Raw genomic sequence first — 57,671 nt, forward strand, 5'->3', positions numbered from 1 at the left:
GCGGGAGGGGCGGGGGTGGGAGGGGGGTTACGGGAGGCGGGACGTCCACAACATGCTCATCGCCGCCGCGATCAACGCGAGCAGCAGCGCGATCCCGGCGTACCACTGGGTTAGCTCGCGTGGCTCGGTCCGGAAGCCGATCGATGAGCCCATGTCCTGGTAGACCTCCTTGAGTTCGCCCACCGAGGCCGCCTCGTAGAAGAAGCCCTGAGTGGTCTCGGCGAGTTGGGCCAGGGAGAGCCGGTCCACCGGCACCCGTTGGGCCTGACCGGCGATCTCGACCTCGCCGGTGTCCGTGCCGAAGGCGATCGTGGAGACCGGCACGTTCGCCGACTGGGCCGCGGCCGCCGCCTCCTCGACCGACCGGCCGGACGTCCGGTAGCCGTCCGAGAGCAGCACGATGCGGGCCGGCGGCGGACCCGAGGCGCCGTCCGCCGGCACCGAACGGATCGCGTCCAGGCAGGTGAACACGGCCTCGCCGGTCGCCGTCGCCTCGGCCAGGGCGAGCGCGTCGATGGCCTCGATCACGGCGGCCCGGTCCTTGCCCGGCGGGACCAGCACGTTGGCCGCCTTCGCGAAGGACACCAACCCCAGGTTGTACGTCGGGGGCAGCTCGGCGACGAACTGCTTCGCCGCCTCCTGCGCGGCGACCAGCCGGTTCGGCTCCACGTCACCCGCCTGCATGGACAGCGACACGTCGATCGCCAGCATGACGGTGGCCCGCTCCAGCGGCTCCTTCAGATCAACCGAGGGCCGAGCCAGACCGGTGGCCAGCACCAGCATGCTGAGCAGGAGCGCGGTGGCCGAGGCATGCCGCCGCCAACCGAGACCCTTGGGGGCCAACGTGCGCAACAGTTCCACGTTTGTGAACCGCATGGCGTACGAGCGCCGGTGCAGTTGCCGCCAGACGTACACGCCGGCTAGCACGAGCACCGGAAGGACGGCCAGCAACCACCACGGTTGCAGGAAACGGATCATCGCGTGGTCCCCCTGGTGCGAGCGTGCCGCTGGGCCGCGACGAACCGCACCATGTCCAGCAGCCAGTCGGAATCGGTACGCAGCCGCAGGTGAGCCGCTCCGGCCGCGCGCAGTTCGGTGGCTATCGCCGCCCGTTGGGCCGACGCCGCTTCGGCGTACCGGTGCCGGAGCCGCCGGTCGGCCGTCTGCACCTCGTGCACCTGCCCGGTCTCCGGGTCGGCGAGGGTCAGCACTCCGACGTCGGGCAGTTCGAGTTCACGCGGGTCGACCACCTCGACGGCCAGCACGTCGTGCCGGACGGCCAGTTTGCGGACCGGCCGCCCCCACTGTGCCGGTGGAGCGAGGAAGTCCGAGACGACCACGGCCATCCCGCGCCGGCGCGGCGGCTTGTTGAGCATGTCCACAAGCGCCCCGAGGTCGGCGCGACCGGGTCGGATGTCGGTGCCGGCGACGGCCCGCAGCAGACCCTGCGCCTCCTTGCGGCCGGGCCGGGCGGGCAGCCGGCGAACGCTGCCACCGGTGCCGACCACGGCGCCGATCCGGTTGCCACCCCGGGCGGTCAGGTGCGCGACCGCCGCCACCGCGGCCACCACCAGGTCCCGCTTGAGCCAGCGGCCGGTGCCGAAATCGAGGCTGGCCGAGAGGTCCACCGCCAGCCAGGTCTCCAGTTCGCGGTCGGCGACCGTCCGCCGGACGTGCGGCAGCGTGGTGCGGGCGGTGACCGGCCAGTCCATCCGCCGTACGTCGTCACCCGGGCGGTATTCGCGCGACTCCCCCGCCTCGCTGCCCGGGCCGGGCAGCAGGCCCACGTAGTCGCCCTGGAGCAACCCGTCCAGGCGCCGGGTGACCAGCAACTGGAGTCGGGACAGGACCGCCTCGGCGCGGCCCGAGGTGGCGCCGGTCGGGTCGGTGGATGTGGTCCGGTGCCGCGCGGCTCCGGCCGGCATGGTCACGGCAGCCGTCCCGGCCAGCCGCCTCCGGACACCGGTGGCGGGCTGGCCTGCTGCCGGGGTGCGACGGACGGCATCGGGATCGTGCTCAGCACCCGGGAGACGATGTGGTCGGCCGGTACGTCGTCGGCCAGCGCGTCGTAGCTGAGCACCAGGCGGTGCCGCAGGATGTCCGGGGCGATGTCCTGGATGTCCTGGGGCAGTGCGTAGTCGCGACCCCGGAGCAGCGCCAGCGCCCGCGTCGCCCGCACGATGCCGAGAGAGGCCCGCGGGCTGGCCCCGTACTGGATGAGCTGCGCCACGTCCGGCATCCCGTGCTCGGCGGGCGACCGGGTGGCCAGCACCAACCGGACCGTGTAGTCGACCAACGCGTTGTGCACGAACACCTGGTCGGCCTTGCGTTGCAGGGCCATCAGGTCGACCGGGGTGAACACCGGGGTCGGCTCCGGCGGACTGACCCCCATCCGGTAGACGATCTCGCGCTCCTCGGCGTCTGTGGGATATCCCACCAGGATCTTCATGAGGAACCGGTCCCGCTGCGCCTCCGGCAGCGGGTAGACGCCCTCCTGCTCGATCGGGTTCTGGGTGGCCATCACCAGGAAGGGATCGGGAACCCGGTGGCTGTTCCCGCCGATCGACACCTGCCGTTCGGACATCACCTCCAGCAGCGCCGACTGCACCTTCGCCGGGGCCCGGTTGATCTCGTCCGCGAGCAGGAAATTCACGAAGATCGGACCCAGTTCGACGTCGAACTTCTCGCTCGACTGCCGGTAGATCCTGGTGCCCACGATGTCGGCGGGCACCAGGTCCGGGGTGAACTGCACGCGGGCGAAGCTGCCGCCGACCACCCTGGCGAGGGTCTCCACGGCGAGCGTCTTGGCCACGCCGGGCACTCCCTCCAGCAGGCAGTGGCCGCGGGCGAGCAGGGCGACGAACATCCGCTCCACCATCCGGTCCTGACCGACGATCACCCGTTTGACCTCGAACAGGGCCCGCTCCACGAGGGTGGCGTCCGCGGCCGGGGTGCTGCCCGGTCCGGTCGATCCGGACGGGGCGCTGCCCGGTCCGGTCGATCCGCTGGCCCCGGCCGGCGGCGGGGGCGGCGGGCCACCGGAGGCGCCGGCCTCGGATGGGTTGGGGGCGTCGGGTGCGGTCGGCTGGGCCACCGGTCCTCCACAACGGGTCGCGGATGAAGCTGTCGGCGAGATGCCGCCGCCCCAAGCTTTCCACGTCCGGCTGAGAGGCACGTCAACGGCGCGGGGAACCAGCGGCCACCGCCGCGGCACGCGACGGAAGCGCCGCGTCACCCCACTTCGCACCCGACGTGCCATGCCGCGCCCGAGCGCTGGACACAAGGGGGTTGGCCGTGTGTACCATTGCGCGGTCGCCGGGCGACTCCCCCCGTGGTCGCCCGGCGCTCTATCTCTTCCGGCCGGCATCGTCCCCGCCCGCCGTTTCGCCGTTCGGCCGCCCGTACACTGTCGGGGTGTCCCCAGACGGCTCCCCGACCCCGGCGGACCCCCTCGTCTGCTCGGCCCGCGGCTGTCGCGCCCCGGCCGCGTGGCAACTGCGCTGGAACAATCCTCGGCTGCACGACGCCGCCCGGCGGAAGACCTGGCTGGCCTGCGCCGAGCATCGGAACACGCTCGGCGACTTCCTCACCGCCCGCGGCTTCCTGCGCGAGGTGGCTCCGGTGACCGCATCGCATACGCTCGAAGGGTGAACGAGCAACCCGATCCGCTGGAGCCGTGGCCGCGGACCGTCGCCTGGCAGCCGGTCTCCCGCGACCTGGTCTGGGTCGAGGTGATCAGGCTGGCCATCGGGGTGACGGTGCTGCTCACCGGCCTGGCCGTCGGCTGGGCCCTGACCGGCGCCTGGCCATTCGGGCTCGGTGTGGCGGTGGTGCTGCTCGGCGGCGGGTGGCGGAGCTGGGTGATCATCCGGGCGGTACGCGCCTGGGGCTACGCCGAGCGGGACAACGACCTCCTGGTACGGCACGGTCTGCTGGTGCGGCGGCTGTCGATCGTCCCGTACGCCCGGATGCAGTTCGTGGACGTCAGCGCCGGACCCCTGGAACGGGCCTTCGACCTGGCCACCGTGCAGTTGCACACCGCCGCGGCGGCCAGCGACGCCCGGGTGCCGGGCCTGCGTCCCACGGAGGCCGCCCGGCTACGGGACCGGCTCACCGCGCTGGGCGAGGACCGGGCGGAAGGGCTGTGAACCGGTCCGCCGACGGGTCCCGGCCGTCCTGGCACCGGGCCACCATCGGGTACGGACGAAGCCGGTGACCGGTCAGACGGCGGTGGAGCCGCGTCAACGCCTGCATCCACTCAGTCCCCTGTTGCAGGGCGCCAAGACCATCGCGGTGGTCATCGCCGCGCTCTCCTGGTCGACCCTGTCCCGGGTGGGCATCGGTTGGTTCAGCGCGATGGTCGCGGTGCTGGCGCTCGGTGCGCTCGTCCTGTCGGCGATCAGCTGGTACTACACCGGCTACCAGGTGGTGGGCCGGGAACTGCGCATCCACGAGGGCTTGCTGTGGCGGCGGACGCGGGCCATCCCGCTGGAGCGACTCCAGGCGGTGGAGGTGGTCCGGCCGCTGCTCGCCCAACTCACCGGGCTGGCCGAGCTGCGGTTGGAGGTGGTCGGGGGCGGCAAGACCGAGGCGCCGCTGGCGTACCTGACGGTCGTCGAGGCCAGTGTGCTGCGCGAACGGCTGCTGAGCCTGGCCGGACCGACCGGGGGACGACGGGCCGGACCGGTGGCCGGGGCGGCGCCGGAGGCGGTCGCGCCATCCGGTGCCGGAGATGTCGACGGCACCCCGCACGGACCGGCCTCGCCAGCGGGGACCACCGTCGGGCCGGACGGACCGGCAACGGTCGGCGCCGCGCCGACGAGCCGGCCGGAGGTGCCGCTGCACACCGTCGCCAACCGGGACCTGCTGATCAGCCAACTGCTCACGCCTCAGGCGTTCCTGCTGCCGTTCGGTGTGGCCTTCGTGGTGGGGCAGTTCGTCTCCGAGGACTCCCGGTCGTTCATCGCGGTGGCCAGCGCCCTGACGGCGATGGTCGGTGTGCTGCTGCAACCCGGGCGGCGGGTGCTCGATGACTGGAACTTCCGGCTGGGTCGCGACGACGCCGTGTTGCGTGTCCGGCACGGGCTGCTGGAGACCCGGGCCCAGACCGTCCCGCTGAACCGGGTGCAGGCGGTCGGGGCCACCTGGCCGCTGCTCTGGCGGATGAAGGGATGGTTGCGGCTTCGGCTGGCCGTGGCCGGGTACGCGGCCGGCGAACCGGACGACCGGAACCGGCCCGACCGGCTGCTACCGGTCGGTGACCTGGCCACCGCCACGTCGATCACGGGTGCGGTGCTACCCGGAGTCGACCTCACCAGCCTGCCGCTGTCGGTCGCGCCGGTCCGGGCGCGCTGGCTGCGGCCGGTGGGCCAGCCGGCGCTCGGTGCCGGGCTGACCGGTGAGGTGTTCGCCGTCCGGTCCGGCCGGTTCATCCGGCAGCTGCTCATCGTGCCGTTCGCGCGGATCCAGAGCGTCCGGGTCACCCAGGGACCGGTGCAGCGGCGGCTGGGGCTGGCCACCGTGTACGCGGACACGGCCGGCGGACCGTCCGCGGTGGCGCACCACCGGGATGTGGTCGAGGCGTGGCGACTCGCCGCCGACCTGGCGACCCAGGCGCGCACCGCCCGCCGTACCGACTGATCCGGCACGGACCGGCGACCGTACCGGCTGAGCCGGCGCGGAACCGGCCGGTGCGCCTACCCTGAACGGATGGATCAGCAGCCGGAAGCCTCGTTTCCGCCGGGCCTGACCGCCCAGGTGGAGTTGACCGTCGCCGACCCGGACACCGCGCAGGCGGTCGGTTCGGGTGATGTCCCGGTGCTCGGCACGCCGCGGGTGCTCGCCCTCGCCGAAGCGGCGACCGTGGCGGCCACGGCGACCCGAATGCCACCCGGCCTGACCACCGTGGGTCTGCGGGTCGAGCTGGACCACCGGCGACCCACCCCGATCGGCCGTACGGTGCTGGCGCTGGCCCGACTGGCCAAGGTGGACGGCCGCCGGCTGCTGTTCGAGGTGCGCGTCACCGACGGCGACACGACGGTGGCCGAGGGACGGGTGGAACGGGTCCTGGTGGACCGGCACGAGTTCGTCGAGCGGGCGTTCGGGTCGGCATGAGCGACGTCGCCTTCGTCGAGGTCGGCGACCGGGTCTTCGTGCTGCGCCATCCGGTGCTCGACGTGAACGTGACGCTGGTGCCCGGTGCCGAGGTGGCGGTCGTGGTGGACACGTTGTCCAGCACGGCACAGGGATTGGCGTTGGTTGAGGCCGCCCGCCGCATCACGGCCCTGCCGTTCGTGGTGGTCAACACCCATCATCATTTCGACCACTGGCTCGGCAACGCCGCCGTGGTGGCCGAGCCGCCCGGGACGGTGTGGGCGCACGAGGTGACCGCGACCGTGCTGCGGGAACGGGGCGACGAGGTACGCCGGCACGCGTACCGGGAGATCCCGCTGGAGAACGCGGACCTGGCCGCGGAGATCAGCGCGAGCACCGTGCTGGCACCGAGCCACCCGGTCCACCGGGAAGCGGAGGTGGACCTCGGCGGCCGGTCGGTGGTGTTGCGGCACCTGGGCCGCGGGCACACCGCCGGCGACCTCACCGTCCACGTTCCGGACGCGGACGTGCTGGTTGCCGGTGACCTGCTGGAGGAGGGCGCGCCACCGCAGTTCGACGACGGCTATCCGTTGGAATGGCCGGAGACGGTCGAGGCACTGCTCGGCTACGCGTCGCCGGCGACCGCCATCGTGCCGGGTCACGGGGCGGTGCTGGGTGTCGAGGCGGCCCGGGGTCAGCACGCCGACCTGGCCGCGACGGCCTGGTCGATCCGGGATGGTCACGCGGACGGCGCTCCGGTCGACCGGGTCGCGGGACAGGTCCCGTTCGACCGGCAGACGGCCCTGGTGGCCGTCCGGCGCGGCTACGCGGAACTGGCCGGCGACGGCTGACCGCAACCGCCCCTGCCGCAGTGGACGCAGCGGCTCCGGGTGCGGTAGTGGAAGGCCGCCGCGGCGGCCAGCACCAGGGCTCCCCACAGCAGCAGGGAGACGGTGGGCACGTGGGACAGCCAGTTCGTGCGGACCCCGGTGCCGGGATAGAACACCGGCGCGCCGGTGGCGAACCGGACCAGGTCGGGCACCAGCAGGGTGGTGAATCCGAACAGCCCGCCGCCGCACACCGTCGCCAGGCCCGCCGGGAACCAGTGCGGCACCGGACGGCCGGCCAGGCCGATCAGCCAGCGCGGCCACACCTGGCTCCACGGCCGGGTCAGTCCGAGACACAACAGGCCACCCCCGATGGCCATCCCGGACAGGATCAGCTCCAGGAGCACCGTGCCGTGTCCCGGGTTGGCGGCGTTGATGGTGGCCAGGAACTCCTCGGTGGTGCCCACCGGGATGCCGGCCGCCCAGCACAGCCGGACGATCGCGTAGCCGAACGGGGCGACGAACGCGGCGATGGAGACGAGCACGCCGACGCGGGCCCACCGCTGGCGCGGCCACTCGGCACCGCCGTCCCGGCCACAGTTCACGCACCTGGCGCGGGTCAGCCGGCCGTACGCGAGGGTGGCCGCCGCGACGGCGTAGCCGGTGTAGGCAAGCAGCACCAGGTGGACGGTGGGCCAGTCCAGCCGCTTCAGGTTCAGCAGGTTGAGCCCGGGGATGGCGTCCAGGGCCTGGGTGCCGGGCAGCACCAGGGCCAGGAACGCGGCGGCCGACCAGCCGATGCCCAGCAGCACCGGGCGCAGCGGGCCACCGACCGCGCGGCGCATGAGCAGCAGCGCGGCCACCACGAGCGCGCAGAAACCGATCGTCACCGCTTCGACCCGCGCCGCTGGCAGGTCGGCGAGCCAGTGGTCCGGGAAGGTGTTGTCCGGGTTCGCCGGTCGGGCGAAGGCGTACGGGCCACCGGCGAACCAACCGGCCGCGCCCAGGCCGTACCCGGTGAGAACCAGCACCGCGACGGCGCCGGACCAGCGGGGCCAGCGGGACCACCAGCGGCGCGGCCGGCTCAGCCGGGTCCGGTGGGCGGGGTCGGCGGAGTGGCGCGTCGTCATGCCGCCTAACCTGCGCCGGACGGCGCGTCGGCGCCTCCCCCGTCGGGGCCACCCGCGGTGCCGCGTATCGCCCGTCCGGGGGACCACCGACCGCGGGTCACCGCGGCGGCAGCTCCGTGATCAGCCGGGGAAGCGGGCGGCAACCTGGGCGCGGGTGGGCATCGACGCCGCGCCGCCCGGCGACTCGCAGACCAGCCCGGCCACCTGGAGCGCGAAGGCGACCCGGTCCGGCCAGGCGGCCGGGTCCGGCACCGGGCCGTCGGCCAGCAGGTCGGCCACCAGGGCCGCCATCACCGAGTCCCCGGCGCCGGTGGCGTCCACCGCCGCCACCTCTGGAGCGGCGACCGCCACCGCCTCGCCGCCGGCGGCCACCAGTGCGCCACGGGCTCCGAGCGTCACCACCACCGCCTCGGCGCCCAGGGCGCGCAACCGTTCGGCAGCCTCCGCCACCGGTGTGTCCGGGTACAGCACCGCGAGATCGGCGGCACTGAGCTTGACCAGATGCGCGCCGGCCGCGAACTCGGCGACCAGGGACCGCAGCTCGTCGACCGCCCCGGCCCCGGTGAGCAGGTTGGGTCGCACGTTCGGGTCGAACACCCGGAGCCGACCGGTCAGTCCCCAGGCGCGCCGGGCGGCGGCGAGGGTACGCGGGCAGAGCAGCGCGATCGAACCGCAGTACAGGACGTCGGCCCCCTCGACCAGGGCACGGTCGAGGTCGTCCGGTCCGAGCATCCCGTACGACGGCGGGTCGCCGTAGAACCGGAAGTCGGGTTCGGCCCCGGCGAAGGTGGCGACCGCGAGGGCCGACGGTGCGGCGACGGTGACCAGCCCGCGCTGGCCGACGCCGGCCGAGCCCAGCACGGTCCGGATCCGCCCGGCCAGCCCGTCGTCGCCGACGGACCCCACGAACTCCACGTCCGAACCGAGCCGGGCGATCCCGACCGCCACGTTGAGTGGTCCACCGCCGACCACCTGGCGGAACACCGGTTCCCCGTCCCACTCGGCCTCCAGCAGGTCGATAAGTGCCTCGCCGAGCACCATCGCGTATCCCATGTGTCCTCCGCCGTTCGTCGCCGTCGTCGCCAGCCCGGGACCTGCGAGATCGTCGGACCCGACCGCCATCATGCCCCCATGGCCCGTGGGTCTGCCGGATCGTCGAGTTCCGGCCCCGCCTACGATCCGCAACCGGCCCGGGAAAGCCGTGTCGAGCGGTCCTGACACATCGAGCAAGAGCTATTGCGTCGGGCTCCCGAGCATGCTGGGATGGCAGCTACCGGGCATGGTGCGGAGGGCTGCCGCGCCCCCGGTACGGGTCTGGCCGACGCGAGGGCGCCGGCCCGCGTGACGCGGGCCGCAGGTGACACGCGCCCACATGCACCGGCTCCGCGCGGGTCACCGCACATCCGCTCATCACGGTGGGGCGGTCGAGGTGGCCGCTCCGCGAGTCAGGAGTACCCGTGAACCGATCCCGCCTGGCCGCGGTTTGCACCGCGGTCGCCACCCTAGCCATGGGCGCCGTCGTCCTGGCCTCGAATCCGGAACCGGCCGCCGCGCACGGCGCCGCGATGACGCCGGGCAGCCGGACGTTCCTGTGTTGGAAGGACGGCCTCAGCGAGACCGGGGAGATCAAGCCGATCAACCCGGCCTGCACCGCCGCCGTCAACCAGAGCGGGGCCAACTCGCTCTACAACTGGTTCAGCGTGCTGCGCTCGGACGCCAACGGCCGGACCGTCGGCTTCATCCCGGACGGCCAGTTGTGCAGCGGCGGCAACCCCGGCTTCCGAGGTTATGACCTGGCCCGCAACGACTGGCCACTGACCCACCTGACCGCCGGCGCCCGGATGGAGTTCAAGTACAGCAACTGGGCCCACCACCCGGGCACGTTCTACTTCTATGTCACCAAGGACAGTTGGAGCCCGACCCGGGCGTTGGCCTGGAACGACCTGGAGTCGCAGCCGTTCCTCACCGTCACCAACCCGCCGCAGCGGGGCGGGGTGGGCACCAACGAGGGGCACTACTACTTCAGCGGCAACCTGCCGACCGGCAAGAGTGGCCGGCACATCATCTACTCCCGCTGGGTCCGCTCGGACAGCCAGGAGAACTTCTTCGGCTGCTCGGACGTGACCTTCGACGGCGGCAACGGCGAGGTCACCGGGCTCGGCCGGGGCGGCAACCCCGGCCCGACCGACCCGCCGCCGCCGGACCCCGACCCGACCGATCCGCCGCCGCACGGCGGTGACTGCATGGCGGTCTACCGGGTGGTGAGCAGTTGGTCGGGCGGCTTCCAGGGCGAGGTCGAGATCATGAACCACGGCGCCACCCCGTTCGCCGGCTGGTCCGCCAACTGGACCTGGGCCAACGGGCAGACGATCAACAGCCTGTGGAACGGAAACCTGACCACCTCGGGCGCGTCGGTGACGGTGACAAACGCCCCACACAACGCCACAGTGGCCCCGGAGGGAACGACCAGCTTCGGCTTCGTCGCCAACTCCGGCGGGACAAACTCCCTACCCATGGTCACCTGCTCCCGCAGGTGACGACCCTCTCCGCCGGTGACCCACCGACGTGTCAATGATCATGAAGTTAGCGGGCGATTGAGATCGGTCTGCCCGCTAACTTCATGATCGGCGTCCTCGGATGGCGCCGCCGGTCAGCGGACCATGGAACCGACCACCGGCTTGGTCAGCAGCGCGGACTGGTTGCGGCGGATCCCCGGATCCAGGGTCTTCGCCACGAAGATCGCGTGCCACACGCAGAACACCAGCACGGTCCAGACCTTGCGGGAGTGGTCGGCCTCCTCCCGCTTGTGCTCGTCCAGCAGCCGCAGCGCGTACGGCAGGTCCAGCAGCTCCCCGGCGCCCGAGGTGGCGATGACGTGCCGGGCCCACTCGTACATCTCGCCCCGCAGCCAGACCCGGGTGGGGGTGGGGAAGCCGAGCTTGCGGCGGTTCACGATGGCCGGCGGCACGACCGCCTCCAACGCCCGACGCATGGCGTACTTGGTGGCGTCCGAGCGCGGCGGCAGCTTGAGATCGACCGGAATCGTCGCCGCCACCTCGAAGACCTCCCGGTCGAGGAACGGCACCCGGACCTCCAGCGAGTGCGACATCGAGATCCGGTCCGCCTTGACCAGGATGTCCCCGCGCAACCAGGTGTAGAGGTCGACGTACTGCATCTTGGTCACGTCGTCGAGTTCCTGGCACTCGGCGTAGATCGGCGCCGTCACATCGGTGTAGCGCACCGACGGGTCGTAGCGGCGCAACAGGTGCCGCTTCTCCTCCTCGGTGAACATCCGCGCGTTGCCGTAGTAACGCTCCTCGATCGGGGTGGTGCCCCGCTCCAGGAAGCTCTTGCCCTTGACCCCCTGCGGGATCGCCTTGGAGACCGCCCGCAGGCCCTTCTGCACCCCGCCCGGCAGCCCGTTGACGCTGCTCAGCGACAGCGGCTCCCGATAGATCGTGTAGCCGCCGAAGAACTCGTCGGCGCCCTCGCCGGAGAGCACCACGGTGACGTGCTCGGCGGCCTTCTGCGCCACGAAGTAGAGCGGGACCAGGGCCGGGTCGGCCACCGGGTCGTCCAGGTGCCAGATGATCCGGGGCAGCGCCTCCATCATGTCCTGCGGCCCGATCTTGGTCGGGATGGTGGTGACGTCCAGCTGACGGGCCGAGTCCTGGGCCACGTCGATCTCCGAGTAGCCCGGCACGTCGTAACCGACCGTGAAGGTGAGGATGTTGGGGTTGAACTCGCGGGCCAGCGCCACCACGGCGGTCGAGTCGATGCCGCTGGAGAGGAACGAGCCGACCGGCACGTCGGACCGCATGTGCATCCGGACGCTCTCCCGCAGGGTCTCCCGGATCCGGTGGTAGAGCTTCTGCTCGTCGTCGACCGGGGCGGGGCGGAATACCGGGCGGTACCACCGCCGGACCTGGGTCCGCTGCCCCGGGGTCCAGGTCAGGCACTCACCGGAGCCGATCCGGCTGATCCCCCGGTGCAGCGTGCCCGGCTCGGGCACGTACTGCAGGGTCAGGTAGTGCGACAGGTTCGCCGTGTCCACCCCCGCGTCCCCGGCGTGCGCGGACGGCGCGAACGGCAGCAGCGCCTTCTTCTCCGAGGCGAGATAGACGCCGTGCTGGGTCTCCAGGTAGTGCAGGGGCTTGATGCCGAAGTAGTCCCGGGCCCCGAACGCCCGGCGCTCCTGCCGGTCCCAGATCACGAAGGCGAACATGCCGCGCAGCCGGCTGAGCACCTGTTCGCCCCAGTAGTGGTAGCCGGCGACGATCACCTCACCGTCCCCCGCGGTGGCGAACCGGGCACCGTAGTTGCGGACCAGTTCGTCACGCAGCTCGATGTAGTTGTAGATCTCGCCGTTGAAGGTCAACAGGTACCGGCCACCGGCGTAGGGCAGCGGCTCGTGACTGGAGGCCACATCGATGATCGCCAGCCGCTTGTGGGCGAACACGGCGTCCGCGTACGCACCCTCGGAGATCACCTCCACCCCGGTCTCGTCCGGTCCCCGGTGGTGCAGGCATTCCAACGCGCCGGCGATGGCGTCGCGGTGCGCACCGGCATCACCGTGCGCGCTGAAGAAGGCCAGGAGTCCGCACATGGCGGTCATCTTTCCACGCGCGGTCGGCGGCCGTGCCGGCACCGGGGGCAGATGCCGACCACCCGATCGGGGTACGGTCGGAAGCAGCCAGCACGCGTGCGAGGAGTTTCCATGACCGAGGAGCGGCCCGAGCAGTCGGTGACCCCGGAGGGCACTGAATCCCACGATCCGGACTTCCCCGAGAAGTTCCTGGAGTTCATGCGTACCGGCTGGCGGGACACAACCCTGCCGGTGGGACCCCGGCCCGAGGTGCCCAACTTCGCCAAGCGGCGGGCCGCGCTGTCCGCGGCGTTCCCCGGGGAGACCCTGGTGATCCCCACGGGTGGCGAGAAGACCCGGGCCAACGACACGGACTACCCGTTCCGGCCGGGCAGCGACTACGCCTACCTCACCGGCGACTACGACCCGGACGGCGTCCTGGTCCTGCGGCCGACCGGTTCGGGGCACGACGCGACGCTGTACATGCGGCCGCGTACCGGGCGGGACAGCGACGAGTTCTTCCGCAGCCGGTACGGCGAGCTGTGGGTGGGCCGGCGCTACGCCCTGGCGGAGAAGTCGGCCGAGTTGGGCGTGGAGACCGCCGACCTGACCGGTCTGCCGGCCGTGCTGGCCGATCTCGCCCCCCGCCGGACCCGGGTGCTGCGCGGCTTCGACGCGAGCGTGGACGGGGCCGTCCGGTCGTACGACGAGCCCGACCGGGCGCAGGACACCCCGCCCCGGGACCGCGAACTCGCTCGCGCGATCTCCGAAATGAAGCTGGTCAAGGACGAGTGGGAACTCGCCCAGTTGCAGGACGCGATCGACGCGACGGTGCGCGGCTTCGAGGACGTGGCCCGGGTGCTGCCCGCCGACCGGCCGGTCAGCGAGCGGCTGCTGGAGGGGGTCTTCGCGCTGCGGGCCCGGCACGACGGCAACGCCGTCGGCTACAGCACCATCGTGGGCGCGAGCGAGCACGCCACGATCCTGCACTGGGTGCACAACACCGGCCGGACCCGTCCAGGCGACCTGCTGCTGATGGACATGGGGGTGGAGAACCGCCACCTCTACACCGCCGACGTCACCCGGGTGCTGCCGGTGAACGGCACCTTCAGCCCGCTGCAACGCCAGGTCTACGACATCGTGTACGCCTCCCAGCAGGCCGGCATCGACGTCATCAAGCCCGGCGTGAAGTTCCGTGACGTGCACCTGACCTGCATGCGGGTGCTCACCGAGGGGCTGGCCGACCTCGGGCTGCTGCCGGTGAGTGTCGACGAGGCGATGGACGAGAAGTCCACCATCTACCGTCGGTGGTCGCTGCACGGCTTCGGCCACATGCTCGGCCTCGACGTGCACGACTGCGCGAACGCCCGCAAGGAGATGTACAAGGACGGTGCCCTCGGCGAGGGTTACGTGCTCACCGTCGAACCGGGCCTGTACTTCCAGCCCGAGGACGAGATGGTTCCGGAGGAACTGCGCGGCATCGGCATCCGGATCGAGGACGACGTGGTGGTCACCCCCTCCGGTGCGGTCAACATGTCGGTGGGGCTGCCCCGCACCGCGGACGAGGTGGAGACCTGGCTCGCCGAGCAGCGCGCGGCGGGTCCGCGCCTGCCCGGCTGAGACGTCACGCAGGGGCCCGGCCGGCGTGCCGGCCGGGCCCCTGCGTCAGCCCGCCACGAACAGGTTGATCAACGACATCGGGTACGGAAACGAGGGCAACTCGGTCGGTGCCAGCTCGCCCAGCTCCGACCGACTGAACCACCGCGCCTCGGCGATCTCACCCGCATCGGGCCGCAGGGTCGGGTCGGTGACGGTGAAGGCGGCCAGCAGCACCGCCGGACCGCTGAACGACCACGGGTGACTGCTCAGATAGGTCAGCTGCGCCGGCACCAGGCCGGTCTCCTCCCACAACTCCCGGGTAGCCGCTCCTTCGAGCGTCTCGCCGGGCTCGACGAACCCGGCGACGAGGTCCCACTCGTGCCGGTGCGGCCCGTACGTCTGACGCACCAGTAGCAGCCGGTCGGCGTGCTCGACCACGACAACCACGACCGGCGACATGGCGTTGGGCACGTACGGCAGGGTCGCGCATTCCGGGCATCGCCGCGTCGTGAAGCCGGGACAGTCCCGCAGGCGGCGACCACCAGGTCGTCTCCGGCCGGCACGACGGACGCGTCGTGGCCGGGCAGGAACGGCAACGGCATCGGGGCACGCTAGCAGTCCGCGACCGGTTGTGGCCCGGCCGCGTGGCTCAGTTGAGGTCGTACTCGGCAGGGTCGGTGTTGAGGACCCAGGCGAGCGGCATGGTCGCCCAGGCCGAATACCGGTCGCCCGTCAGCCGGTACATGGTGGCGGTCTGGGCGTTGTCCTGGTCGACCACCCAGTACTGCGGGATGCCCGCCACGGCGTACTCGTCGCGTTTGGTCACCGTGTCCACCCCGGCGGATCCCGGAGAGATGATCTCGACTACGAGGAGAACGTCGGTCACCGGCAACCAGACACCGTCGACCTGCTCCTTCCCCCACACCACGAGATCAGGGATGCGTCCGCCGACGCCACCGTCGCGGCCGGGAATGCGCAGCCCCACCGTCTGGGCGATCCGGTCCGGCGGGATGCCGGCCGCCGCGAGCCACACGGCGAGGCGCGTCGCGATGACCGCGTGAGCATATCCGGGAGGCGGCATGATCGAGAGGACTCCCTCGGGACTGATCTCGTACCGATGGTGCTCGTCCGCGGCCATCATCGCGGTGAGATCGTCGAGCGTCACCACCGTGGGCATGTGCCTGCCGACAGCCGCCGCGCTCATGTGCGCATCGTACCGGCGCCGGGAGCCCGCGCCCGGCATCCTCGACGGCGTGACGTCCGACCGCCGGCACGAGTTGTCGGTAGGCTGCTCATGGTGGATGGCATGAAAGGAGGGTGGCGCCGATGACAGTCGCGGCGGAACTGCCCGCCCGGCCACTGACGCTGGACGATGTCACCCGCCTCGCTGAGGCGGACAGCAGACACCGGTTCGAACTGGCCGAAGGGAACCTCGTCGTCATGCCCCCGGGCACCTGGCGTCATCAGGAAATATCCGGTCTGCTGTTCACCTGGTTCATCGGTCACGGCTACCGCGGACGGGTCAACGTGGCGCCGGGCGTCCGGACCGCGTCCGACGACCTCAACGGCCGCATCCCGGATCTCGTGGTCACCAACGGTCCAGTGCCGGACGAAATGGTGTGGCTTCCCCCCGAGATGGTGGCGCTGGCCGTGGAAATCGTGTCGAAAGGGTCGGAGCGCACCGACCGTTGGCTCAAGCCGGTCGAGTACGCCGAGGCGGGTATCTCCCGGTTCTGGCGGGTCGAGCCGGACGACACCGTCCTCCAGTTCCGCCTCACCAACGGCGGGGTCGGCCGCCGTTACGTCGAATACGACCAGATGGCGCTCGACGACCTGCTGGCCGGCGACGTCCCCGAGCTGTCCTAGCCACTCGCCGCCGGCCGGATCAGGCCGGTCTCGTACGCGACGATCACCAGTTGCGCCCGGTCCCGGGCGTGGAGTTTGTGCAGCAACCGGCCCACATGCGTCTTGACCGTGGCGAGGCTGAGCCGCAGCCGCTCGGCGATTTCCGTGTTCGACAGGCCCCGGGCGATCAGGGTGAGCACCTCCCGTTCCCGGTCGGTGACGCCGCGCAGGTCGACGGTGGGCGGCGCGCCACTCGATGGGCGGCGGACGAACTCGGCGATGAGCCGCCGGGTGACGCCGGGCGCCAGCAGCCCGTCGCCGGCCGCCACCACCCGGATCGCGGACAGCAGGTCGACCGGCGGGCAGTCCTTGAGCAGGAACCCGCTGGCCCCGGCCCGCAGCGCGGCGTAGACGTACTCGTCCAGGTCGAAGGTGGTGAGCATGAGCACCCGGGTGCCGGCGGTGGTCGGCTCCGCGCAGATCCGCCGGGTGGCCTCGATGCCGTCCATGCCGGGCATCCGGACGTCCATCAGCACCACGTCCGGCGCCTCCCGCCGGGTCAGTTCGACCGCCTCCGCACCGTCTCCCGCCTGACCCACCGCCACCATGTCGGGGGTGCTGTTCACAAGCAATTCGAAGCTGCCGCGCAGGAGCGCCTGGTCGTCGGCGATGAGCAGCCTGATCATGAAGCCGCCCCGCCGACCGGCGACAGCGACGCGACGGAATCGAACGGCAGCCGGGCGCTGACCCGGAAGCCGCCCCCCGGCCCCGTCCCGGCGATCAGCTCCCCGCCGTACAGCAGCACCCGCTCCCGCATCCCGACCAGGCCCTGCCCGCCCGGCCGCGGACCGTCCGGCGCGCCCGGCCCGTCGTCCGCCACCTCGACCCGTACCGCGCCGTCCGCGACGGCGACCACCACCCGGCACGCCGCCCCGTCCGCGTGCCGGACCACGTTGGTCAGGGCCTCCTGCACGATCCGGTACGCCGACAGGCCGACCCCGGGCGGCACGTCGGTGACCACGCCCGGGTCCAGGTCGAGGGTCACCGGCCCGCCGGGGGTGGCCCGGACCAGCGCCGGCAGGTCGGCGAGCCCGGGCACTGGGGCCAGCCGCGTCTCGTCCGACCGCAACGCGCCGACCGTCCGCCGTAGTTCGGCGAGGGTGTCCCGGCTGGTGGCGGCGATGTCCCGGAGCGCGGTGCGGACCTCGTCCGGCCGGGCGTCGGCCACGTGGTCGGCCACCGCCGCCTTGACCGCGATGACGCTCATGCTGTGCGCGACGATGTCGTGCAGTTCCCGGGCGATCCGCAGCCGCTCGTCGACCACCGCCTGGCGCGCCGCCTGGGTGGCGCTTGTCGCGGCGTGGGCGCGCCGTTCCCGTACGGCGCCACCGAGCACCCAGGCCGAGCCGAACATCAGCACGGCGAAGGCGACCGCCAGCCAGCCACCCGCCGCCTCGCCGCCGGCATCCGGCATCACCAGGGCCACCGCCGAGGCGGCGCCCAGGCAGCACAGCAGGATCGTCAGCGAGCGGCGGCCCGGCAGCACGACCGCGACCAGGTAGAGCGCGTACGAGATCACCGTGTACGGGGCGGCTCCCGCGAAGTCGGGCACCACCCCGGTCAACAGCGCGGCCTCGCCGAGCAGGAACACGGTGATCAGCACACCGAGCGGCCACAACCGGCGCACCGCCAGCGGCCCGGCGAGCAGCAGCCCGGCGACGACCGGGAACGCCCAGTGGCCCGCCACCGGGATGCCGGCCACGACCCCGGCCCCGACGTGCGCCGCCTCCGCGCAGACCTGTGCCAGCACGAGGGCGACGACCGTGTCCACGACGATCAGTCCGCGCCGGTCCAACGGCCGGGCGAACGGGAACCGCGGTATGTGACCGGCGCTCATTGTGGCAACGGTAGTCAGGGCCCGACCGGGACGCGTCCACCCCAGGGCTGACCGACCCGGGTCCGATGTGCCAGGCCCCGGTCGGCGGCAGCCTCGACCCCATGACAGTTTCGGATCCGGTCCGCCTCGACGGACTGACCAGGGTGTACGCCAGCGATGCCGGCCCGGTGACCGCGCTTGACGACGTACACCTGAGCTTCGCGGCCGGCACCTTCACGGCGGTGATGGGCCCGTCCGGCTCGGGCAAGTCCACCCTGTTGCACTGCGCGGCCGGGCTGGACCGCGCGACGGCCGGGGAGGTGTTCGTCGGCGGTACGGCGCTCGGGCCGCTCGGCGACACCGCGCTGACCCGGCTGCGCCGCGACCGGATCGGCTTCGTGTTCCAGGGCTACAACCTGGTGCCGGCGCTGACCGCGGCGCAGAACGTGGCCCTGCCGGCCCGCCTGGCTGGTCACCGGGAGCCGGCGGAGCGGGTCCTGGCGGCGCTGGCCGAGGTGGGGCTGGCCGACCGCGCCGGGCATCGACCCGCCCAGCTCTCCGGCGGTGAGCAGCAGCGGGTGGCGATAGCTCGGGCGCTGTTCACCCGGCCGGCGGTGCTGTTCGCCGACGAGCCGACCGGGGCGTTGGACACGGCGTCGTCCCGGCTGGTGCTCACGCTGCTGCGCGGCATGGTGGACGAGCACGACCAGACGGTGGTGCTGGTGACCCACGACCCCGTCGCCGCGGCGTACGCCGACCGGGTGGTGCTGCTCGCCGACGGGCGCGTGGTCGACGAAGTGACCGGCGACCTCACCGCCGCTCGGGTGGCCGGCCGGCTGGCCGGGTTGGAGGCGGCGGCATGCTGAGTCCGGCGGCGCTTCGGGTCCGGTGGACGGCGCTGCTCGGCCCATTCCTGGCGGTCGCCGTGGCCGTGACCATCATGTCCACCACCGGACTGATCTTCGCGGCGGCGGTGCCCCGGGTGCCGGACCGGATGGCTGGTGCGGCCGTAGTCGTGCAGAGCCCGCCCGCGCCTGTCGGTCCGGGGGTCTTCGCGCCGACCCGGCCGTGGTCGCCGGAACGGTCCGCCGAGCTGGCGGACCGGCTGGCCCGACTGCCCGGCGTCACGGACGCGGTGGTGGACCACCCGTTCTACGCGCAACTCGTGGTGGACGGCCGGGCATCGGGCGACCCGTCAGGTGATGATCCGCTTGGGCGCGGTTGGTCCTCGGTGGCGCTCGGGGCGTACCCGCTGGTGGCCGGCGCACCACCGACCATGCGGGGCGAGGTGGCGGTCGACCAGGGGCTGGGTCTGCGGCCCGGGGCGACGGTGACCGTGCTCACCGCGGACGGACCCATGCCGCACACGGTCTCCGGGACCGTTGACGGGCCCGGCATCTGGTTTCCCGACGTGGTCGCCGCGGAGCTGGCCGGTGGGTCGCGCCTGATCGGTCTGATCACCGCGCCGGGGGCGGACCCGGCGGCGGTGGCCGCCGCGGCCCGGGGGGTGGTCGGCGACGGGAGTCGGGTGCTCACCGGGGACGACCGGGCGGCGACGGAGCCGCCGTCCGACGCGCGGACCCGGTGGATCGGGGAGCAGGTGTTGGCCGCGGCGGCCGCGCTCGGCGGATTTGTCTCGATCTTCATTGTGGCATCCACGGCCGCCTTCGCGGTGGTCCTGCGGCGGCGCGAGTTCGGCCTGCTGCGCATGGTCGGGGCCACCGCCCGCCAGGTCCGGCGGTCGGTGTACGCCGAGGCGCTGATCGTCGGGGTGCTCGGCGCGGTCCTCGGTGCCGTCCTCGGCGCGCTGTTCGCACCGGTGGCCGGGGCGTGGCTTGTGGACACCGGCTACCAACCGGGCAGCTTCGAGCCGCGACTGACCTGGTGGCCGCTGGCCGGGGCGCTGGTCGCCGGGCCGCTGGTGGCGCTCGCCGGCACCTGGACCGCGGCCCGCCGGGCGGCCCGGATCCGTCCGCTGGAGGCGCTGCGCGAGGCGAGCGTGGAGGGGCGGGTGATGAGTCGCTCGCGGTGGCTGGCCGGTGGCTTGTTCACCGCCCTCGGCCTGCTGCTCACCGGCCGGTTGGCGACCGCCGACGAGGTCGCCGACCTGGCCGACCTCGGTCCGCCGACGGCCGCCGCCCTGATCACCGGGATGACCCTGCTCGCGCCGGTCGTCGTACCGCCCGTGGTACGCCTGCTCACCTGGCCGCTGCGCGCAGGGGCCACCGGAGAGTTGGTCCGGGCACACGCGGTGAATTCGGTGCGCCGGACCGCCGCCACCGCCGCTCCGGTGCTGGTGACCGTCGGGCTGGCCACCCTGATCGCGGGCATGGTGCAGACCACGACCGCCGCGTACGCCGCCGCGCGGGCCGAGGTGGTGGACGACACCGCGGTCGAAGTAGCCGTGCCCCACGGCACCCCCGGCCTTTCCGACGCGGCCGTCGCCGGCCTGCCCGGGCTGGCCACCCTGCCGACCCGGGTCTGGCGCGGCGGGGAGCCGGTGGACGCGCTGGGGGTCGACCCGGTGGCCCTGCTCCCGTTCGTGCCAGCCGAGGCGGTTGCCAGCGGCTCGCTGGCCGGCTTCGGCGCAGCCGACACGGTGGTGGTGACGGAGTCGACCGGGTTGGCCGCGGGCGCCAGCCTGCCCGTCGAGTACGCCGACGGTCGGCCCGGCACGGTACGGGTGGCGGCGGTGCTGGACGACGACGCGGTTCCGGCACCGGTGCTGCTGACCCGGTCCACCGCCCGCAGGCACGACCCGTCGGCGCTGACGTCCGCCGTGTACCTCACGGTGCCGGCCGGCGGCGCGGTGCCGGGCGCCGACGCGGTGCTGGGCGGTCGGGTGCTGTCGGTCGCCGAGCACGCCCGGTCGGCCGACGCCGAGGAGGACCGGCTGGTGTGGACGTTCACGCTGGTCCTGCTCGTCGTGGCGGTGGGCTACGCCGCGCTGGCGGTGGCGAACACGCTGCTGATGGCGGCGGCGAGCCGGCGGCCCGAACTCGCCACACTGCGCCGGGTCGGCGCGACCCGGGGGCAGGTGCTCCGCGCGCTCGGCGGCGAGGCGGCGGTGGTTGTCGCGATCGGCGCCGGGCTCGGCGTGCTCGTGGCCGGGATCGCCCTGATCGGCACCCGTGCCGGGCTCGCCGCGCAGGCCGGCACGGCGGTGCCGCTCGTGGTCCCGATGCCGGTGGTGCTGGGCGCGATCGGGCTGTGCCTGCTGCTCGCGGTGTCGGCCACCGTGCTCCCGGCGGCCCGCCTGCGCTGAGCGGCCGGGGAGGGCCGCTGGTCGACGCGACGCGCCGGCCGGCGGCCCTCCCACCAGGTCCGGCGCGCGCATGGCCGGGTGTCGATCCGCGACGGTACGCTGGCGCTGCGTCACCATGACGCACGCCGGCCCGCGTCGGCCGATGCCGACGCCCGAACCAAACGACAATCGTCCGCGTCCGACAGCCGCATCGACCGACAGGTGCCCGCCGTGCCCTACCCGCAGCTCGATCCCGGCCCCGGCGCCATGTCCCGCGCGCCGGCCGTGCTGCTGCGCCTGGCGTTCGCGCTGCTCGGACTGTTCTCGCTGATAGCCGGGTACGTGGGCTTGGCGGCCTGCGTCGACCAGGGGCACTGCGGCGAGGTCAGCAGCCATCCCCTCGACATCCTCTACTACGACCTGCAGTTGTTCGTGCTCGGTTCGCCGCCCCTGGACGATGGCGGTCCGTTCCCGACGGCGCTGCAGATCGCCCGGTTCACCGCCCCCATGTTCACGGCGTACGCGCTGGTGGAGGCGGCCCGCGCGCTGTTCTCGGCCGAGTTGCGGCGCTGGCGCACCCGCCGGTCCCGGGACCACGTGATCGTCTGCGGCGACGGCATGGTGACCAGCACGCTGGTCCGCCGGTTGCGGGCGGGCGGCCAACGGGTCGTGGTGGTGCCCACCGAGGCGGTCGCCAGTGAACCGCCGGCCCGCGCGCTCGCCGACGCGAACCCGCGCCGGCTGACCGGAACGCCTCCGGACCCGGAGGCGCTGCGCGCCGCCGGCATCGCCCACGCGCGGGTGCTGTACGCCTGCACCGGCGACAGCGCCACGAACACCGCGATCGCGCTCGCGGCGGCGCGGGCCGTCCGGGAGACGCCGTTGACCGTGTACGCGAAGGTGGACGATCCCGAGTTCGGCCTGGCCCTCCAGGCTCGGGCGATGGGCTCGGCCGGCCCGGGTCGGACCCAGCTGACCTTCTTCAACATCGACGACCTGGCGGCCCGCCGACTGCTGGAGGAGCAACCACCGTCGCCGGGCCGGGACGGATCACCCCTGATGGTGGTGCTCGGCGCCACGAACTTCGGCCAGGCGGTGCTGGTCGAACTGGCCCGCCGGTGGCTCCGCAGCGGTACCCAGGACGCCGACCCACTGCGGGTGGCCCTGGTCGACGACGCGGCCATCGCCGTCGCCGCCGACCTCGCGTACCGGTACCCGTTCCTGGCCCAGTCCTGCCGGATCAAGCCGTACGGTGGGCTGCCCGAACTGCTCGCCGACGACGGTTTCCCGCTCCCCCCGGACCGGGTCTACATCTGTTACGACGACGACGAACGGTCCCTCAAGACGGCACTCATCACCGAACAGATCTGGCGGCTGGCGGCCGGCGGCATCGTGGTCCGGCTGGAACGGCTGGCCAGCCTCGGGGAGGTCTTCGGACACGGGCACGACTTCCTGCTCGACGGCCTCTCCGGCACCGTCCGCCCGTACGGCGTGGTGCACGCCGCCTGCGACCCGCGGCTCATCCGGGAGGACCTGATCGAGCGGCTGGGCCGGTCGATCCACCAGAACTACGTGTTCGCCTGCCGCCGGGAGGGCGAGACCCGGGAGACGAACGCGCTGCTGGTGCCGTGGGAGGACCTGCCGCCGGCGGTCCGGGAGGCCAATCGGGCGCAGGCTCGGGACATCGGTCCCAAGCTGGCCAGGCTGGGTTGCGTCCTCTACCCGCGGCTCGGCCCCGGCCAGGAGTACGTGCTCGCCGAGGACGAGGTGGAGTTGCTCGCCTCGTGGGAGCACGAGCGTTGGCTCGCCGACCGGGTCGCCACGGGGTGGCGGTACGCCGAGACACGCGACGAGGCGCGCCGGCTGCATCCGGGCGTACGGGCCTGGTCGGACCTCTCCCCCGACATGCGGGACCGCAACTACGCGATCCGCGAATTACCTGAGATCCTTGCCGACGCCGGCTTCCGCATCGTCCGGGTGCGGCCGAGCTGAGGAGTGGAATGGCCCGGATCGGCATCACCGGCCACGTGCTGCTCGGCCCTGGGACGGCCGAGTTGGTCTCGGCCTGCCTGGCTCGGGACCTGCGCCCGCACGCCGGGCCGGGGTTGCACGGGGTGACCTGCCTGGCCGACGGCGCGGACCAGCTCTTCGCCCGGACGGTGCTCACGCTGGGCGGGACCTACGAGGTCATCATCCCGGCTGCGGACTATCGTGCTCGGGCCGTCGGACCGGACAACCGGCCGACCTTCGACGACCTGTTGAGCCGGGCCCGGTCGGTCACCTACATGCCGTTCCCGCATTCCGGCAGGGCCGCCTACCTGGCCGCCAGCGAGGAACTGCTGCGGCGCTGCGACCGGCTGATCGCCGTCTGGGACGGCAACCCGTCGACGGGCGTCGGGGACACGGCCGACGTGGTGCGGCTGGCCCGCTCCCGCGGGCTACCGGTCACCGTGCTCTGGCCGGCCGGCGCCCGACGAAGCCGGCGGTAGGTGAACGGGGGCGGCCGTACGCGCCCCCGCACGAAGCCGGCGACAGGTGAACGCGGGCGGCCGTACGCCCCCCGACGAAGCTGGCGACAGCCAGCCACGGCCGCCGGTCCGGCGGCCGTGGCACGTGCGGTGACCGGGTCAGTCCGGCAGCCGCACGGCGGTGCCGGTGACGTCGATGCCGCCGGCCGGATCGGCGCCGATGCCGACCCGGAGCACGCCGGGACGGCCGAGGTCGTCGCCCTGGCGCACAGTCACCGTGACCGGTGGTTCGACCAGGCCGAGTTCGCGCAGGTAGCCGCCCAGCGCGGCGGCCGCCGCGCCGGTGGCCGGGTCCTCCACCACGCCGCCGGGCGGGAACGGGTTGCGGGCGTGGAACACCTCAGCCGACTCGCGCCACACCAGGTCGACGGTGGTCCAGTCGCGTTCGGCCATCAGCGTCGCGAGGGCGTCCATGTCGTACGCCAGGTCGGCGAGCCGCTCCCGGGTCGCCGCCGCCACGATCGGGTGCCACGCCCCGGCGTACCCGATCCGGACCGGCAGCGCCGGGTCGAGGTCGGCCGGCGACCAGCGCAGCGCCGCCAGCAGCGCGGCGAGGTCCGCCTCGGTGATCGGTACGGACCGGGGCGGCACGCTTGTCAAGGTGGCCGTGACGGTGCCGTCCGGGGTGGCGTCGGTGCGCACGTCGATCAGCCCGGCGCGGGTGTCCAGGCGGAGCGGGCCGGTGCCGTGCCGTTGCGCGTACGCGGCGGCGGACGCGATCGTGGCGTGTCCGCAGAACGGCACCTCCGCCTTCGGGCTGAAGTAGCGCACCGCGCAGGACCGGTCGCCAGTGGGGACGAGGAAGGCCGTCTCGGAGTAGCCGAGGTCGGCGGCCACCTTGAGCATCTGGTCGTCGTCGGCGCCGGTGGCGTCGAGCACCACCCCGGCCGGGTTGCCGCCCTCGGGTCGGTCGGTAAAGGCGGCGTACCGCAGGATTTCCATGACCACGACGCTAGCCAACACGGCGCGCGGCGTCGGCAGCCAATCCGCACCCGGCGGCCCGCCCTCCTCCCAGCCGCCGATCTAGGGCAGATGGTCGTGATTGGAGATCAAGTCACGACCATCTGCCCTAGATCGGCGGTGCGACGCGGGGGCGGCGCGGGGGCGGCGCGGGGGGCGCGGGGGGCGGCGCCTACTTTGAGACGAAGACGGCGACGGATCGGGCGGGCACGGTGAAGGTGCCGGCGGCCCGGTCGAAGGACGCGGTTCGCAGCACCGGGTCGGCGGACTCCCGCAGCACCGGGTGCAGGGCCACGTCGGCGCCGCGCAGGTCCGGCAGCATCTGGGTGGCCGTCGACGGCGTCGCGTTGAAGACGACCGTGACCGACTTCCACCGGGGGTCGAGGCCAGTGCCGTCCAGCCTCATGGTCAGCACGCCCGGCGTCTCCGCCGTGCCCGACAGCGGGAAGGACACCCGCCGCTGCACGTCGGCGGCGGTGGGCAACCCGAACACCGGCGACGAGGCGCGGACCCGGAGCAGTTCGGCATACCGGGCGTCGGCCAGGTCGATCGCCGCGCAGTCGGGTACCAGCGCCGGATCGGCCAGCAGCGGCTTCGCGTACGACCACTTGTCCTGGTTGTCGGCGGCCGGCGGCAGTCCGGCGCCGAACCCGTTGCCGTCGGCGCAATCCCACCGGATCTGGTTGAACCAGTCCCCCGAGTTGTACGAGTTACGGTCCAGCGACTTGGATCGCAATCGCTCGGATCCGGCGGTGACGAAGCCGGTCCCCTGCCCCATGACGACGGTGGACAGGGCGAGCACCTGCATCCGGGCCCGGTCGACCGCGCTGGTGTCCTGCGGCAGCTTGTACGCCAGTGCGTCGTACAGGATCTCGTTGTCGTGGGCGTCCACGTAGGTCACCGCCTCCCCCGGCGCGGCGGTGTAGCCGGCCGGCGAGCCGTTGTAGTCCACCTGGGCGCCGGTGACCTCCCGGCCGGACGAGTCGGTGAACCGGTAGCCGGCGAGGTTACCGGCCAACCCGACCTTGATCAGGTCGTGCTGGTGCAGCAGTCGGGCCCGCTGTTCGTCGGCGGACCCGTTCACCGGGTCTCCGTTCGGGTCGGTGAACAGCCCGGAGGCGAAGCCCTGGTGACGGGGGTTGGCGTCGAACGGACCGCCGCCGCGGACGCCGTCACGCAGCCGGTCGTTGAAGGTGCCGATCCCGGTGCCGGCCAGGTTGGCCTGGGTGGCCTGGACGAACCGGGCGTCGTTGGCGACCTCACCGAAGTTCCAGCCCTCGCCGTAGAGGAGGATCGCCTTGCCGTCCACGCCGTCCCGGCCGACGGTGAGCTTGTCCAGCGCGGCCCGGACGGCCAGCATGTTGGCCTTCGGGTGGTGCCCCATGAGGTCGAACCGGAAGCCGTCCACCTTGTACGCCTTGGCCCAGGTGACTATCGAGTCGACCACGAGCTTGCCCATCATGGCGTGTTCCGGTGCGGTGTTGGCGCAGCAGGTGGAGTTGGCCACCGACCCGTCCTCAAGAAGCCGGTGGTAGTAGCCGGGGACGATCTGGTCGAGCACCGACTTCGGATCGGTGCCGGCGGCCGACGTGTGGTTGTACACGACGTCCATGACCACCCGCAGGCCGGCGCCGTTGACCCCGGTCACCATCTGCCGGAACTCCTTGGTCCGCGCCGCGCCGGTCGGGTTCACCGCGTACCCGCCCTCGGGCACGGTGTAGTGCAGCGGGTCGTACCCCCAGTTGTAGCCGTCGCTGTCGGCGACCGCCGCGACGCATTCCTGCTGGTGTTCGGAGTCGGGCGGCAGCGCGGCCAGGTCACAGTCGGGCTGTCGCTGGTCGGCCCGCCGTTCCGGGATGGTGGCGAAGTCGAACGCCGGCAGCAGGTGCAGGTGGGTGACGCCAGCCTCGCCGAGCTTGGCCAAGTGCTTCATGCCGGTGCTGGCCGGGTCGGTGAAGGCCAGGAACGTGCCGCGCCGCTCGGCCGGGACGCTGTCGTCGGCCATCGAGAAGTCGCGGACCGACAACTCCTGGACCTGGGTCCGGCCCGGCGGCACGGCCGTCGGCTTGCGCAGCCCGGCCCACCCGGCGGGGGCGAGTCGCGGGTCGGTCAGGTCGACGATCTGGCTGTGCGTCGAGTCCGGGGCCAGGGCCACCGAGTACGGGTCGGTCACCGAGGCGGTGACCATCTTCTGGGTCGCCGGTTGCCACGCCTCCACCTGGTACCGGTAGTACTTCCCGGTCCAGTTCCTGGCTCCCCGCACCGACCAGACGCCGGTGCGGTCGTCACGGCGCATCGCCACCGTGGTGGGTTTCGCGGTCGGCGAGTCGAACAGTTGCAGGTCGACCATGCGAGCGGTGGGCGCCCAGACGGCGAGGGTCGGCCGGCCACCGGTGAAGGTGGCGCCGAGGTCGGCCCGGGTGGCACCGGCGTACACGTCGTCGAGGACTCCGGGTATCTGTACCCCGGTCGCCGCGAGCAGGTTGCCCTCGTGGTCACTCTCGGTCACCACGAGTTGCCCGCGCAGCAGCTCCGGCACCTTGCGCACGTCACGCCGGTCGAGCTGGAGCGCGGTGGACTGCCACAGGTGCGGGAACGTCGCGCGCTGGGCCTCGGTGAGTCCGTTGCGCTGCGCGCGCAGTTCGAACTTCTGGTACGTCCCGGAGAGCTTGCCGTCGACGACGCTGAGCCCACCGTCCGGGGCGGCCACCAGGTCGTACCGACGGCCATCGGTGGGTCCGGCGCGCCAGGCGACGGTGGCCGCGTCGATCCAGTGTGCCCGCTGCCTGGTGATGTCGAGGTCGCGCTTGGCGCTGGCGGTCACCGGGAGCAACCTGCCCGGGGTGCCGGACAGCAGCCAGGCCTCGCGGCCGGCGGTGGTGAAGTCGAGTCGCTGGTCATCGGGGAGGTCCTTGGTGTCGCCGCGGTGGATGATGTAGCTGAGCCCGGTGGCGCCGGCCGCCAACGGCACCCGGAAGACCGCACCGAAGGCGTCCTGGCCGGCGGGTTGCAGCGGGCTGGCCCAGTCGGTGGGGTTCGCCGCGCCGTCCCACACGTGCAGGCCCCAGCCGGTGTAGTCGTTGTCGGCCCGACGGTAGTGCAGCACCGCCGTGGATTCGTCGACCGGCGGGTCCGGCTCGCCGGTGGCCGCCTGGCGGGTCGGGTAGACCGTGGGGTCACCCTGCTTGAGCCAGATCTCGCCGGTCTGGGTGACGTCGATGGTCCGGTCGACCTCGACGTCCTTGGTGCCGTTGCGGTCGACCACCAGGAAGCCGACGGACTTCGCGTCCGGCTTCAGTTTGACCCAGGCGAACCGACCGTAGGAGTCCTCGCCGGCGAACGGCTGTCCGGCCGGCCACTCGGTCTGGTAGGCGGGGTCGATGTCGCCCCAGGCGTACAGCCCCCAGTCGGTGTAGTCGCCGGCCGGGCGCTGGTAGTGCACCACCGCCCAGTCCCGGGACGCGGTTGCCGGCGGGGTGCCGACCCGGGCCGTGGTCCGGGCGGTGGCGGTGCGTCCCCGACCGTCCCGCGCCACCGCCTTGTAGTCGATCCGGGTGCCGGCCGGCAGCCCGGTCAGGTCGTGGTGCACGACGTACGGGGCGTGCGGGGCCTGGCCCAGTAGGGTCCACGGGCCACGGCCGACCCGGGCGGCCACCGTCACGGTGGCCAGCGGGTCGCCGGTGACCCGCGCGGTGACGGCGGCCCGGCCGGCGACCACGCCGTCCGGGGCGGGGTCGGTGATGGTGATGCCCGGTTTGCCGGCGGGCAGCGGGATCGGGCCGCCGGCCTTCAGCACGACGGCCGACATGGCGGGAACGGTCAGGGTGAGTTTGCCGTCGGCGCCGGCCGTCGCGGTGCCCGCGCCGCCGTGGATGCCGGTGAAGGTCCCCCCGGGCGACCAGGTGTCGACGGTGACCCGCTGCTCGGTGCCGGCGTTGTTGACCGCCGCGAGGTACTCCACCCGCTGCTTCGGATCGATCCGGGAGAAGGCGAAGACGCCGGGGCCCTCGGCGGCGTGCCGGGTGACCTGGATGCCGTCCCGCAGCGCCGGGTGGGCCGCGCGCAGCGCACCCAGGTCGGCGATGGTCCGGTAGAGCGGGTGGGTCGGGTCGTACTGGTCGACCGCATGCGTGCGGTCGGTGCCGATCAGGTCGTCGTCCAGGTAGTCGGCGGTCTTCGAGGCGAACATGTCCTGCCGGGCGTCCTTGTCGCCGCCCGGGCCGGTGAAGCCCTGCTCGTCGCCGGAGTAGACGACGGGCTGCCCGCGGGTGAGGAACATCAGCTCGTGCGCGAGCCGGTCCCGGCGCACCTGGTTGGCCGGGTCCGGGTCGCCGGCGGCGATGAACGAGCCGATCCGGCCCATGTCGTGGTTGCCGAGGAAGGTGGGTAGCCGGCCGGCATCGGTGTCCCGGGCGGTGTAGAGGTCGTCCCGGGCGTACACGTCGGCGAGCGCGGTGGCCGAGCCCCCGGCGGCGGTGTAGCCGCGGGCCGCCTCCTGGAACGAGAAGTCAAGCGTGGCCGGCAGTCCGCCGCGCCGCACGTACGTCGACTCGATCTCCTGGTCGGCGCTGTACACCTCACCGAACATGAAGAAGTCCCGCTTGCCGGCGCGTCGGGCCGTCTCGTCGATCCCCCGGCTGAACTGCGGCCAGAAGTCGAGGTTGACGTGCTTCACGGTGTCCAGGCGGAACCCGTCGACACCGGTTTCCTTGATCCAGTCGCCGTAGATCTTCGTCATGCCGCGCACCACCTCCGGCCGTTCGGTCCACAGGTCGTCGAGGCCGAAGAAGTCGCCGTACTCGCTGTTCTCCCCGGCGAAGGTGGAGTCGCCCCGGTTGTGGTACATCGTCGGGTCGTTCAGCCAGGCCGGCACCTTGACGGTGCGGTCAGCGGCGGTCGCGAAGGTCGGCGGGTGCGGGAACGATCCGGTGTTCACGGCGGGGAAGGCTCGGGTGCCGTCGGCGTAGTTGCGGTCCTCGAACGGCCGGCCCCGCGCGTCCCGGTACGGCTTGGTCGCCTTGTCGGCATAGGAGTAGTCGTCGTCGGCGTACCGGATGACGTCGGCGGTGTGGTTCACGATGACATCGAGGTAGATCTTCATCCCGCGCTTGTGGGCCAGCTTGACCAGCCGCTTGAGGTCGTCGTTGCTGCCGAAATGCGGGTCGACCTGGGTGAAGTCGGTGATCCAGTATCCGTGGTAGCCGGCCGAGATGTCATCGCCGCTGCCCTGGACGGGCCGATTTTTGAACACCGGGGCCAGCCAGATCGCGGTGGTGCCGAGACCCTTGATGTAGTCCAGCCGGTCCATCAGTCCCTTGAGGTCACCGCCGTGGTAGAAGCCCTTGTCGGTGGGGTCGTGGCCGGTGGCCATCCGGTCGCCGGCCAGCCCGCCGCGGTCGTTGCCCGGATCGCCGTTGGCGAACCGGTCCGGCAGGACGAAGTAGAACTGTTCGGCCCGGCCGGTGCGGTCGGCGGCGGCGGCGAGCGCGACCTCCGCCGGTTCGCTGTTCCACTGCGGTGCTCCGGTTGTGGACGTCGGAGCGGCGGTCGCCGGGTCGGCGGCCAACCGCGGGGCGGCGACCGGCGCGCCGACAAGTGACAGGACGAGCAGTGCGGCGCTGGCGAGCAGCGTGGCGCGGGGCGGGGGCTTCATCGACGGCCTTCCTCTGGTCGCTGATTGGCCCGCACGCTAGCCCGTCCCGAAAGTCCATGCAAGACCTTGCAGGACCTCCGCAAGAACTTGCGGGCAGCTCAGCTCAGCCGGCACGCCACCCCATTGACGTCACACCGCTCCGGCCCCACCACGCCGTCCGACCACTGGAAGTGCATCCTGAGCACCAGCGAGGCGCCCCCGTCGATCGAGCTGCTGAAGACCAGCCGGTCGGCGTCCCGGGTCACCGTCGGCTGTGAGACGCCGTCCACCCAGTGCGTCACGAACCGGCCCGCCCGCGACGGGAACGACAACGTCGCGGTCCACCGCTGCCGCGTCGTCGAGGAATTCCGGACGTGCAGTTCCCCGATGAAGAAGTTGCCGCCACCGGTGGCCCGGTAGGCACCTGCCACGACCGGCTGGATCGCGCTGCTCCGGGGAACAGCCCTCGGTGGTCGGGCCGGACGCCTGGACGGAGACGGGCTGGCCGGCACCACGGTCACCCTCGGCAACACCGACGTGGTACGCGACGAACCGGTGGCCGACGGCGTCACCCCGGTAGCCGGCGCGGCGGGCTGGTCCACATCCCTCGGCGGAGGAGCGGCCGCCCGTTCCGCCGCGACGTCGGAGCCGTCCGGCGGACCGTCGACGGGGGCCACCAGGGCCACCACGAACAGCACGGACATGATGACGATGCCGATCGCCACGATGATCCATGGTGTCCAGGCGAGGAGACCGGATGAGCGCCTGTCGATCCCGACATCACCGCTGGCCACGCGGCCACCTCCGATCACGCCTTGGATCCGCCGAGGCTAGTCGCACGGCTCGATCTCCGCATCCGTGCGGCAGGTCGATCCGGGCGGTACCCGACGACCGGCATGATCGATACTGGGTGGGTGCCCACTCTGGTCGGACCCACCGAGTCCGTGCACCGGTCGTTCCTGGCGGCGATGGCCGAGTTCCAGGCCGAGGGACGCGGGCGCCCTGACGACGCCACATCGCTCGGCGAGGAACTGCGCCGGTACGGGACACAGTGGACCGACGTGACGGGGTTCCACCGGTTCGTCGCGGAGCTGCTGGCCCAGGTACGCGAGGAGGCGCCCCGGCCGGACGGCTGGGTGCCGACGACGTACCTGTGGTGGGTCGACGGCCCGGAATACCTCGGCCGGCTGGCCGTCCGGCACCGACTCACCCCGGTGCTGCGCGAACTCGGTGGTCACATCGGATACGACGTCCGCCCCACCGCGCGCCGACGCGGACACGCGACCGCGATGTTGCGTGCCGCGCTTCCGATCGCCCACCGGCTCGGCATCGACCCCGCACTGATCATGTGTGACGTCACAAACGTCGCGTCCCGGCTCGTCATCGAGCGCAACGGCGGCAAGCCAGCCGGCCAACACGGCGACAAGCTGCACTTCTGGCTGCCGACCGGATAGCCCGGTCGCGGGCGGGCAACCTCAACCGCGGTCGCCGAGCAGGTCGAAGCGGCGGGCGAAGGCGCGCAACTGGTCGCGCTGCTCGTCCGGATCGGTGGTCGGGACGTTCACCACGAGTCGGGTCACCCCCTGCCGGGCGTACCCGTCGGCGCCCTCCGGGGTGAGGTCGATCGAGGCCCACCGGGTGTACTCGATGGCCGCCGGGTCGCGACCCGCCGCCGCCGCCGTCGTCCGTACCAGGTCCAGTTGGCGGCGCCGCTCGTGCGGACTGAGCGCGCCGCCCGGAAAGTAGCCGTCCCCACGCAGGCCGGCCCGCCGGGCCGCCGCCCCACTCGATCCGCCGACGTGGATGGGCAGCCGATCGGTCCGGTACGGCTTGGGAAAGCTGCACGCCCCGTCGAAGGCGAAGAACTCGCCGTGAAAGCTGACGCCTGCCGAGCCGCCCGTCCACAGCAGCCGTAGCACGTCGATCGCCTCGTCCGCGCGCCGTCCCCGGCTGGCGAAGTCAACGCCGACCGCCCGCGCCTCACCCGGCAGCGTGCCGAGGCCAACGGTCAACAGTCGCATCCGTCCCTTGGACAGCACGTCGATGGTGGCCAGTCGCTTGGCCAGGACCACCGGATGGTGGTACGGCAGCAGCAGCACCCCGGTGCCGAGCAGGATCCGGTGCGTCGCCGCCGCGACGAAGGACAGCATGTCGAGCGGATCGGCGTACGGCAGATCGGTCGGGAACTCGACGGATCCGACGCTCGCACCGGGATACAGCACGATGTGCTCCGGCACGTACAACGCCTCGAAGCCGCACTCCTCGGCCTCCCGGGCGAAGGCGATGATCCGGTCCGGATCGACGCCGTAGTAGGGCGTGCTGTAGCTGACGGCGAACCTCACGAACGAACAATACGTCGCGGCGCGCGACGCTCGCCGCCGAGCCGGCGACTGCGGGGCCGGCCGTCAGCCGGCGCGGACCACCGTGCAGATCAACGGACCGTCGTCGGTCATCCGGAGCAGGTACTCGAACCGCTCACCCGGCACCGCCCGACCCTGGCTGTCGAGATACTCCCACTCGACCGCGACCATGGTAAGGAGCGCCGACACCCGCCGCACGTCGCGGAACTGCGCGTTGGCCGCCACCACCTCCCGGTCCTGATAGTCGGGTGCGGCACCGACGAAGGACAACGCCACCGCCGCGGGTGAGGTGAAGGAGAAGCTGTAGGTGTCGGCGACCACCATGCCCGGCAACGCGTAGCAGCCGGCGATCGCGGGAACGTCGGCCGCGGTCAACGCGGCGCCGTACCGGTCGAAGAAGTCGGCAAGCACTTCGAGGTCGGTGGAGATGTTCACGGATGCAGGAGTTTCCGCACCTGGTGATCGGCAAACCGGTCGACGCTGATCGGGCGCCGGAGGCCCCGTCGGCGCCGGTCAGCGTGACGGGATCCGGACCGTTATCTCGGCGCCGAGCCGGGCACCGCCGGACAGCGCGAGGTCGTCGCCGCTCCAGAACCGGCCGGGGTCGTACCAGTTCGGCCGGCGTCCGGCCGGCAGCAGGCCCATCGCCTCGTACGTCACCGCGACCACCTCGGCGCAGTACGCGGTCTCCAGCGCGCTGTCCGACGGCGTACCGGTCGGCGGCTCCGCCCACGCCTCGGCCGGCGGCCCCGGCGGAGCGACCATCGCCGGCCCCGACCGTCCCCGCCGGCTCCGGCCAACGGGGAGCCGAAGCCCCGGCACCCGGCCGTGCAACCACCGCCAGGCGAGCTGGGCGGTCGACGGGAACGGCGTGCCGTCGAGCCGGGCGATGGTGCGCAACACCGCGTCCTCCATGCCCCGTCCGGCGGGCGGTTCCAGCTGGCGCAGCCAGGCCCGCTGGCCGTACCGGTTGGCCCACACGCAGACGGCGTCCCGCAGGTCGTGCAGTTGCACCCCGCGCTGCCGGCTGCCCGACCACATGTCCGGCAGCGACCGGCCCAGCTCGGCATGCCACATCAGCGGCGGTAGGTCGTCCAGCACGACCGACATCCCGACATGGTTGACCGGGCTGTTGGTGGTGAACTGGATCGCCCGGTCCGGCACGCTGCGACCCCGGAAGACCCACACATCACCGGTACGGGTCAGGTCGATCGCCTCGTCCAGGCTGATGCTCGTCTCGGCCACCCCGAAACCCTAAAGGACCGGCTCCTGTTGTTCGCGTTCTGGACAGAAGGGGGCCGCCGTCAACCGCCGCGGCCGGTCCGCGCCACCGCTGGCCCGAGCTACCGGAGCACCGACGCGGCGATCCGGTCGACCGCGTCGGCCAGGATCTCGGGCGTGGTGGCCAGGTTCAGCCGCACGTACCCGGCACCGCCGGTGCCGAAGTCCGACCCCGGATTCACCGCGACCCGACCCCGGTCGAGGAACACCGCCGCCGGGTCGTCGCCCAGGCCGAGCGGCCGGCAGTCCAGCCAGGCGAAGTAGGTGCCGGCCGGCGGGCGGTAGCCGACCTCCGGAAGCCGCTCGGCCAGCAGCTCGGCCAGCAGTCGCCGGTTCTCGTCCAGCCCGCTGAGCAGCGCGTCGAGCCACCCGACGCCGTCGGTGAGGGCGGCGGTGTGCGCGAGGACCCCCACGTGGCTGGCGCCGTCCGCCGCCTCGTCCGGCATCCTGGCCAGGTCCTTGCCCGCGGCGGCACCGGCCACCGCCACCGCGGACTTGAGGCCCGCCAGGTTCCACGCCTTCGACGCGGACAGCAGCGCGAACCCGGTGTCACCGCCGGGGACCGTCAGGTACGGCACGAACCGCGCACCGGGATGCACCAACGGCGCGTGGATCTCGTCGGCCACCACCCGCACCCCGTACCGGGCCGCCAGCTCGGCCACCGCGGCCAGCTCGTCCCGGCTGTGCACCACCCCGGTCGGGTTCTGCGGACTGCACAACAGGTACGCCGCCGCTCGACGGCCGCCGTTGGTAGCGCTGCGAAACGCGGTCTCCAGCGCCGCCGGGTCGAGCCGGCCCGCCGGGGTCAGCGGCGCCGCCACGACCTGTCGGTCGAGGTGTTCGACGAAGGCGAAGAACGGCGGATACACGGGCGGGTTCACCACCACCGCGTCGCCGGCGTCGGTGATCAGCTTCAGCACCTCGACCACGCCGAGCATGACATCGGGTACGAGGGCCGTGTGGTCGATGTCGATGGTCCAGTCCCAACGGGCGGCCGCGAATCCGGCGAGCGCCTCCGCGTACCCGGTGCCGGACGCGTAGCCGGTGTCGCCGAGGGCGATCGCGTCGGTAACCGCACGGGCGACCGGCTCGGCCAGCGGCACGTCCATCTCCGCGACCCACAGCGGGAGTACGTCCGGCGGGTAGTGCCGCCACTTCTCGCTGGTCCGGCGGCGCAACTGGTCGAGGCGCAACGCGCGCAACGGATTGGTCGGAACGGGTGCGCTGCTCGGCTGCGGCATGGCGGCTAGCCTAGGCACATGCGGTGGTGGAAGGTACTCGGGCTGGCGAGCTTCGTAGGGGTCGCGGCGACGGGTGTGGTGATCGCCCGCGCCGAGCGCAAGCGGCGCGCGTACACGCCGGACGAGATCCACGCGCGGCTCCGTGAGCGCCACGCCGAGGCCAACATCGCCCCAGACCCGACGAATCCGGACGGAACTCCCACAGACTGACGATCCGCCATCAACTCGGATTGCGGGATATCGGGGCATCGAGCGCGCGCCAACCACGCACCATGCCGCACACGGAGTCGATCAAGGGCGACCCGAGGCCCCGAGAATGGGCGAACACCCGGGCGGCGGGGCCAGACGCGCGTTTTACACCAAATGTCCGGATCATCTGGGCGGGATGTCCCGAGTGTCCGTGGCCGGGGCCACCCCCGAGCCGGAAATCTCCGCCCCCACCCAGGCGTTGTATATCCCCGAGACGCGCACCAGCGGCCCGCCCCCCAAGGGCCTGAACTTCATGGGCCCTGAACCCACCGGGCGCCGGCTCCCCGCCGCGCACCAGCAGGCCGGCCCGCAACATCCGGGCACCAGCTCCCCGCCCCCGGGCCACTCAACCCGGTCATGGCCAGCCGCGCGGGGAACATCCCGGCCCACCCACCGGTTACACCCCCCCCGACGCCGAGCACCACCGCGTCCCCGCGCCCACCGTGAACACCCCGAGGCGCACAAGACACCACCACACCCAGCCCGACGGAACCCCCACCGAAAGGCAGGACCCCCTCATGAACACCATCCTGAACACCACCCTGCGCAAGACCGCCCTCACCACCGCCGGCCTCGCCCTCACCGCAGGCGCCATCGCCGGCCCCCTCACCACCCTCACCACCCCCGCCCACGCCGCACCCACCACCACCATCACCACCGACCGCGACAACCACGACCGCGACCGCGGCGACCACCGCAACCGCGGCGACCGCGGCGGCGGCAAGGAACTCCGCGTCAACTACGCCCCCCAACCCAACTTCTACTACTGCGGCCCCGCCGCCGCCCGCCACGCCCTCACCGCAGGCGGCCACGACATCCCCATCGACGAACTCGCCACCCAAATGGGCACCACCGAAGCCGGCACCAACAGCGCCGAAGACATCACCAAGGCCCTCAACAAGGCCACCAACACCGACAAGTACCGCACCACCGAACTCAGCAACCCGCACATCACCGACGAACAAATCACCACCCTCAAACACGACCTCACCACCACCATCGACGACAACCGCGCCCTCGTCGCCAACGTCGTCGGCACCGCCACCGACACCAACGGCACCCCCCACACCTACGAAGGCGGCCACTACATCACCGTCCACGCCTACACCGACAACGGCGACACCGTCAAAATCGCCGACTCCGCCAACCCCAACACCGCCAGCTACTGGATCACCACCACCGACCTCGCCCACTGGATGGCCACCCGCGGCTACACCCACTAACCAACCACCCACACCCACCACCACCCAGCAAGGGCCGACCCACCACGGGCCGGCCCTTGCCGGCATCTCCGAACTGACCAGCCCTGTCGCCGGTGCCGGCAATATGCGAAGCTGCCTCGACATTTTCTCGCGCCGCCGGCGCTATGACGGAGGAGGTTGGCCGTGGCGTGGTCCCTCGGGCACACCATGATCGTCCTATTGGCACTGCTGCTGGGTGCGGTGGCCGGTTGGCTGCTGCGCGGCGCGCGGGCGGGGGACGCCAGCACCAACGCGGCGGCGTCCGGCTGGGCCCCGACGGACGGCGCGCGGTCGCACGCTGACTCCGAGGCCGATGTGGACGTACCGGTCCACCGTGCCACCACCGACGGTGACCTCGGCAACCCCGCCCCCGTGGCGGTCGTGGATCAGGTTCCGCCACTGGCCGTGGAGGACGAGATGGGCGACGGACGCTCGGCCGATGCCGGGCAGGACGCTGGCCGCCCGGCTGACGTGCCGGAGCCGGAACGTTCGCCCGACGACGATGGGACGCCTGAGCCGGTCAGGAACACCGAGCCGGGCGACAAGCCGACCGGGGAAGAGCCGACCGGGAAGCCGGTCGACGGCCCCGACCCGGTCAGCGGCACCGGCCCTGTCGGTGACCGCGACGCGGTCGGTGACACCGGCTCGGTCGGTGACAGCGACGCGGTCGGTGACAGCGACGCGGTCGGTGACACCGGCTCGGTCGGTGGCCGCGACGCGATCGAGGTCGACCCGACCGAGGTGGAAACCCCGCACGCCGAGACGGCGACCACCACGGCCGAGGAATCCGGCGCGAGCACCCCGGCATCCGACGCCGGGCGGCCGCTCGCTCCCGAACAGCCGACGATCCCCGAACAGCCGACGGCCGACGACAGCCGGGTGCCGACGACGCCGGTGTCGCCGGCACCCGTGCTGGACCCTCCGAAGGCCGACCCGGCGACGGCGGCCGACGATCTGCGGCGTATCGAGGGCATCGGGCCGAAGATGGCGACCGCGCTGAGCGCGGCGGGCATCCAGACGTACCGGCAACTGGCCGACACCAACGTCGAGGCGTTGCGGTCCGCGGTTCGCGGAGCCGGCATGCGGGTCCCGGCGAGCCTACCGACCTGGCCGCAGCAGGCCGCGGTCTTCGCGGGCAGCACGGAGGCGGCCACCGCCTACCCGGGGCCGGGTACGGACGAGCGCGGCGTCTGACGAGTTGACGGAGCCCCGCCCGCGAATACCGTTGGGCGGGGCTCCGCCGTCAGCTGGCTACGCCGGGGTGACCGGATGGTTGCCCGAGGTACCGCCGATCGCTAGATAATGATGTCCGGCTCAGCCCCGATCACGTCGCCGCAACAGTCCCCGCCGCAGATGATTCCACCGGGCACCCGGTAGCACACGCAGCACGGCTCCGGTTCCGGCTCTGGCTCCGGCTTGGGCTTCTTCTTCTTCGCCGACACGATGAACTCGATCGACACGCGGGCCTGAACGAAGTCCTCGCCCGCTTCGACGGCACCACTCGCGGCCATCTCCTTGAAGCGCGCCTTGACGTCGGAGATCACTCTTCGCCCGAGCTCCTCCTCGTCCACGATGGTCCGTTGCATGTCACTCGCCTTCCCATGGCCGAGAACCAGACGTCACCGGTAATCAGTGTCTCACCATGGTGACGATAGGCCAATACTACGATCACTTTGCGTGATCGTGGCTGATCTCGGTGCCTCACAGGCACTCACAGTCACCCCGTCCCGCGGACACCGATCGCCGCGTGGGCCGCCGCGGCAGCGTACGGTGCAGCCGGACTCAGCGGGCCACGCCGAGCGGGCGCTCGGCCGGCGTGACGGGAACCGGCAGGGTGCCGGCGCCGCCCAGGTAGGCGTGGACGGCGGCGGCCGCCGCCCGCCCCTCGGCGATCGCCCAGACGATCAGCGAGGCGCCGCGATGCATGTCCCCGGCCACGAACACCCCGGGGGCCGCCTGCCAACCGGCGTCTGTGTCCAGGGCACCGCGGGCGTTGCGTGCCACGCCGAGCTGGTCGAGCAGCGGCTGCTCCTCGGTGCCCTCGAAACCGATGGCGAGCAGCACCAGGTCCGCCGGCAGCTCCCGTTCCGACCCGGGCAGCACCGTGAGGATCCGCTGCCCGTCCCGCTTCTCGACCGTGACCTCGGCGATCCGGACAGCCCGCACCGCGCCCGTGCCGTCGTCGACGAACTCCCGCACCGCGACCGCGAAGACCCGGTCGCCGCCTTCCTCGTGCGCCGGATAGCTGCGCAGGACCCACGGCCAGGTCGGCCACGGGTCCCGGTCGGCGTCCCGGGCGGCCGGCGGCTCCGGATACAGGTCCAGCTGGTGTACGCCGGCCGCGCCCTGCCGGTGCGCCACGCCCAGGCAGTCCGCGGCGGTGTCGCCGCCGCCGATGATGACCACGTGCCGACCGTTGGCGTCGATCGGCGTCTCCGCCTCGCGGCCGGAGACCACCCGGTTCGCCGCGACCAGGTGCGCCATCGCCTGGTGTACGCCCCGCAGCCCGCGTCCCGGCGTGGCGGGCGTGTCCCGCCCGGCCAGGGCACCGCAGGCGAGCAGCACCGCGTCATACTCCGCCCGCAGCGTCGCACCGGTCACCTCGGTGCCCACGTCCACCCCGGTGCGGAACTCCACCCCCTCGGCGGCGAGCTGGGCGAGGCGCCGGTCGATGTGCCGCTTCTCCAGCTTGAAGTCGGGGATTCCGTACCGGAGCAGCCCGCCGATCGCGTCGTCCCGTTCGAAGACGGTCACCGCGTGCCCGGTCCGGACCAGTTGCTGGGCGGCGGCCAGGCCAGCCGGTCCGGAACCGACCACCGCCACCCGCCGGCCGGTCGGCGGTGCTACGGCGCGCGGGGTCACCAGGTCCAGGTCGAAAGCCCGGTTGATGATCTCGACCTCGACCTGCTTGATGGTCACCGCGCCGGGTCCGTCCGGTGACGCGGCCATGGGGACGTTCAGCACGCAGGCCGCCTCGCACGGCGCCGGGCAGAGCCGGCCGGTGAACTCCGGGAAGTTGTTTGTGGCGTGCAGCGACTCGATGGCCGCACCCCACCGGCCGGTGCGCACCAGGTCGTTCCAGTCCGGGATGCGGTTGCCGAGCGGGCAGGCGTGGTGGCAGAACGGGATGCCGCAGTCCATGCACCGGGTGGCCTGTTCCTGGATCAGCGCGTCGTCGGCGGGCGGGTAGACCTCCCGCCAGTCGCGGATCCGCACCGGCACCGGCCGGCGGGCCGGCAGCCGGCGGTCGTGGCGCAGGAAGCCGTTCGGGTCAGGCACGAGCAACCTCCTCGTCACGGCGGAACATGGGCGACGCGGCAGCCACCGGCGGGGAGCCGGCCGCGGCACCGGCCGACCCGGGACTGGCCGGGACGGCGAGGGCCGACATCACGGCCTCGTCGACGTCCCGACCCTCGGCTGCGGCGGTTCGCATGATCTCCATGACCCGCCGGTAGTCGCGCGGCACCACGGCGGTGAACTCCTCCACCGCCTCAGGCCACCGCTTGAGCAGCCGCTCCGCGACCGCCGAGTCGGTCTCCGCGAAGTGCCGCTGCACCAGGCCGTGCAGGCCGACCCGGTGCTCGTCGGTAAGCGGTGACAGGTCCACCAACTCGTGGTTGACCAGTGCCGGGTTCAGCCGCCAGACGAACGCCGTACCCCCGGACATGCCGGCGGCGAAGTTCCGGCCGCACTCGCCGAGCACCACCACCGTGCCGCCGGTCATGTACTCGCAGCCGTGGTCGCCGACGCCCTCCACGACGGCCACCGCACCCGAGTTGCGCACCGCGAAGCGTTCGCCCACCCGGCCGCGCAGGAACAGCTCACCGGCGGTCGCGCCGTACAGGATGGTGTTGCCGGCGATGGTCTGGTCCTCGGCCCGTTCGCCGGGGTCGGTGTCCTGGCCGACGAACGGCGACCGCGGGTCGGGACGCACCACGAGCCGCCCGCCGGAGAGCCCCTTGCCGACGTAGTCGTTGGCGTCCCCCACCAGCCGCAGGGTCACCCCGGCCGGCAGGAACGCCCCGAACGACTGGCCGGCGGTGCCGGTCAGGGTGAACTCGATGGTGTCGCCCGGCAGCCCGGCGCCACCGAACCGACGGGTCACCTCGCCGCCGAGCATGGCGCCCACGCTGCGGTGCTCGTTGCGCACCGCGACGGCGGCCCGCACCGGCGTGACCAGCGTGGCATCCGGGGACCCCGGGTCGCCCAGCGCCGGAGCCGCCAGCGCGATCAGTTCGTTGTCCAGCGCGGCGGCCAGCCCGTGGTCCTGGCCGCGGGTACGGCGGCGGGCCGCGCCAGCCGACGGCTGCGGAACCGCCAACACCCGGCTCAGGTCCAGCCCACCCGCCTTCCAGTGGTCGACCGCCGGCAGCACGTCGAGCAACTCGGCGGCGCCGATCGCCTCGTCGAGCGACCGCAGTCCCAGCTCGGCCAGGTAGCCCCGGACCTCTTCGGCGAGGAACAGGAAGAAGTTCTCCACGAACTCGGGCCGGCCGGTGAACCGCTCGCGGAGCACCGGGTTCTGGGTGGCGATGCCGACCGGGCAGGTGTCCAGGTGGCACACCCGCATCATCACGCAACCGGAGACGATAAGCGGCGCGGTGGCGAAGCCGTACTCCTCGGCGCCGAGGAGCGCGGCGATCACCACGTCGCGACCCGTCTTCAGCTGGCCGTCCACCTGCACGGTGACCCGGTCACGCAGCTTGTTGAGCAGCAGCGTCTGCTGGGCCTCGGCGAGCCCCAGCTCCCACGGCGTGCCGGCGTGCTTGAGCGAGTTCATCGGCGAGGCACCGGTGCCGCCGTCGTGGCCGGAGATCAGGATGACGTCGGCCTTGAGCTTCGCCACCCCGGCCGCGACGGTGCCGACGCCGATCTCGCTGACCAGCTTGACGTGCACCCGCGCGGCCGGGTTCACGCACTTCAGGTCGTGGACGAGCTGGGCCAGGTCCTCGATGGAGTAGATGTCGTGGTGCGGGGGCGGGGAGATCAGCCCCACCCCGGGGGTGGCGTGCCGGGTGCGGGCGATCCACGGCCACACCTTGTTGCCGGGCAGTTGCCCGCCCTCCCCCGGCTTGGCGCCCTGCGCCATCTTGATCTGGAGATCGTCGGCGTTGACCAGGTATTCGCTTGTCACCCCGAACCGTCCGCTGGCGATCTGCTTGACCGCCGAGCGCCGGGCCGGGTCGTACAGCCGGTCGACGTCCTCGCCGCCCTCGCCGGTGTTGGACTTGCCGCCGAGGCGGTTCATCGCCACGGCGAGCGTCTCGTGCGCCTCCGCCGAGATCGATCCGTACGACATGGCGCCGGTGGCGAACCGCTTGACGATCTCGCTGGCCGGTTCCACCTCGTCCAGCGGCACCGGTTCCCGTTCCCCGGTGCGCAGCCGGAACAGCCCGCGCAACGAGCCGGCCTTCGCGGCCAGTTCGTCGACCGTCGCGGTGTACCGGCGGAACACCTCGTACTGCCGGTGCCGGGTGGCGTGCTGGAGCAGGAAGACCGTCTCCGGGTTGAACAGGTGCAGCTCGCCCTCGCGGCGCCACTGGTACTCGCCGCCGACCGCGAGCCGCCGGTCCACCGCCTGGTCCGCGGAGGCGGTGTCCCCCGGCGGGTACGCCCGGGCGTGCCGGGCGGCGATCTCGGCGTGGATGCCGGCCAGCCCGATCCCGCCGATGGTGCTGGAGGTGCCCGCGAAGTACCGCTGCACCAACCGGGTCTCCAGCCCGACCGCCTCGAAGACCTGGGCACCGCAGTACGACGACACGGTGGAGATGCCCATCTTCGACATGATCTTCAGGACGCCCTTGCCGAGCGCCTTGACGTAGTTGCGCACCGCGGCGGCCGGCTCGGTGACGGCCAACGCCCTGGTCCGGACCAGGTCCTCCACGGTCTCGAAGGCCAGGTACGGGTTGACCGCGGCGGCGCCGTAACCGATAAGCACGGCGACGTGGTGCACCTCCCGGCAGTCCCCGCTCTCCACGACCAGCGCGATCCGGGTCCGGGTCTGCTCGCGTACCAGGTGCTGGTGGACGGCCGCGGTGAGCAGCAACGACGGGATCGGCGCGAGGTCGGCGGTGGAGTCCCGGTCGGAGAGCACCAGGATGCGTACCCCGTCCTCGATCGCCTCCGACACGTGCCGGCAGATCTCGGTGAGCCGGGCCTTGATTCCGGCCGCCCCCTCGCGGATCCGGTACAGCCCGGAGACCCGGACCGCCTTGAACCCCGGCAGGTCACCGTCGTCGTCGACGGAGAGGATCCGGGCCAGGTCGTCGTTGTCGAGCACCGGGTACGGCAGCGTGATCTGCCGGCAGCTCGCCGGGCCGGGCCCCAGCAGGTTGCCCTCCGGACCGATGGTGGACCGCAGGCTGGTCACCAACTCCTCCCGGATGGCGTCCAGCGGCGGGTTGGTGACCTGGGCGAAGAGCTGGTGGAAGTAGTCGTAGAGCAGCCGTGGCCGGGTGGACAGCGGGGAGATCGGGGTGTCGGTGCCCATCGAGCCGACCGGCTCGGCCCCGGTCCGCGCCATCGGCCCGATCAGGACCTTCAGCTCCTCCTCGGTGTAGCCGAACGTCTGCTGGCGGCGCAGCACCGAGTCGCGGGTGTAGACGGTGTGTTCCCGGGGCGGCAGGTCGGCCAGGTCGATCATGCCGGCGTGCAGCCACTCGTCGTAGGGCAGCTCGGCGGCCAGCTCGCTCTTGATCTCGTCGTCGGTGACGATCCGCCCGGCCTCGGTGTCGACCAGGAACATCCGGCCCGGCCGCAACCGGCCCTTGGCGACCACGTCCGCCGGATCCAGGTCCAGCACGCCGGCCTCGCTGCCGAGCACCACCAGACCGTCGGCGGTGCGCCACCAGCGCCCCGGGCGCAGCCCGTTGCGGTCCAGCACCGCGCCGACCAGCGTGCCGTCGGTGAAGGCGACCGAGGCCGGCCCGTCCCACGGCTCCATGAGGGTGGCGTGGAAGCGGTAGAACGCCCGCTTGTCCGCGGACATGTCGGGGTCGTTCTCCCAGGCCTCCGGGATCATCATGAGTACGGCGTGCGGCAGGCTGCGGCCGGCCAGGTGCAGCAGTTCCAGCACCTCATCGAGGTTGGCCGAGTCGGAGGCGCCCGGGGTGCAGATGGGGAACAGCCGGCGCATGGACCCGGGGATCAGCGGACTCCGGAGCAGCGCCTCCCGGGCCTGCATCCAGTTGCGGTTGCCGCGGATCGTGTTGATCTCACCGTTGTGGGCCACGAACCGGTACGGGTGGGCCAGCGGCCAGGACGGGAACGTGTTTGTGGAGAACCGCGAGTGCACAAGTGCGATCGCACTCGCCAGCCGCGGGTCGCCCAGCTCGGGGAAGAACGCCGGTAACTGGTCGGGGGTCAGCATGCCTTTGTAGACCAGGGTGCGCGCGGACAACGACGGGAAGTAGGCCGGGGCGCCCCGCTCGGCGCTCTCCCGCTCGGCCTGCTTGCGCACGCAGAAGGCCACCCGGTCCAGTTCGATGCCGGTCAGCGGCGAACCGGCCGGACCGGCCGGCGAGTCGGTGAGCCGGTGGGCGGCGAGGAAGAGCTGGCGGATCACCGGCCGGACGGTGAGCGCGGTCTCGCCGAGTCCGGTCGGGTCGACCGGCACGTCCCGCCAGCCGAGAATCTCCGCACCCTCCACCAGCGCGTACTTCTCCACCACTCGGCGGGCCACCGCCGCCGCGTCCGGATCCGTGGGCAGGAATGCCAGCCCGGTGGCGTACGCGCCGGCCGGCGGCAGCGGGAAGTCGACCACCTCGCGCAGGAAGGCGTCGGGGACCTGGAGCATGATCCCCGCGCCGTCACCGGTGTTCGGCTCCGCGCCGCGGGCGCCACGATGGTCGAGGCGACGCAACGCGGCCAGGCCGCGGGTCACCACGTCGTGGGAGCGCCGGCCGTGCAGGTCGGCGACGAAGGCCACCCCGCAGGCGTCGTGCTCGTTCGCGGGGTCGTAGAGCCCGACAGGCTCTGGAAGGCCGGTGGCCGGCGGAGCGGGCTGCGGCGGGAGAGGGTACGGAAAATCCACCGGGTCTCCTGTCGTCATTCACGTTCCATCACGGTCGGGACGACGTCGGCCCTTGTTGGTTTCCCGAGTCTACGTTAGGGCGCGCCGGACTCCACCAGGCCCGGATTGATCACCCGTCCAGAGTCTGGGACGTGTAGTCTCGCGCGGTGGCTGCTGCGCTGGATGGGCTTTTCGACCGGTTGGAACGCTTCTATGACGCGGTCCCCCGGGACGGTGCACGCGCGGAGGATATCGGCGGTCTGGTCCTGTTCGTCCGGGACGCGGCCGCCGGCTGGCCCTATTACGCGCGACCCCGGTTGGCCGCGGTCGACCCGCCGTCCGCGGCAGATGTCGCCGCGGTCCGTGCCCGCCAGCGCGATCTCGGCCTTCCCGAGTCGTTCGAGTGGGTGCACGAGCGCACCCCTGAACTGCTCGCCGTCGCTCGCTCGGCCGGGCTGTCCGTCCTGGAGGCGCCCCTGATGGTGCTGGATCCGGCACGCCTGCCGAGCCCGGCCGAACTGTCCGACGTACCGGTGCGGATCCTGGACCCGGCGTCCGCGGACTTTCCGGCCGACGTGGCGACCCGGCGGGCGGTGGCGGCCGTGGGATTCGGGCACGCCGGCACCGGTCAGGGTGACGCCGGCCCGGCCGAGCGGGACGCCGCCCTGGTGGACCTGACCGCGCCCGAGATCGAGGAGGAGCGCGGTCGCACCGAGGCCGGTCGCCGGCTGTCAGCGCTGGCGGTGGCTCCCGGCAACGGCGCGGTGGCGAGCGGGATGGCGATGCGGGTCGACGACGTCGCCGAGATCGCCGGGGTGGCCACGCTGCCGGCGGCCCGTCGGCGTGGGGTGGGCGCCGCGCTCACCGCCGCCCTCGCCGAGCGGCTGCTCTCCGGGGGCACCGACTTGATCTTCCTGTCCGCGGGCAGCGAGGAGATCGCCCGGGTGTACCTGCGAGCCGGGTTCCGGCGGGTCGGCACGGCCTGCATCGCCGAACCCGCGGCGGTCATCGGCTGACTCGCTCGACCTCCCGCTCCTCCGCGCACCGCGCCCGCGCGGCCGGGGGGTGGGTCCGACCGCCGGTGATCGATGCGGCCTCATGCGGCGCGGCACCGGTCCCGCCGATCCCCCCGGTGCCGGTCCCGCCGACACCGCCGATCAGGGTGTCTATCGACGCCCCCCGCCCGTGCAGCACCGCCCCCGAATAGGCGGCCGGTCCCAGGTCGGCGAGCAGAGCGGCGGCCACCGCCTCGGTCGCCGGCCGTTCGCAGGCCGGCACCGGAGCGCCGATCTCCTCCCGGATCCGGGTCGCCCCGCCGAGCAGTGCAGCCGCCCGCGGCCGGTCCTGCTCCACCCGGGCGACCTCGGCCAGTGCCTCCAGCACGCTCGCGGTTCGCCAGCGGTCGCCCACCGAGCGATGCGCGGCGAGGCTGGCCAGCAGGTGGGCCTTGGCCCGCGCGGTCCGCCTGGCCCCGAGTTCCACCAGGCCACGCAGGTTGTGCGCCCAGCCCACCCCCTCCGGGAAGCCGATCGTGGCGTACCGGCGCAGGGCCGCGTCCAGCAGCGACGCCGACCGGTCGGGATCACCCCGGTACAACGCCACCGCGCCCAGGTTCATCAGCGCGGTGGCCTCCGCCGCCACATCGCCGAGCCGGGCGAACCGCCGCAGGCTGACCCGCAACCGGGACTCGGCCCGATCGAGATCCCCTGACAGCCAGGCGGTGAAGCCACGCAGTTGGACAGTCTGTGCCTCGCCCCACTCGTCGTCCCCGTCGGCGAACAGCGCCGCCGCGGCGGCCAGGTGCGCCGCGGATTCGGCGTACCTGGCCTGCTCCCGGGCCACCGAGCCGAGGATCAGCTCCACCCGGGCCTCACCGGTCCGGTCGTCCGTGACCTGGCAGGCCGCCCGGGCCACCGCGGCGTGCCGGGCGGCGGTCGGGTAGTCGCAGAGCAGCATGGCCAGCATGGCGGCGGCGGTGGCCGCCCCGGCACGCAGTGCGGCCGGGGCCTCCCGATGCCGCTCCAGTGCCGCGTCCAACCAACCAAGTCCCTCCCGGTAATGGCCCTCCAGCCGCCAGTACCGGGACAGCGCGGCGGCCAGGCGCAGGTCGCCCCGCCCGTCATCGTCCACCGCCAACCAGCGCATGGCCGCCCGCAGGCTGGGCTCCTCGGCGCGCAGCCGATGCAGCCAACACTCCTGCCCCGGCCCCTGCAGCCCACCAGCGGCCCGCTCCGCGAACGCGACGACGAACCGCGCATGCGCCCGGCGGGCGGCCGGCTCGGCACCGCTGGCGGTCAGCCGAGCCAGGGCGTGCCGGCGGACCGGCACCAGCATCCGATAGCGGGTCGGCCGCGTCGGATGGTCTGCCGGCAGCGGCGCGACCGGTGGTGGCCGGTCACCGACGGGCGGCGCGCCACTGCGGAACTGCTCGGCGTCGTTCACCGGCGTCACCAGCGAGGCGTCGACAAGCGAGGCCAGCGCCCGAGCCCCGGACGCTCCGCGCATCGCCCTGATCGTCTCCAGGTCGAACCCCACGCCCACCACGCTCAGCCATTCGAAGAGGGTCCGGGCTTCGGGGTCGAGGTGCCGGACGCTGGTCTCCACCGCGGCGGCGACGGTCCGGTGCCGGCTCGGTGCCGTCGGATCGGGGCTGCGCAGCAGCAGCGGGTCGGCCGCCGTCCGCCGGACGATCTCGGCCACGCTCAGCGTCGGCGTCCACGCCGCGGCCAACTCGATAGCCAGCGGCAGACCATCCAGTTCGGTGCAGAGCCGCACCACCGCGTCCGCGCTGTCGGCGGTGACCGGATGGCCGGAGCGGGCCCGGGCCCGCTCCAGGAAGAGCCGGGTTGCCGGATGCAGAGCGAGGTCGGCGAGGGTGTATCCACGGCCGGGCACCGGCGCCGCCAGCGGTGGGACCGGGACCAGCCGCTCGCCGACGACACGCAACGCGATCCGGCTCGTAGCCAGCACCCGCAGGCGCGGGCACCGGCGCAGCAGGACCCGCAGCACGGCGGCGCAACCAATCACCACCTGCTCACAGTTGTCCAACACGAGCAAGGCCGAGGCGTCGGCGAGAGCGTCGACGAGGGCCTCCGCCGATCCGGAATGGTCCGGTCCGGGGCGTACGCCGAGGGAAGCGGCGATGGCCTCGGCCACCCGTGTCGCGTCGTCCACCGCGCTGAGGTCGACGAACCACGCCTGGCCCGCGGCGGCCCGGTGCGCGACGGCAAGCGCGAGCCGGGTCTTGCCGGAGCCGCCGGTCCCGGTGAGGGTCGTCAGCCCGGGCCCGGTAAGCACCCGCTCCACCGTGGCCAGCAGCGCCTCCCGGCCGAGTAGGGAGGTCATCGGGACCGGCAGGCGGGGGGGCACCACCCGGGGCCGGTCGCGGCCGGTCACGCCGGAACCGGTCCGGCGGTCGCCGAGCACCCCGGTGCCACCGGCCCGTCCGGCCGCCGACCCGCCAATGACGCCGATCCGGTCGGCGGATCCACCGCCCGCCCCGACCGATCCGGGCGACACACGGCGATCCGGTTCGTCCACCGGGTCGGGACGGGCCCACTCCTCGACGAGGTCGCCGCGCTGCGCGGCACGAGCGAGCCGGCGCACCCGCTCGCCGGGCTCCACCCCCAGTTGCTCGCGAAACGTCCGTTCGGCCTGATCGGCCACCTCGGCGGCAGCCCGCCGGCCGTCGGCCAGGAAGGCCGCGGTGAGGAGCAGTTCCCACAATCGGGTGCGCAGCGGATGGTCGATCAGAGCGGCCAGCAGCTCGGCCCTGGCGCGGGCGGCCACGGCCACTGCCGCGTCGCCCTCGGCGACCACCGTCCGGTCCGCGATCGGACCACCCGCGGCCTGGTACGCGGCCGCGGCGAGGCGCAGCTCGCACTCCCACCGGTCCTCCACGGCGGCCACCCGAGCCTGCGCCGATCGCATCGCGCCGACCGACAGCCCACCCGGCGACGGGAACTGGCCGCCGGCCGGGGCGGTCAAGCCGCTCAGCCCGGGTGGCGCGGCGGTCGAGCCGGGCGGCGCGGCGCCGGGTGGCGCGGCGGTCGAGCCGGGCGGCGCGGCGCCGGGTGGCGCGGCGGGCCACAGCAGCAGCGCCGCGCGGAACAGTCGAACCGCTGACATCAGGTCACCGGCGGCCATTCGACCATGTGCCCGGCCGACAAACTGGTCGAACTGACGGGCGTCCACCGGTCCGGGGAGGCGGACGTCATCCGACGACCGCCCCAGGGGGCGGGCCAGCGGCGGGCGATCAAGATCATACCGCACGGGAGTCCTCCCCTCACTCCCGGTAATTGTGGCCCGCCGCTACCGGGCGATCGCCATCCGTTCGGACCGGGTGGCCCGCCAGAACGCCTCGATCCTCCGCCGAAGGTGCCGCTGAGCAGGGAAAACGTCGATCAACACCGCAGGGGTCGGGTCAGGCGGGAGGACGCCACTGCGCCGCGACATCGGCGGCACTGCCCATCAGCCGAGGCGTGAGGGTGCCGAGGGCCACGTCCCGGGCGCGCAACGCCAACCGGCCCCGGGTACGCAGCACCGCCGACATCCGGCGGGACTGGCGGACCATGGTGGTGACGCGGGGTAGCCGAAGCCTGCTGTACGACCCGATCGCGGCACACAACTGCTCGCCTGGCGAGGCCGGCGCGACCAGGGCACCGAGCGTCGCCGCGTCCTCGAACGCGAGACAGGCACCCTGCCCGAGGTGATGCGGCATGGCGTGGGCGGCATCGCCGAGCAGCACCACCCCTCCGTCGCCCCCCGGAAAGCCGAGGCCGCGAGGCAGCGGACGCAGCTCCCGTACCTCCTGTTGGATCAGATCCTGCGGGTCGGTCGCCGCCAGCAACTCACCGACCGGGGACGGCCAGCCAGCCAGCCAACGACGCAGCAACGCGAGCTGGGTCGCCGGCGGCTCCGGGCGCGCGGCACCGGCGGCGGTCACGGTCCAGTAGATGCCGCCCCTGGTCGATCCACCGGAGGAGCCCCGCTCGCCGAGAGACGCGGCGACGAAACGGTAGCCGGAACCCAGCACCTCGCCGCTCCACACGTGCGTGTCGGTGGACAGGTCAGGCGCCCGGTACCACGGAATGACAGCGCGGAACGCCGCGCACCCCGTGCTGACCACCGTGGATTCCGGTGCCAGCCGGCGACGGACCGGACTGTCGATGCCGTCGGCGGCCACCACGAGGTCCGCCGCGAAGGTGTACCGCCCGTCGGTGACGGCCGGCCGGTCACCGAGATCGGCGCGGGTGACCCGGATCCCGGTGCGGATCTCCACCCGTTCACCCAGCCCAGCGACGAGCGCGTCGTGCAGGTCCTCCCGGTGCACCAGGACCGGGACCCGATCCGCGGGCACCGGTCTGGGCTTCACGAGCCAATGCCCGTCCGGACGGCGTACCCCGCCCGCGGGCAGCGGGCTGGCGATCGCCTCCAGTCCACCGCCCAGACCGAGCGACTGCAACGCCCGGATGCCGTTGGGCCACAGCACCAACGCGGTCCGGTCGGCCCGCACCCGGTCCGCGGCCTCCAGCAGGGTCACCTGCCAGCCGGTGCGGGCGAGCGCACCCGCCGCCGCGAGACCACCCACGCCGGCGCCCACCACCACCGCCGTCCGCATAGGTGCGGTTCCTCCGCTCAATAGTCCTGGTCGGCAGCGCGGGGTGCCGGAGGGCCGACCGCGGTCCCGGCACCACCCGCCGGGGCATCGGGCCCGTCGGCGTCGGTCGCCCGGTCCGCGGTGTCGCCGGTAGCCCGACGGCCCGACCGTGCCGAGGCACGGTCGGCGGTGTCGCCGGTCTCCGGCTCCGGCTCCGGCTCCGGCTCCGGCTCCGGCTCCGGCTCCGGCTCCGGCTCCGGCTCCGGCTCCGGCTCCGGCCCCGGCCCCGGCCCCGGCCCCGGCTCCGGCTCCGGCGGAACCGTGCCGCCTTCCCGGTACGCGGTGAACTCCGCCTCGCTGGCCACCCGGTACCGCACCGGCGGTGCGGCGGTGGTCTTGCGGGACACGTCCAGCTGGGACACGTCCGAGGTGGCGGGTCCGCCGGCTGGAGCGGTCTCGGGCGGTAACGGAACCACGTACTCACGGGGGCCACGCACCCGCAGGAAGTAGATCAACGCCGCGATGAAGACGAGGGCGGCGGTCCACACGTTGAGCCGGACCCCCAGGATGCGGTTCGCCGTGTCGTCGCGGATCATCTCGATCCAGAACCGGCCGGCGGTGTAGCCCATCACGTACAGCGCGAACGCCCGCCCCCGGCCGAACTTCCACCGCCGGTCCGCCAGGAACACCAACGCCGCGACGGCGACGTTCCACAACAACTCGTACGCGAACGTCGGATGGTAGAGCCCAGGTTCCAGGACCGGCTCACCGTTGCTGTCCCGCAACGCGTGCCCCGGGTTGTACCCGTCCATCTGGTGCACCTCTAGGCCCCACGGCAGCGTCGTCGCACGGCCGTACAGCTCGTTGTTGAACCAGTTGCCGAGCCGGCCGATCGCCTGGGCCAGCGGCAGGCCCGGAGCCAGCGCGTCGGCGACCAGGCTGAGTGGGATGCCGAGTTGGCGGGCGGCGAACCAGGCACCTAGCGCCCCGCCGGCCACCGCGCCCCAGATGCCCAACCCGCCCTGCCAGATCTTGAACGCGTCAAGCGGCACGCCGCCCTCGCCGAAGTACTCCTGCGGCGAGGTGATGACGTGATAGATGCGGGCGCCGATGATGCCTGCCGGCACCGCGTACAACGCGATGTCCAGGACCGCGCCCGGCGCGACCCCGCGACGTCGCATCCGGATCTCGGTCACCACCGCCGCGACGACGATGCCGAGCACGATGCAGAGCGCGTACGCCCGGATCGGAATGGGCCCGAGCTCCCAGACCGCGGTGGTGGGGCTGGGTATTGCCGCCTGTGGCTGCGGTGAAGCGAGAGTCACGGATGCACACGCTACCGCCGCACCCCGCAACCATGGCACCCCGGGCGTGCGACACGTGCCGGCTGACTTACCGGAGCAGCGGCCGTACCCTCGGGAGTTATGAACTCGCTCACATCCGCGGTCGCCGCGGTCGTTACCGACGACGCCGGCCGCGTGCTGCTCTGTCAGCAGAGCCAGGGACACCGCCGCTGGGGTCTGCCGGGCGGCCGGATCCGACGCGAGGAAAGCCCGATACACGCCGCCGAACGGGACATCCTCGAAGAGACCGGCATGGCGGTGGAGATCGTCGACCTGGTGGGGATCTACCACCTCACGGGCGACGGATCCGCCGCCGGGCCCCCCGCACTCCCGGCGCAGCCCGGTGGCGGCGGGACGTCGGTCGGCCCCGGTCACCGCTCCGGCAACGGCCGTCACCGCGCCGGCCGGCCCGCGAGCCCACTCCCGGACGTGTTGGTGCACGTCTTTCGTGGCCGGGTGCACGGCGCCGAGGCGACCGTCAACGCGCCCGGTCGGATCTGCCGGCTCTCCTGGCATGACCCGGACGACCTGCCCCAGCCGATGACGCCGACCACCCGGACGGCGATCGCGGACGCCACCGCCGGCCGGTCCGGGGTACTGCGGAACGTGCACCGGGACGCCGAACCGGAACTGCCCGAGGCCACCGACGCACCCCCACCCCCCACCCCCCTAACCCCCCTCACCTCCTCGCCGATCTAGGGCAGATGGTCGCTTGTCGATCTCCAATCACGACCATCTGCCCTAGAGCAACGGCGGGCGCGGGGGGCGGGGGGCGGGTCAGGCGCGGGTGCGGACGCCCTCGGCCAGTTCGGCGCTCAACCGGCGCAGCGCGGTCAACCCGGCAGCCTGATCGGGAGCGTCCAGCACGCAGCGGACCAGCGCGCTACCCACGATCACCCCGTCCGCGTACGCGGCGACAGCGGCTGCCTGCTCGCCGGTGCCGACGCCGAGTCCGACGCCCACCGGCAGGTCACTGACCTCCCGAACACGGCCGACCAGGACGGGCGCGAGATCGGAGGTGCTCTCCCGGGCGCCGGTCACGCCCATCAGGGCGGTCGCGTAGACGAAGCCCCGGCAGTGCCCCGTGGTCATCGCGATCCGGGCGTCGGTGGAGGACGGCGACACCAGGAAGGTGCGGTCCAGGTCGTACGCGTCGGAGGCGGCCAGCCACTCGCCGGCCTCGTCCGGGATCAGGTCCGGGGTGATCAGGCCGGTGCCCCCGGCGGACGCGAGGTCCCGGGCGAACCGGTCGACGCCGTACCGCTCGATCGGGTTCCAGTAGGTCATCGTGACGACCGGCGCGCCGACCGCCGCCACCGCCTCGATGGCGCGCAACGTATCGGCGGTGCGCACGCCGCCGGCCAGGGCGATGTCGCTGGCCTTCTGGATCACCGGCCCGTCCATCACCGGATCGGAGTACGGGATCTCCACCTCGATCACGTCGACGCCCGCCTCGACCATCGCGGTCATCGCGGCGATGCTGCCCTCAACCGTCGGGAACCCCGTCGGCATGCAGCCGATCAGCACGGCGCGGCCCTCGGCGCGCGCCTTCTCGAACGCCACCGCGATGCTCACGGGCTCACATCCTCCGTTCGCGACTGCGGGGCTCGCAAACCCGGCTCACTCCTCGCGCTCACGCCGTCTCCTCGTCCAGCAGGCCGAAGTAGGTGCCTGCGGTGGACATGTCCTTGTCACCCCGGCCGGACAGGTTGATCACAATTGTCGGCTCCCGGCCCAGCTCGTCGCGGAGCGCCGGGATGATCTTCACGACGCCGGCCAGGGCGTGCGCGCTCTCGATGGCGGGGATGATCCCCTCGGTGCGGCACAGCAGCCGGAAGGCCGCCATCGCCTCGGCGTCGGTGACCGGGGCGTACCGGGCCCGCCCGGTGTCGTGCAACCAGGCGTGCTCGGGGCCCACGCCCGGATAGTCCAGCCCGGCGGAGATCGAGTGTGACTCCCGGGTCTGCCCGTCGGCGTCCTGCAACACGTAGGTGCGGGCACCGTGCAACACTCCCGCGGAGCCGCCGGTGATGCTCGCGGCGTGCCGGTCGGTCTCCGTCCCCTCGCCACCCGCCTCGAACCCGTAGAGCCGAACGCTCTCGTCCCGGATGAACGGGAAGAACATGCCGATGGCGTTGGATCCGCCACCGACGCAGGCGGCCACCGCGTCGGGGAGCCCACCGACAAGGTCGCGGCACTGGCGGCGGGTCTCGTCGCCGATGCCGCGCACGAAGTCGCGGACCATCGCCGGGAACGGGTGCGGGCCCGCGGCGCTGCCGATCAGGTAGTGCGTCTTGTCGACGCTGGCCACCCAGTCCCGCAGCGCCTCGTTCATGGCGTCCTTCAGCGTGCGCGAACCGCTGGTCACCGGCACCACGGTGGCGCCGAGCATCCGCATCCGGGCCACGTTGACCGCCTGCCGCTCGGTGTCCACCTCGCCCATGTAGACCACGCACTCCAGGTCGAGATACGCGGCGACGGTGGCACTGGCGACGCCGTGCTGGCCGGCCCCGGTCTCGGCGATGATGCGCGGCTTGCCCATCCGGCGGGTCAGCAGCGCCTGGCCGAGCGCGTTGCGCACCTTGTGCGCACCGGTGTGGTTGAGATCCTCGCGCTTGAGCAGCACCTGCGCGCCGACCTTGGCGGACAGCCGTTCGGCCCGGTAGAGCGGCGACGGGGCGTTGGCGTAGTCGCGCAGCATCGCGGCGAACTCGGCCTGGAATGCCTCGTCGGCCACCGCGTGCCGGTACGCCGTGTCGAGTTCGTCGAGCGCCGCGACCAGCGCCTCAGGGACGAAACGGCCGCCATACCGGCCGAAGTGCCCGGATTCGTCGGGCAGCAGGCCGGCCGCAGCGGCCAGGGCGGTGGCGCTCATCGGCGTCGGTGTCCTCTCGCTCACGGCGGGACGAGCCCGCCGGTTCCCGGGTGGGTTGTTGTCGGCGAGCGCACCGCGTTGTGCGCGCCGGTCAGCGCACCGGCCGTGGCGTGGCCGGGTGGTTACCGGCGTTCACCAGTTCGGCCACCGCCTCGCGGGGGCTCTTCTGGGTCACCAGCCCTTCGCCCACGAGCACCGCGTCGGCGCCGGCCGAGGCGTACCGGATCAGGTCGTGCGGCCCGCGCACACCGGACTCGGCGATCTTCACCACCCCGCTCGGCAGTCCCGGCGCGATCCGCTCGAAGACGGACCGGTCGACCTCCAGCGTACGCAGGTTGCGGGCGTTGACCCCGATCACCCGTGCTCCGGCGTCCAGCGCCCGGTCCGCCTCCTCCTCGGTGTGCACCTCGACGAGTGCGGTCATCCCGAGCGACTCGACCCGTTCGAGGAGCCCGACGAGGGCGTTCTGCGGCAGCGCCGCGACGATCAGCAGGACCAGGTCGGCACCGTAGGCGCGGGCCTCGTGCACCTGATAGCTGGAGACGACGAAGTCCTTGCGCAGGATTGGGATGTCCACGGCGGCGCGCACCGCCGTGAGGTCACCGAGCGAGCCGCCGAACCACCGGTTCTCGGTGAGCACGCTGATGCACCGGGCGCCGCCCGCGGCGTACTCCACCGCCAGGCTCGCCGGGTCGGCGATCGGGGCGAGTTGTCCCCGGGACGGGGAGGAGCGCTTGACCTCGGCGATCACCGCGACGCCGGAGCGGCGCAGGGCCGCGTACGCGTCGATGGGTGGCTGCGCCTTGGCCGCCTGCTCGCGGACGAGCTCGAGCGGAAGCTGGCGCCGTCGCTGCTCGACGTCCTCACGGACCCCGGCCAGGATCTCGTCGAGCACACTGCCTGCCGGCGTCGACGTCCGGCCGTCGCCTTCCTCGTTCGCTTGCTCAGCAGTCACCAACGGAATCCCCTCTCCGGGTGTCATGGGCCGATGTTATGGGGCACCGCCGGGGCGGTAGAGCAGGGGGTATGGCGTCGCTCACCTGACGCGTTGCGGCATAATGGGCCACTTTTGGTGAGTCCCGCATCACCGAACGCCACGGGGAGTTCATCGACGATCACCACATCGTGAGGGTACGCCCGACGGCCCGACATGGCATCGCCGCGCCCAATTCGGTGCGCGTCCGCCGCGCGGGGTGGCCGGAACTTCCCGGCCGCGGGGGTGTCACCGGTCGGAAACACCGGACGGGCAGCATCGGCGTTCGGCAGACTCGACCCGGGGCCCCCGGGTCCGGGTCGGAGCGGCGGGAGTGAAAATGGCTGTACGCACTGTTTCCTCCGACCCATCCGGTGTTTACCGTTCGTCCGGCTATGCCCTGTCGCGAGCCGTCGTGTCGTTGGCCATCGGGTTGGCCCACGCGGTCGACCGGGCCGTCGGAGGTGAACGGCGTACCCGGGTGGCGTGGCACAACGCGTGGGCCGCGGTCCGCGCCGACCGGGAGCGGGCACGTCACCGGGAGGAGCTCCGGCTGGCGCTGCGCGGAAGGACCCTTCCCGACACATAGCGTCGACAGGCCCCCGCGCTCAGACCGTGGGATCCTCGCCGCGGTCGATCGCGTCCCACGCCTGCCGGGCCCGCTCCGGCTCGACCCGACCACCCGGCGCCAGAGCCTCCGATCCTCCCGGGGCGGAGGTCCGCTCGTAGCGGGCCCCCATCACCGGCCAGCGGTGACCGTACCGGACGGCGGCCACCGCACCCGCCGTTGCCAGCAGGCCCCCCAGCAGGCACAACACCGGCCAGCCGGGCCCGACATCGGCACGGCCGAGCAGCGCGTACCCGCCGCCCACGGCGACCGCCACGCCGACCAACGCGAGCAGCACCCCGACCGCTCGCCGTACCCGCCCCCGGGTGGCGAGCACGGCCGCGGCGCCGGCCAGCGCGACGACGGCCAGCGCCGGCAGCCAGGGCAGCAGCTCGGCGCCGGTCCGGGCGATTTCCCGATCCGGCAGCGGTGGCCGCGCCAGCACGTCGACCGACCAGGTGCGGGTGCTCGCGTACAGAGCCAGGCCGCCACCAGCCAGGCCGGCGAGCGCCGCGTACGCCAGGCCGCGCGGGCCTGCCAGACCCGCCGCGCCGGGACGGTCCGTGGCGGTCCCGCCATCCGGCGCACGCTCGCCGGCCACCGGGCTGGCCGGTGCACGCTCACCGGTCACCGGGCTGGCCGCAGTGTCTCGGCGGCGGCGATGGCGGCGAGCACGGCGGCGGCCTTGCTCCGTGTCTCCCGGTCCTCGGCGTCCGGGTCCGAGTCGGCTACCACCCCGGCCCCGGCCTGGACATACGCCCGGCCGTCCCGGATCAGCGCCGTGCGGATGGCGATCGCCATGTCCAGGTCACCCCCGAATCCGATGTAACCCACGGTCCCGCCGTACAGGCCCCGGCGGGCCGGTTCCAGCCCTTCGATCAGCTCCATGGCCCGCACCTTCGGCGCCCCGCTGAGCGTGCCGGCCGGGAAGGTGGCCGCCAGCGCGTCGAACGCCGTCCGGTCCGACCGCAGCGTGCCGACAACCGTGGAGACGATGTGCATGACGTGGCTGTACCGCTCAATGGTGGCGAACTCCGGCACCTCCACGGTGCCCGGTAGGCAGACCCGGCCCAGGTCGTTGCGACCCAGGTCAACAAGCATCACGTGCTCCGCGCGCTCCTTGGGGTCGGCGAGCAGTTCGGCGCCGAGCCGGGCATCGGCCTCGGGGTCGTCGCCGCGCGGTCGGGTCCCCGCGATCGGGTGCAGCATCGCCCGGCGGCTGCCGTCACCGACCGCGGTCACCTTCAGATGGGCCTCGGGCGACGAACCCACGATGTCGAAGGCGTCGAAGCGCAGCAGGTACATGTACGGGCTGGGATTGGTCGTCCGCAGTACCCGGTAGACGTCCAGCGGATCCGCGTCGGTGGTCCGCTCGAAGCGCTGGGACACCACGATCTGGAAACACTCCCCGGCGCGGATCGCCTCCTTGGCCGTCTCCACCGCCTTCTGGTACTGGCCCGCGGGGGTCCGGCTGACCACCGCACCCACCTCGGTACCGGACACCGTCGAGATCAGCGGCGGATTGGGCCGGGACAGCGAGCTGGTCATCGCGTCCAACCGGCCGACAGCGTT

47 protein-coding genes (1 of these 47 running past the window's edge) are annotated in these 57,671 nt (G+C 72.8%); 19 read left to right on the plus strand and 28 right to left on the minus strand.

The features are described 5' to 3' along the window. Positions 1-27 precede the first annotated feature (27 nt). The 3 genes from ACFQUZ_RS27580 to ACFQUZ_RS27590 are packed head-to-tail and all read right to left on the minus strand — an operon-like array spanning position 28 to position 3,094. A complete protein-coding gene (locus ACFQUZ_RS27580; protein WP_377447357.1) occupies positions 28-978 on the minus strand; it encodes a VWA domain-containing protein in 951 nt (316 codons plus the stop codon). After that, a complete protein-coding gene (locus ACFQUZ_RS27585; RefSeq protein ID WP_377447441.1) occupies positions 975-1,949 on the minus strand; it encodes a DUF58 domain-containing protein in 975 nt (324 codons plus the stop codon). The genes ACFQUZ_RS27580 and ACFQUZ_RS27585 overlap by 4 nt, the downstream gene beginning before the upstream one ends. Beyond that, on the minus strand, positions 1,928-3,094 hold the full coding sequence (locus tag ACFQUZ_RS27590; RefSeq protein WP_377447359.1) for an AAA family ATPase: 1,167 nt from the start codon (positions 3,092-3,094) through the stop codon (positions 1,928-1,930). Before ACFQUZ_RS27590 ends, ACFQUZ_RS27585 begins: the two co-directional genes overlap by 22 nt. 320 nt (positions 3,095-3,414) lie before the next feature. Between ACFQUZ_RS27590 and ACFQUZ_RS27595 the strand changes: the two genes are divergently transcribed. The 5 genes from ACFQUZ_RS27595 to ACFQUZ_RS27615 all read left to right on the plus strand — a co-directional run bounded on the left by ACFQUZ_RS27595 (position 3,415) and on the right by ACFQUZ_RS27615 (position 6,944). Beyond that, positions 3,415-3,651 (plus strand): hypothetical protein, encoded by a 237-nt coding sequence (locus ACFQUZ_RS27595; RefSeq protein ID WP_377447361.1) that lies wholly within the window; start codon positions 3,415-3,417, stop codon positions 3,649-3,651. Then, positions 3,648-4,148, plus strand: a complete 501-nt coding sequence (locus tag ACFQUZ_RS27600; protein ID WP_377447363.1) for a PH domain-containing protein — start codon at positions 3,648-3,650, stop codon at positions 4,146-4,148. Before ACFQUZ_RS27595 ends, ACFQUZ_RS27600 begins: the two co-directional genes overlap by 4 nt. Before the next feature lie 28 nt (positions 4,149-4,176). Next, entirely contained in the window at positions 4,177-5,640 is a 1,464-nt protein-coding gene (locus ACFQUZ_RS27605) for a PH domain-containing protein (RefSeq protein ID WP_377447443.1), read from the plus strand. Between the two features lie 69 nt (positions 5,641-5,709). Then, positions 5,710-6,114, plus strand: a complete 405-nt coding sequence (locus ACFQUZ_RS27610) for a thioesterase family protein (RefSeq protein WP_377447365.1) — start codon at positions 5,710-5,712, stop codon at positions 6,112-6,114. Continuing rightward, positions 6,111-6,944, plus strand: a complete 834-nt coding sequence (locus tag ACFQUZ_RS27615) for an MBL fold metallo-hydrolase (protein ID WP_377447367.1) — start codon at positions 6,111-6,113, stop codon at positions 6,942-6,944. Before ACFQUZ_RS27610 ends, ACFQUZ_RS27615 begins: the two co-directional genes overlap by 4 nt. Here the strand turns inward: ACFQUZ_RS27615 and ACFQUZ_RS27620 are convergent. Together ACFQUZ_RS27620 and ACFQUZ_RS27625 are read right to left on the minus strand one after the other, a co-directional pair. Then, positions 6,917-8,050 (minus strand): hypothetical protein, encoded by a 1,134-nt coding sequence (locus ACFQUZ_RS27620; RefSeq protein ID WP_377447368.1) that lies wholly within the window; start codon positions 8,048-8,050, stop codon positions 6,917-6,919. The two genes, ACFQUZ_RS27615 and ACFQUZ_RS27620, sit on opposite strands and share 28 nt — an antisense overlap. 120 nt (positions 8,051-8,170) lie before the next feature. Next, positions 8,171-9,103: a PfkB family carbohydrate kinase gene (locus ACFQUZ_RS27625; protein WP_377447369.1), complete on the minus strand. Its 933-nt coding sequence runs from the start codon at positions 9,101-9,103 to the stop codon at positions 8,171-8,173. 455 nt (positions 9,104-9,558) lie between these two features. Here ACFQUZ_RS27625 and ACFQUZ_RS27630 point away from each other — a divergent pair, with 455 nt between their 5' ends. Beyond that, positions 9,559-10,587, plus strand: a complete 1,029-nt coding sequence (locus ACFQUZ_RS27630; RefSeq protein ID WP_377447445.1) for a lytic polysaccharide monooxygenase — start codon at positions 9,559-9,561, stop codon at positions 10,585-10,587. Between the two features lie 113 nt (positions 10,588-10,700). On the opposite strand, the gene asnB is transcribed toward ACFQUZ_RS27630, so the two are convergent. Next, positions 10,701-12,656, minus strand: a complete 1,956-nt coding sequence (gene asnB / locus ACFQUZ_RS27635) for an asparagine synthase (glutamine-hydrolyzing) (protein ID WP_377447371.1) — start codon at positions 12,654-12,656, stop codon at positions 10,701-10,703. Positions 12,657-12,767: 111 nt separating this feature from the next. Between asnB and ACFQUZ_RS27640 the strand changes: the two genes are divergently transcribed. Next, positions 12,768-14,255 (plus strand): aminopeptidase P family protein, encoded by a 1,488-nt coding sequence (locus ACFQUZ_RS27640; RefSeq protein ID WP_377447372.1) that lies wholly within the window; start codon positions 12,768-12,770, stop codon positions 14,253-14,255. A 45-nt stretch (positions 14,256-14,300) separates the two neighbouring features. On the opposite strand, the gene ACFQUZ_RS27645 is transcribed toward ACFQUZ_RS27640, so the two are convergent. Both ACFQUZ_RS27645 and ACFQUZ_RS27650 read right to left on the minus strand, forming a co-directional pair. Beyond that, a complete protein-coding gene (locus ACFQUZ_RS27645) occupies positions 14,301-14,705 on the minus strand; it encodes an NAD(+) diphosphatase (protein ID WP_377447374.1) in 405 nt (134 codons plus the stop codon). Positions 14,706-14,883: 178 nt separating this feature from the next. Then, positions 14,884-15,438, minus strand: coding sequence for a Uma2 family endonuclease (locus ACFQUZ_RS27650; protein WP_377447376.1), 555 nt, complete (start codon positions 15,436-15,438; stop codon positions 14,884-14,886). Between the two features lie 122 nt (positions 15,439-15,560). On the opposite strand from ACFQUZ_RS27650, the gene ACFQUZ_RS27655 reads away from it, so the two are divergent. After that, entirely contained in the window at positions 15,561-16,100 is a 540-nt protein-coding gene (locus tag ACFQUZ_RS27655) for a Uma2 family endonuclease (RefSeq protein WP_377447378.1), read from the plus strand. Here the strand turns inward: ACFQUZ_RS27655 and ACFQUZ_RS27660 are convergent. Both ACFQUZ_RS27660 and ACFQUZ_RS27665 read right to left on the minus strand, forming a co-directional pair. Next, positions 16,097-16,765 (minus strand): response regulator, encoded by a 669-nt coding sequence (locus ACFQUZ_RS27660; RefSeq protein WP_377447380.1) that lies wholly within the window; start codon positions 16,763-16,765, stop codon positions 16,097-16,099. The two genes, ACFQUZ_RS27655 and ACFQUZ_RS27660, sit on opposite strands and share 4 nt — an antisense overlap. After that, the gene (locus tag ACFQUZ_RS27665) at positions 16,762-17,976 is read right to left on the minus strand and encodes a sensor histidine kinase (RefSeq protein WP_377447382.1); all 1,215 of its coding nucleotides are present in this window, start codon (positions 17,974-17,976) and stop codon (positions 16,762-16,764) included. Before ACFQUZ_RS27665 ends, ACFQUZ_RS27660 begins: the two co-directional genes overlap by 4 nt. Before the next feature lie 101 nt (positions 17,977-18,077). On the opposite strand from ACFQUZ_RS27665, the gene ACFQUZ_RS27670 reads away from it, so the two are divergent. The 4 genes from ACFQUZ_RS27670 to ACFQUZ_RS27685 all read left to right on the plus strand — a co-directional run bounded on the left by ACFQUZ_RS27670 (position 18,078) and on the right by ACFQUZ_RS27685 (position 23,688). Further along, positions 18,078-18,821 carry an ABC transporter ATP-binding protein gene (locus tag ACFQUZ_RS27670; RefSeq protein WP_377447384.1) on the plus strand — a complete coding sequence of 248 codons (744 nt, stop codon included), beginning with the start codon at positions 18,078-18,080 and terminating at the stop codon, positions 18,819-18,821. Then, entirely contained in the window at positions 18,815-21,220 is a 2,406-nt protein-coding gene (locus tag ACFQUZ_RS27675) for an FtsX-like permease family protein (protein WP_377447386.1), read from the plus strand. Before ACFQUZ_RS27670 ends, ACFQUZ_RS27675 begins: the two co-directional genes overlap by 7 nt. Before the next feature lie 210 nt (positions 21,221-21,430). Continuing rightward, positions 21,431-23,191 carry an NAD-binding protein gene (locus tag ACFQUZ_RS27680; protein WP_377447388.1) on the plus strand — a complete coding sequence of 587 codons (1,761 nt, stop codon included), beginning with the start codon at positions 21,431-21,433 and terminating at the stop codon, positions 23,189-23,191. 8 nt (positions 23,192-23,199) lie between these two features. Next, entirely contained in the window at positions 23,200-23,688 is a 489-nt protein-coding gene (locus tag ACFQUZ_RS27685) for a hypothetical protein (protein WP_377447390.1), read from the plus strand. Positions 23,689-23,826: 138 nt separating this feature from the next. Here ACFQUZ_RS27685 and ACFQUZ_RS27690 read toward each other — a convergent pair whose 3' ends face one another. From ACFQUZ_RS27690 to ACFQUZ_RS27700, 3 genes are all read right to left on the minus strand, one after another. After that, on the minus strand, positions 23,827-24,669 hold the full coding sequence (locus ACFQUZ_RS27690) for a PhzF family phenazine biosynthesis protein (RefSeq protein ID WP_377447392.1): 843 nt from the start codon (positions 24,667-24,669) through the stop codon (positions 23,827-23,829). A gap of 190 nt (positions 24,670-24,859) precedes the next feature. Further along, complete coding sequence (gene pulA, locus ACFQUZ_RS27695; protein ID WP_377447394.1) at positions 24,860-30,340, minus strand: pullulanase-type alpha-1,6-glucosidase; 5,481 nt, start codon at positions 30,338-30,340, stop codon at positions 24,860-24,862. 98 nt (positions 30,341-30,438) lie between these two features. After that, positions 30,439-31,044 carry a cellulose binding domain-containing protein gene (locus ACFQUZ_RS27700; protein WP_377447395.1) on the minus strand — a complete coding sequence of 202 codons (606 nt, stop codon included), beginning with the start codon at positions 31,042-31,044 and terminating at the stop codon, positions 30,439-30,441. 189 nt (positions 31,045-31,233) lie between these two features. On the opposite strand from ACFQUZ_RS27700, the gene ACFQUZ_RS27705 reads away from it, so the two are divergent. Next, on the plus strand, positions 31,234-31,773 hold the full coding sequence (locus tag ACFQUZ_RS27705) for a GNAT family N-acetyltransferase (RefSeq protein WP_377447397.1): 540 nt from the start codon (positions 31,234-31,236) through the stop codon (positions 31,771-31,773). A 21-nt stretch (positions 31,774-31,794) separates the two neighbouring features. Here the strand turns inward: ACFQUZ_RS27705 and ACFQUZ_RS27710 are convergent, their stop codons facing one another. The 4 genes from ACFQUZ_RS27710 to ACFQUZ_RS27725 all read right to left on the minus strand — a co-directional run bounded on the left by ACFQUZ_RS27710 (position 31,795) and on the right by ACFQUZ_RS27725 (position 35,201). Next, on the minus strand, positions 31,795-32,661 hold the full coding sequence (locus ACFQUZ_RS27710) for an LLM class F420-dependent oxidoreductase (RefSeq protein ID WP_377447399.1): 867 nt from the start codon (positions 32,659-32,661) through the stop codon (positions 31,795-31,797). A 63-nt stretch (positions 32,662-32,724) separates the two neighbouring features. Further along, a complete protein-coding gene (locus ACFQUZ_RS27715) occupies positions 32,725-33,114 on the minus strand; it encodes a hypothetical protein (protein ID WP_377447401.1) in 390 nt (129 codons plus the stop codon). Between the two features lie 78 nt (positions 33,115-33,192). Further along, positions 33,193-33,924, minus strand: a complete 732-nt coding sequence (locus tag ACFQUZ_RS27720) for a hypothetical protein (RefSeq protein WP_377447403.1) — start codon at positions 33,922-33,924, stop codon at positions 33,193-33,195. Positions 33,925-34,022: 98 nt separating this feature from the next. Further along, complete coding sequence (locus tag ACFQUZ_RS27725; RefSeq protein ID WP_377447405.1) at positions 34,023-35,201, minus strand: MalY/PatB family protein; 1,179 nt, start codon at positions 35,199-35,201, stop codon at positions 34,023-34,025. Positions 35,202-35,219: 18 nt separating this feature from the next. Between ACFQUZ_RS27725 and ACFQUZ_RS27730 the strand changes: the two genes are divergently transcribed. From ACFQUZ_RS27730 to ACFQUZ_RS27740, 3 genes are all read left to right on the plus strand, one after another. Next, a complete protein-coding gene (locus ACFQUZ_RS27730; protein WP_377447407.1) occupies positions 35,220-35,411 on the plus strand; it encodes a hypothetical protein in 192 nt (63 codons plus the stop codon). A gap of 566 nt (positions 35,412-35,977) precedes the next feature. Then, the gene (locus tag ACFQUZ_RS27735; RefSeq protein ID WP_377447447.1) at positions 35,978-36,673 is read left to right on the plus strand and encodes a C39 family peptidase; all 696 of its coding nucleotides are present in this window, start codon (positions 35,978-35,980) and stop codon (positions 36,671-36,673) included. Between the two features lie 162 nt (positions 36,674-36,835). Further along, the gene (locus ACFQUZ_RS27740; RefSeq protein ID WP_377447408.1) at positions 36,836-37,885 is read left to right on the plus strand and encodes a helix-hairpin-helix domain-containing protein; all 1,050 of its coding nucleotides are present in this window, start codon (positions 36,836-36,838) and stop codon (positions 37,883-37,885) included. A 101-nt stretch (positions 37,886-37,986) separates the two neighbouring features. Here the strand turns inward: ACFQUZ_RS27740 and ACFQUZ_RS27745 are convergent, their stop codons facing one another. The 3 genes from ACFQUZ_RS27745 to gltB all read right to left on the minus strand — a co-directional run bounded on the left by ACFQUZ_RS27745 (position 37,987) and on the right by gltB (position 44,723). Beyond that, the gene (locus tag ACFQUZ_RS27745) at positions 37,987-38,277 is read right to left on the minus strand and encodes a hypothetical protein (protein ID WP_377447410.1); all 291 of its coding nucleotides are present in this window, start codon (positions 38,275-38,277) and stop codon (positions 37,987-37,989) included. 196 nt (positions 38,278-38,473) lie between these two features. Then, a complete protein-coding gene (locus ACFQUZ_RS27750) occupies positions 38,474-39,970 on the minus strand; it encodes a glutamate synthase subunit beta (RefSeq protein WP_377447411.1) in 1,497 nt (498 codons plus the stop codon). Next, complete coding sequence (gene gltB / locus ACFQUZ_RS27755; protein WP_377447413.1) at positions 39,963-44,723, minus strand: glutamate synthase large subunit; 4,761 nt, start codon at positions 44,721-44,723, stop codon at positions 39,963-39,965. Before gltB ends, ACFQUZ_RS27750 begins: the two co-directional genes overlap by 8 nt. A 146-nt stretch (positions 44,724-44,869) precedes the next feature. On the opposite strand from gltB, the gene ACFQUZ_RS27760 reads away from it, so the two are divergent. Continuing rightward, positions 44,870-45,718: a GNAT family N-acetyltransferase gene (locus ACFQUZ_RS27760; protein WP_377447415.1), complete on the plus strand. Its 849-nt coding sequence runs from the start codon at positions 44,870-44,872 to the stop codon at positions 45,716-45,718. Here ACFQUZ_RS27760 and ACFQUZ_RS27765 read toward each other — a convergent pair. From ACFQUZ_RS27765 to lgt, 3 genes are all read right to left on the minus strand, one after another. After that, positions 45,708-48,830 carry a BTAD domain-containing putative transcriptional regulator gene (locus tag ACFQUZ_RS27765; protein ID WP_377447417.1) on the minus strand — a complete coding sequence of 1,041 codons (3,123 nt, stop codon included), beginning with the start codon at positions 48,828-48,830 and terminating at the stop codon, positions 45,708-45,710. The genes ACFQUZ_RS27760 and ACFQUZ_RS27765 overlap by 11 nt on opposite strands. A gap of 295 nt (positions 48,831-49,125) precedes the next feature. Next, positions 49,126-50,322, minus strand: coding sequence for an FAD-dependent oxidoreductase (locus ACFQUZ_RS27770; RefSeq protein ID WP_377447419.1), 1,197 nt, complete (start codon positions 50,320-50,322; stop codon positions 49,126-49,128). A gap of 17 nt (positions 50,323-50,339) precedes the next feature. Then, the gene (gene lgt / locus ACFQUZ_RS27775; RefSeq protein WP_377447421.1) at positions 50,340-51,626 is read right to left on the minus strand and encodes a prolipoprotein diacylglyceryl transferase; all 1,287 of its coding nucleotides are present in this window, start codon (positions 51,624-51,626) and stop codon (positions 50,340-50,342) included. Positions 51,627-51,725: 99 nt separating this feature from the next. Between lgt and ACFQUZ_RS27780 the strand changes: the two genes are divergently transcribed. Next, complete coding sequence (locus ACFQUZ_RS27780; RefSeq protein WP_377447423.1) at positions 51,726-52,343, plus strand: NUDIX hydrolase; 618 nt, start codon at positions 51,726-51,728, stop codon at positions 52,341-52,343. Positions 52,344-52,421: 78 nt separating this feature from the next. Here the strand turns inward: ACFQUZ_RS27780 and trpA are convergent, their stop codons facing one another. The 3 genes from trpA to trpC form a co-directional block, all read right to left on the minus strand. Beyond that, positions 52,422-53,219 carry a tryptophan synthase subunit alpha gene (trpA, locus tag ACFQUZ_RS27785; protein WP_377447424.1) on the minus strand — a complete coding sequence of 266 codons (798 nt, stop codon included), beginning with the start codon at positions 53,217-53,219 and terminating at the stop codon, positions 52,422-52,424. 58 nt (positions 53,220-53,277) lie between these two features. Then, entirely contained in the window at positions 53,278-54,519 is a 1,242-nt protein-coding gene (trpB, locus tag ACFQUZ_RS27790; RefSeq protein ID WP_377447425.1) for a tryptophan synthase subunit beta, read from the minus strand. Between the two features lie 91 nt (positions 54,520-54,610). Beyond that, complete coding sequence (gene trpC, locus ACFQUZ_RS27795) at positions 54,611-55,414, minus strand: indole-3-glycerol phosphate synthase TrpC (protein ID WP_377447449.1); 804 nt, start codon at positions 55,412-55,414, stop codon at positions 54,611-54,613. Between the two features lie 418 nt (positions 55,415-55,832). Here trpC and ACFQUZ_RS27800 point away from each other — a divergent pair, with 418 nt between their 5' ends. Further along, complete coding sequence (locus ACFQUZ_RS27800) at positions 55,833-56,081, plus strand: hypothetical protein (RefSeq protein WP_377447427.1); 249 nt, start codon at positions 55,833-55,835, stop codon at positions 56,079-56,081. Between the two features lie 19 nt (positions 56,082-56,100). Here the strand turns inward: ACFQUZ_RS27800 and ACFQUZ_RS27805 are convergent, their stop codons facing one another. Next, positions 56,101-56,700: a Trp biosynthesis-associated membrane protein gene (locus ACFQUZ_RS27805; RefSeq protein ID WP_377447451.1), complete on the minus strand. Its 600-nt coding sequence runs from the start codon at positions 56,698-56,700 to the stop codon at positions 56,101-56,103. Between the two features lie 26 nt (positions 56,701-56,726). After that, on the minus strand, positions 56,727-57,671 hold the 3' portion of the coding sequence (locus tag ACFQUZ_RS27810) for an anthranilate synthase component I (protein WP_377447429.1). 606 nt of this gene lie beyond the right edge of the window; the window shows 945 of its 1,551 coding nt (coding positions 607-1,551); its start codon lies off the right edge, out of view; the stop codon is at positions 56,727-56,729.

This window comes from Plantactinospora sp. GCM10030261 (assembly GCF_042666615.1).
GTDB lineage: Bacteria > Actinomycetota > Actinomycetes > Mycobacteriales > Micromonosporaceae > KBS50.

Coding starts and splice junctions, on each gene's coding strand:
- ACFQUZ_RS27670 (WP_377447384.1), top strand. CDS start 18,078: ATGACAGTTTCGGATCCGGTCCGCCTCGACGGACTGACCAGGGTGTAC.
- ACFQUZ_RS27690 (WP_377447392.1), bottom strand. CDS start 24,669: ATGGAAATCCTGCGGTACGCCGCCTTTACCGACCGACCCGAGGGCGGC.
- ACFQUZ_RS27725 (WP_377447405.1), bottom strand. CDS start 35,201: ATGCCGCAGCCGAGCAGCGCACCCGTTCCGACCAATCCGTTGCGCGCG.
- ACFQUZ_RS27665 (WP_377447382.1), bottom strand. CDS start 17,976: ATGAGCGCCGGTCACATACCGCGGTTCCCGTTCGCCCGGCCGTTGGAC.
- asnB (WP_377447371.1), bottom strand. CDS start 12,656: ATGTGCGGACTCCTGGCCTTCTTCAGCGCGCACGGTGATGCCGGTGCG.
- trpB (WP_377447425.1), bottom strand. CDS start 54,519: ATGAGCGCCACCGCCCTGGCCGCTGCGGCCGGCCTGCTGCCCGACGAA.
- ACFQUZ_RS27730 (WP_377447407.1), top strand. CDS start 35,220: ATGCGGTGGTGGAAGGTACTCGGGCTGGCGAGCTTCGTAGGGGTCGCG.
- ACFQUZ_RS27620 (WP_377447368.1), bottom strand. CDS start 8,050: ATGACGACGCGCCACTCCGCCGACCCCGCCCACCGGACCCGGCTGAGC.
- ACFQUZ_RS27800 (WP_377447427.1), top strand. CDS start 55,833: ATGGCTGTACGCACTGTTTCCTCCGACCCATCCGGTGTTTACCGTTCG.
- ACFQUZ_RS27580 (WP_377447357.1), bottom strand. CDS start 978: ATGATCCGTTTCCTGCAACCGTGGTGGTTGCTGGCCGTCCTTCCGGTG.
- ACFQUZ_RS27685 (WP_377447390.1), top strand. CDS start 23,200: ATGGCCCGGATCGGCATCACCGGCCACGTGCTGCTCGGCCCTGGGACG.
- ACFQUZ_RS27640 (WP_377447372.1), top strand. CDS start 12,768: ATGACCGAGGAGCGGCCCGAGCAGTCGGTGACCCCGGAGGGCACTGAA.
- ACFQUZ_RS27655 (WP_377447378.1), top strand. CDS start 15,561: ATGACAGTCGCGGCGGAACTGCCCGCCCGGCCACTGACGCTGGACGAT.
- ACFQUZ_RS27610 (WP_377447365.1), top strand. CDS start 5,710: ATGGATCAGCAGCCGGAAGCCTCGTTTCCGCCGGGCCTGACCGCCCAG.
- ACFQUZ_RS27675 (WP_377447386.1), top strand. CDS start 18,815: ATGCTGAGTCCGGCGGCGCTTCGGGTCCGGTGGACGGCGCTGCTCGGC.
- pulA (WP_377447394.1), bottom strand. CDS start 30,340: ATGAAGCCCCCGCCCCGCGCCACGCTGCTCGCCAGCGCCGCACTGCTC.
- ACFQUZ_RS27660 (WP_377447380.1), bottom strand. CDS start 16,765: ATGATCAGGCTGCTCATCGCCGACGACCAGGCGCTCCTGCGCGGCAGC.
- ACFQUZ_RS27765 (WP_377447417.1), bottom strand. CDS start 48,830: ATGTCAGCGGTTCGACTGTTCCGCGCGGCGCTGCTGCTGTGGCCCGCC.
- ACFQUZ_RS27630 (WP_377447445.1), top strand. CDS start 9,559: ATGGGCGCCGTCGTCCTGGCCTCGAATCCGGAACCGGCCGCCGCGCAC.
- ACFQUZ_RS27625 (WP_377447369.1), bottom strand. CDS start 9,103: ATGGGATACGCGATGGTGCTCGGCGAGGCACTTATCGACCTGCTGGAG.
- ACFQUZ_RS27615 (WP_377447367.1), top strand. CDS start 6,111: ATGAGCGACGTCGCCTTCGTCGAGGTCGGCGACCGGGTCTTCGTGCTG.
- ACFQUZ_RS27780 (WP_377447423.1), top strand. CDS start 51,726: ATGAACTCGCTCACATCCGCGGTCGCCGCGGTCGTTACCGACGACGCC.
- ACFQUZ_RS27770 (WP_377447419.1), bottom strand. CDS start 50,322: ATGCGGACGGCGGTGGTGGTGGGCGCCGGCGTGGGTGGTCTCGCGGCG.
- ACFQUZ_RS27650 (WP_377447376.1), bottom strand. CDS start 15,438: ATGAGCGCGGCGGCTGTCGGCAGGCACATGCCCACGGTGGTGACGCTC.
- ACFQUZ_RS27745 (WP_377447410.1), bottom strand. CDS start 38,277: ATGCAACGGACCATCGTGGACGAGGAGGAGCTCGGGCGAAGAGTGATC.